Genomic DNA, 57,671 nt, shown 5'->3' on the forward strand with positions numbered 1-57,671 from the left:
ATACAAATGCACTACCGGTAATTGATACTTATTCAAAAATAATTTAATCATAGAATCTAAAGAAAATAAACCTCCTCTATCTATTATTAAAACAAGTATAACTCCGAGCAGCAAAACAAAATATTCTATATCTTCTCCGTTTTTTACCATACCAATTCATATTCCAGTCATTTTTAAAATGAACAAACAAAGCACCTACCATTATGATAAAATTTCCAGCTGCAGCTATTCTTGTTAAAAAACCTAAAAGTAAAGCTAATGCACCAATTGATTGAACCAATATTATTAAAAGTACAATAAAATAAGGTACTTCCATTTCTATAGTGTCTTTAAAATTTTTCCCTGGACACCCCTCATTGCTGAAGAGTTGAGATTACTGTAAATAAGAATTTTAAAGGCGACATACGATTTGCAGACGAGTTTCAATCCATTGAAACAAGCGTAAAAAAGATTAGTGAGCGATAGCGAATCGTTTAAGATTTTTAGGGAGTAAAATGAAGATTGAACGTCAAAAATCGAAGTCTTGTAATGCTTTGCATTCATGAATACCTTAAAAATAATAATAAATCATATGAATAACTTTTGATTACTTTTTGATCAAGACTTCCCCAAAGGGTATATGAATTCATTTGAAAACAATAATAACCCATGAATAAAAAGTAATATACCGAAGCTTATCAAGCTTCTCCTCTTAATCTCAAATGTTTTTTCATCAAGGAAAAAATGAACATATAATTATTAATCAACTTGTAACAATTTTACCTAAGCTCCACAGGAGCTTCTCCTTTTAATTTCAAATTCTTAATCTCAAATGTTTTTGCGTCAAGGTTCCCCAAAGGGCATATGAATTCATTTGAAAACAATAATAACTCATGAATAAAAAATGAATGAAATATAGTTTTGAAAAACGAGAATAATCTTTCTATCACTTTTTTGAGAGCAAAAAAGTAATCAAAAAACTCTTGTCTTTGATTTTCAACGGTCAAAATTGGTTTCAGTCATTGAATGTTTTAAATCATTTGCTCCGCAAACAGTAAAACATCTTAATCATGACTTTCAACTTTTTGACACTCGTTTCCAAATCATATGACATTTTTATAATACTTTTCTATACTTAAATTCACTTATAACAACAAATTTATAGATTATCATTGCTGAAGAGTCGAGATTACTTTTTGATCAAGCAAAAAGTAATATTCCGAAGCTTATAAAGCTTCTCCTTTTAATTTCAAATTCTTGATTTCAAATGTTTTGGATCAGGCCAAAATGAATATATAATCTTTTCTCACCACAATAGAAGCATAGATTTTTGCTACATTCTAAGCTTGATGTAATACGTTTTCTTATAACAGCGAATTTTAGTTAGAATAAAGGTTTTAACAACCATTCAGCATCTCAATAAATTTCTTTTCAATAGAAACATAAAATAATCTCAAAATTAATCTAGTTCAATAATGCCCTACGGGTTATATGTAGTTTTTTAAAAATATTGAAAATAATTGTTGTAAAGCATTTTTTAGTAAGGTATTTTGTACAATCAAAAAATGTTTCTATCTTTGAGATAGCCACAGAAAAGAAATGCAAACAATTAAAGAAAATATTAAACCTTTATTTGTTGGAATGAATAAGCAAACTTCTGCTTTACTTTCCAAAATTGTATTTGCTCAATATTCACACTAGAATATTGCAGATTATTTGTTGACGAATCTCGTCATCTATATCCCTTTTCATCAAAATAACAAACAAAATACGATATGCCACTTTATCATCATTTGGGAGAATTCCCACAAAAGCGACATACGGTATTCCGAAAACCAAATGGAGAATTATATGCAGAAGAATTAGTTTCTACGCATGGATTTTCGAGTACGTATTCCAATGTTTACCACTGTTATCCACCAACTTTGGTAAAAGGGATTAGCGAACCTTATTCGGTAGAGCCAAAAATTGCTCGCGCAAAACATTTAAAGCATACCTCTTTAAAAGGTTTTAAAGTAAAACCTACCAAAGATTATTTAGAATCTCGTGTACCAGTTTTGGTTAACAATGATTTGCATATTTCATTGGCTGCGCCACAAGAATCGATGACTGATTATTTCTTCAAAAATTCGATGGCGGATGAAGTAATTTTTATACACGAAGGTTCTGGAGTTTTAAAAACTGGTTATGGACAAATTGAATTTGAATATGGAGATTATTTAGTGATTCCACGTGGAATTATTTATCAACTTCATTTTAATGATTCTAATAACCGATTGTTTATTACAGAATCATTTAGCCCAGTTGAAACACCTCGTCGTTATCGCAATCATTTTGGACAATTAATGGAACATTCTCCTTTTTGCGAGCGTGATATTAAACGTCCTCAAAATCTTGAAACCAATGATGAACACGGAGATTTCAAGATTATGATCAAAAAAGAAGGATTAATTTATCCTTACGTTTATGGAACTCATCCTTTCGATTTTGTAGGTTGGGATGGTTATCATTATCCATGGGCTTTTTCTATTCATAATTTCGAGCCAATTACAGGGCGTATCCATCAGCCACCACCTGTTCATCAGACTTTCGAAGGAGCAGGTTTTGTGATTTGTAGTTTTGTTCCACGTCTTTTCGATTATCATCCAAATGCGATTCCAGCTCCTTATAACCATAGTAATGTAGATTCTGATGAGATTTTATATTATGTGGATGGAGATTTTATGTCGAGAAAATCGGTTGAGAAAGGACAAATTACATTACATCCAGCAGGAATTCCGCATGGTCCACATCCTGGTACAGTTGAAAAATCGATTGGAGCGAAAGAAACACATGAATTAGCCGTAATGATTGATCCTTTCAGACCATTGATGTTAACTGAACAAGCGTTAGAAATTGAAGATCCAGATTATTATAAATCTTGGCTTTATTAAAAGTTATGAGCTATGAGTTATGAGTTGCACGATTTGTCATCGTGAACTTGTTTCAATATCTCATAAGTTAATTTGAAGAGAAGCTGAAATAAATTCAGCTTGACATGATGTCATTCCGACGTTAGGAGGAATCTCCCCCAAAGTTATCAATAACTGTAAAAATTTAATACTTTTTAGATAATACATAAAAATAAAAACACAATAAAAATGAGTACACAAACATTTGCTGAAAAAATAGCATTAGCACAAGACTTTCTTCCAATTAATGGAACAGATTATATCGAGTTTTATGTTGGTAATGCAAAACAATCTGCACATTATTACAAAACAGCTTTCGGATTTCAAGAAGTTGCATATGCTGGCCCAGAAACAGGAGTGAGAGATAGAGCTTCTTATGTTTTACAACAAGGGAAGATTCGTTTGGTATTAACTTCTGGTTTAAAATCAGATTCTCCAATTTGTCAACATGCAATGAAACATGGTGATGGAGTTAAAATTTTAGCACTTTGGGTGGATGATGCGTACGATGCTTTTGAGCAAACAACAAAACGTGGAGGAAAACCTTATATGGAGCCAACTACGATTACAGATGAGTTTGGAGAAGTAAAAATGTCTGGAATTTATACATATGGCGAAACAATCCATATGTTTATTGAACGTAAAAATTATGAAGGTCCTTTTATGCCAGGTTATGTAAAATCTGAATCAACATATCAACCAACTGATTGTGGTTTATTATATGTGGATCACTGTGTTGGTAATGTGGGTTGGAATCGTATGAACGAGGCGGTTGCTTGGTACCAAGATGTAATGGGATTTGTAAATATTTTATCGTTTGATGATAAACAAATCAATACAGAGTATTCAGCATTAATGTCGAAAGTGATGAGTAACGGAAATGGTTATTCAAAATTCCCTATTAATGAGCCTGCAGAAGGTCAAAAGAAATCTCAAGTCGAAGAATATTTAGATTTTTATGAAGGTGAAGGTGTACAACATATTGCAGTTGCAACTAAGGATATTGTAAAAACTGTGACAGAACTTAAATCTCGTGGAGTTGAGTTTTTATCTGCGCCACCAGAGGCTTATTACGATATGATTCCAGAGCGTGTTGGTGAAATTGATGAGGATATTAAGAAGTTACAAGATTTAGGAATTTTGGTTGATTGTGATGAAGAAGGTTATTTGTTACAAATTTTTACGAAACCAGTCGAAGATCGTCCAACATTATTCTACGAAATTATCGAGCGTCATGGGGCACAATCGTTTGGAGCAGGTAATTTCAAAGCATTGTTCGAAGCCTTAGAAAGAGAGCAAGAACGTCGAGGAAATTTATAAATAGATATTTTTTAAAAGCCATTGGATTATTGCTAATGGCTTTTTTCTTAATCAAATCTTAAGTTTTGTGTAAGGAGGTTTCAAATACATTTGTTCAATAAAATGAATGTGAAAATGAACCAAATTAAAACAAAAACGATAGTCATGAATTGTGTATTACTTTCAATATTTTCGATAAAAGGAAATGCACAAGATACAATTCAGCAAACTAAAACCGATTCTATTCAACTTGATTCTATTCCAAAGCAAACATTTAATCCAGAAGATAAAGTTTATCATTTCAACGCCAAAAAGTTGATTATTCCTGCGACTTTAATTACATACGGAAGTTTGAGTTTGGCAATTCCAGCATTGGATAATTTAAATAAATCTACTCAAAACGAAATTTTAGAAGATAAAACAAAAGGAAATAAATATGATAATTATACACAATATTTACCTGCAGCGGCGGTTTATGGATTGAATTTGGCTGGCGTTCAAGGGAAACATAATTTACGAGATCGTACAATAATTTTTGCAGCTTCTCAAATCATCAATACAGGTTTGGTAATGGGACTAAAGCACGCTGTGCAAGAGGAAAGACCCGATGGTACAAACAATCTTTCTTTTCCTTCTGGACATACGGCAAATGCGTTTTCTACGGCTCAATTTATGTTTCGAGAATACCAAGATTCTAATTTTTGGTTGAGTTTGGCTGGATATCCTTTGGCTGCTTTTACGGGTGTTTATCGTGTTATCAACAATCGTCATTGGGTTGGAGATGTTGTTGCTGGAGCGGGAATTGGTATTCTATCGACGGAATTGGCGTATTGGTTATTTCCTACGATTAACAATTGGTTTTATCCAAAAAATAAAGAATCAAAAGTGGCGACAATGGTTTTTCCTGTTTATCAAAATAATCAAGCTGGAGTTGGTTTGGTGATGAGGTTTTAATAGGTATGAGTTTTGGATAATCTAATAGCTACACTAAAAAAACAAAATTCCAATGAATATTTCAACTAACATTCATTAGTTTTTATAAAAAATGATTATATTCAACGCTCAAAACTGCAAACAAATAAAATGAAGAATATAGAACTAACGATTCCAAAATTGGGAGAAAGTGTTGAGTCTGTACAGTTGGTTCGTTTTACAAAAAACGTTGGTGATTTCATTCATGAGGATGAAGTAATTGCCGAAGTTTCGACGGATAAAGTAGATTCTGATGTGCCTTCTACAACTGCTGGAAAAATTATTGAGTTTAGATTTAATGAAGGAGATGAGATAAAAATAGGAGAAGTTTTCGCTTTAATTGAGCCTTCAGAAACTCAACAACAATCAGCTCAAAAAACTGAAAATGTTGAAGAAAAAAAGATTGAAACTGTTACAACTTTACAAACTATAAATTCAATCGATACAAATCAATTTTTATCACCTTTGGTAAAAAGTATTATCCAAAAAGAAAATCTTCAATCAACAGATATTTCACAAATAAAAGGTTCTGGTCGTGATGGAAGAATTTCGAAAAATGATGTATTAAATTATATTCAAAATAAACCATTTACAACTAATAATTCAAGTAATACTATAAATAAAAATAATATAGTTTCAAGTTCTTCTTATGGAGCGAAAGATGAAATTATTGAGATGGATAAAATGCGTCAATTGATTTCAAAACACATGAAAAAGAGTAAACAAACTTCGCCTCATGTGACGGCTTATGTAGAACCTGATGTTACGAATTTTGTGAAATGGCGCGAAGAAAATAAAGCTGCTTTTGAAGCTAAATACAAACAAAAATTGACATTTACACCGTTAATTGTAGATTGTGTTGTTCGTGCAATTAAAGATTTTCCAATGATTAATGTGTCAGTTGATGAAACTGAGACTAAAATAATCAAACACAATGAGATAAATATTGGAATTGCAACTGCTTTACCAAGTAATAATTTAATTGTTCCTGTCATTCATCAAGCCAATGAATTAAATTTAGAAGGTTTAGCAAAAGGTGTGAATTCAATTGTAGATAAAGCAAGAAATAATAAACTTTCGCCAGATGATGTTCGTGGAGGAACGTTCACAATAAGTAATGTGGGGACTTTTGGTAATTTGATGGGAACGCCAATTATCAATCAACCTGAAGTGGCAATTTTAGCGACTGGCGTGATCAAGAAAAAACCTGCGGTTTTGGAAACTGAATTCGGAGATATTATTGTGGCGAGACAATTTATGTATTTGTCACTTTCGTTTGATCATCGTGTGATAGACGGATCTCTGGGAGGCGTTTTCTTGAAACGAATTTCAGATTACATGGAGAATTGGGATGTTAACACGCAAATTTAATCAGAATGGAAACCACATTATCAACAACAACATTACTTAAACAAGCATACGAATTATTGGTTACTGCAAAATCTTTAACCGAATTATACGAAGAAAATAAAGCTGTAACAAGCAAATATGTACATGCAACAGCGCGTGGACACGAAGCAATTCAAATTGCAACAGGATTACAATTATTACCACAAGATTATTTAAGCGCATATTACCGAGACGATGCCATGTTACTATCAATCGGAATTACTCCTTACGAATTGATGTTGCAATTATTGGCAAAACGCGACGATATTTTTTCTGGAGGAAGAACCTATTATTCTCATCCAAGTTTGCGCCGTGATAATATGCCGAAAATTCCGCATCAAAGTAGTGCAACAGGAATGCAAGCGATTCCAACAACAGGAATTGCGATGGGAATGCAGTACAAAGAATTAGAAGGTCTTTGCAATGATGAAGTAAAACCAATTGCAGTTTGTTCGTTAGGAGATGCGTCTTGTACGGAAGGCGAGGTGGCAGAAGCTTTCCAAATGGCAGCGTTGAAACAATTACCAATTTTATATTTGGTTCAAGATAATGAATGGGATATTTCGGCTTCGGCAGATGAAATTCGTGCACAAGATATCGCTCATTATGCAAAAGGTTTCAATGGTTTGGAAGTTTTTGTGGTTGATGGAACGGATTTCTTAGCTTCTTATGAAACGATTCAACGTGCAATTGAAATTATTCGTACAGAACGTCGTCCGATTTTGGTTCATGCAAAAGTTCCTTTATTGAATCATCATACATCTGGCGTCCGCAAAGAATGGTACAGAGATGATTTAGAGGAAGCACAATCTCGTGATCCTTACGATAAATTAAAACATACTTTATTAAATGAAGGTTTCGATGAAAATGATTTAATCGAAATTGAAAATAAGATAAAAGAACAAGTTCAGGTAGAATATCAAGAAGCATTAAAAGCAGAAAATCCTCGTCCTGAAGATTTATATACGCATGTTTTTGCGTCAACACCGATTAACGAAGAAAAAGGAAATCGTTCACCAGAAGGAAAAGAAAAAACAGTGATGGTAGATTCTGCATTGTTTGCGATTCGTGAATTAATGGCAGAACATCCAGAGGCTTTATTATATGGACAAGATGTAGGGTTGCGTTTAGGTGGAGTTTTTCGTGAAGCGGCAACTTTAGCAAAACAATATGGTAAAAATCGTGTATTTAATACACCAATTCAAGAAGCGTTTATAATCGGATCTACGGTTGGAATGTCTGCAGTAGGCTTAAAACCAATTGTTGAGGTGCAATTTGCCGATTATATTTGGCCAGGATTGAATCAATTGTTTACAGAAGTGGCACGTTCTAATTATTTATCAAACGGTAAATGGCCAGTTTCGATGATTTTACGTGTGCCAATTGGTGCGTACGGAAGTGGAGGTCCTTATCATTCAAGTTCGGTAGAAAGTGTTTTGACGAATATCAAAGGAATTAAAATTGCGTATCCATCTACTGGAGCGGATTTGAAAGGTTTGATGAAAGCAGCTTATTATGATCCAAATCCTGTGGTAATGTTAGAACACAAAGGGTTGTATTGGAGTAAGATAAAAGGAACAGAAGATGCCGCGACTGTTGAGCCAGACGAAGATTATGTATTGCCTTTTGGTAAAGCACTTGAAGTTTTAACGGCTGAATCTTCTCAAAATCATAATTCTGTTACGATTATTACATACGGAATGGGAGTATATTGGGCAAAACAAGCAGCGAAGGATTTTCCTAATCAAGTCGAAATTATCGATTTAAGAACATTAGTTCCGTTAGATGAAGAAACAATCTTTAATAGTGTAAAAAAACACAATCGTTGTATTGTTTTAACAGAAGAAGCGAAGCAAAACTCTTTTGCACAGAGCATTTCAGGCTTAATTAATGAAGAGTGTTTTGAGTACTTAGATGCACCAATTCGTGTGTTAGGAGCGAAAGATATGCCAGCAATTCCTTTAAATTCGACTTTAGAAGCAGAGATGTTACCTAATGCTGAAAAATTAAAAACATTGATTAATGATGTTTTATCTTATTAAAAGACAATAATTAGTATGAATTGTATTTTTTACACTAAAAAAACTAACGTTTGTTAGTTTTTTTAGTTTTTTTGATTAAATTTGTTATTATCAAAAATCAAAATCTGCAAAAATTATGATATTTAATCCCGAGATAGAACAAATGCCAATTGAAAAATTGCGCGTTCTTCAAAACGAAAGACTTCAAAACTTGTTGCAAAAAGTGTATAACAATGTACCTTTTTACAAAGAAGCATTTGATGCAGCTGGAATAAAACCAGAAGACATCAAAGGTGTTGAAGATCTACACAAATTACCTTTTACCAAAAAAACACATTTAAGAGAGAACTATCCGTTCGGATTATTTGCAGAACCAAAGAGCAACGTAATCCGTTTACATTGTTCAAGTGGCACAACAGGAAAACCAACTGTTGTAGGTTATACCAAAAACGACATCGAATTATTTTCAGAAGTAGTAGCGCGTTCTTTAGCAGCTTCTGGATGCGAACCAGGGATGACATTACAAAATGCCTATGGTTATGGTTTGTTTACAGGAGGTTTGGGATTACATTATGGAGCAGAAAAGTTAGGAATGACAGTTGTTCCTATTTCTGGTGGAAATACTGAAAAACAAATCATGTTGTTGAAAGATTTTCAGGCTGATGCGATTTGTGCAACACCATCGTATGCATTAACAGTAGCTGAGGAAATCAAAAAAAGAGGAGAATCGTTAGAAAGCTTAAATCTTAAGTTTGCGATTTTGGGATCAGAACCATGGTCAGAAGCGTTACGTCAAGAAGTTGAAGGAAGTTTGAATATCAAAGCGTCTAATATTTATGGATTGAGCGAAATTATCGGACCTGGTGTATCTAATGAAGATTATGAAGAGCAAGGAACAGGATCTTACATTTGGGAAGATCATTTCTTTCCAGAAATTGTAGACGAGAAAACAGGTGAACCTGTGCCTTACGGACAACCTGGAGTTTTAGTGATTACAACGTTAACAAAAGAAGCTTTACCATTAGTGCGTTATTGGACGGGAGATATCACAACCCTTACGTACGAACATTCTAAGAAAAGAACACATATCAAAATGGGACCAATTATTGGTCGTGCAGATGATATGATGATTATTAGAGGTGTAAATTTCTTTCACACACAAATCGCTGATTTTATTCCAGAATTCCCAGAATTATCACCAAATTATCAAGTAGTTTTAACAAAACCTAAAAATATGGATGCTGTAGAAGTTGGATTTGAAATTAATCCTGACTATTTTGCAAGCCAAGGTTTCACTTGTGATAATTTGAACGACGAATCTAATCATGCATGTTGCAAATTAATCTCTAATATTCACAAAAAAATTAGAGACAATATTGGATTAGGAATGAATGTTAAATTGTACCAAGTTGATGGACTTCCGAAAAGTGAAGGAGGGAAATTAAACCGAATCATCGATAACAGACATTTATAAATATATGCCTAAACAAAGTAAAAAAGAACTGATTATACAAGAAGCTGCCTTAATCTTTAAACAAAAAGGTTATTCGGCAACATCAATGCGTGAACTGGCTGAAAAGGTTGGAATGGAAGCCGCAAGTTTATACAATCATATTCGTTCGAAAGACGAAATTTTAGAAGAGATTTGTTTTAAAGTTGCTAATCAATATGTTTCTCACATTAGCTCGATCGAAGATACAAACGAATCAAATGTTCAGAAATTGAGAGATTTAATTCAATTGCATGTCAGAATGATTATTGATGAGCCAAACGAAGTTTCTGTTGCAAATAATGATTGGAAAAATCTTTCGGATACGAAAAAGGATTTGTATAAAACAATTCGAAAAGGATACGAAAAAAGAATCGCCAATCTTATCAAAGCAGGAATTGCAGCAGGCGAATTTAAAGATTTGAATGTTTCGGTTGCTTTATTTACTTTATTATCATCATTACGTTGGATAGAATTGTGGTACAAACCTGGACGAGATATCTCACCAGAGCAGTTAGAAAATGACTTAATGACACTATTAATTAACGGATTTCAAAAATAATATGGCTATAAATTTTCACCAATTACGCGTTAAAAATGTAAAAAAGGAAACACCAGATTGTGTATCCGTTACATTTGAAGTGCCAGAAGAATTAAACCAAGAATTCAAATTCAAACATGGTCAATATTTAACGTTTAAGAATTTTCACAATAACGAAGAAATTAGACGTTCTTACTCAATTTGTTCAAGTCCTTTGGATAATGAATTAAGAGTTGCTGTAAAGAAAATTGAGGATGGAATTTTCTCGACATTTGTTAACGATACAATCAAAGTTGGCGATGTTCTTGATGTAATGACTCCACAAGGGAATTTCTTTACAGAAGTACACGAAGACAACAAAAAGTTATATGTAGGAATTGTGGCGGGATCTGGAATTACACCAGTACTTTCGATTATCAAAACAGTTCTACAAACAGAACCTAACAGTCAATTTGTGCTGTTATATGGAAACAGAAACAAAGGTTCGATTATTTTTAAAGAAGAAATCGAAGCATTAAAAAATAGATACATGGAACGCATTAGCGTTTACAATATCTTGAGTCGCGAAACGGCTGATGCTGAGATCTTGAGTGGTCGAATTGATAAATCAAAAATTGAATATTTCTTGCAAAATATCATCGATCCAAAAGAAGTAAGCGAAGTTTTCCTTTGTGGACCAGAAGAAATGATTTTAAGCGGTCGTGACGCTTTTGTAGAAGCAGGAGTTGATGCAAAACATTTACATTTCGAATTATTCTATAGTGCATCTGCAGAAGCGAAAAAGGTAGAGCGTCAAAAAGCTGTAAAACAATCAAACGATACAATGAGTAAAGTTACCATTAAATTAGATGCAACAGCTTTACAGCTTGATTTGGGTTACAATGGCGATACAATCTTAGATGCGGCTTTACAAAACGGAGCTGATTTACCTTATGCTTGTAAAGGTGGTGTTTGCGCAACTTGTAAGTGTAAAGTAGAGAAGGGTGAGGTAGAAATGGACATCAACTACTCACTTGAGCCAGATGAATTAGAAAGAGGATTTGTATTAGCGTGTCAAGCGCACCCTCGTTCTGCAGAAGTCGTGGTAGATTTTGATGCCAAATAATCAACTTTAAAAACGTTTAGAAATGAGTGCAAAAGAAATTGATTTTCAAGAAATCTTCGATAATAAGATTGAAAATGAAGTTCGTATCGAACCAAAAGACTGGATGCCAGATGCATACCGTAAAACATTAATCAGACAAATCTCTCAACATGCTCACTCAGAAATTGTTGGGATGTTACCAGAAGCAAACTGGATTACAAGAGCGCCTTCGTTAAATAGAAAGAAAATTTTATTAGCGAAAGTTCAAGACGAAGCTGGTCACGGATTATACTTATACTGTGCAGCTGAAACGTTAGGTGTTTCTCGTATCCAAACTTTAAATGACTTACATTCAGGTAAAGCAAAATATTCATCAATCTTCAATTATCCAACCCTTACTTGGGCAGATATCGGAATGATTGGTTGGTTGGTAGATGGAGCTGCAATTTTGAATCAAGTTCCATTATGTAGAACTTCTTACGGACCTTATGCTCGCGCAATGGTACGTGTTTGTAAAGAAGAATCTTTCCACCAAAGACAAGGTTACGAAGCATTAGTGGTATTATCAAAAGGAACACCAGAACAAAAAGCGATGTTGCAAGATGCAATGAATCGTTGGTGGTGGCCTACATTAATGATGTTTGGTCCAAAAGATGAAGAATCATCAAACTCAGAATTATCAATGAAATGGAGAATTAAACGTTTCTCGAATGACGAATTACGTCAACGTTTCGTGGATATTTCTATTCCTCAAGCCGAATATTTAGGATTAACTATTCCAGATCCAGATCTAAAATTCAATGAAGAAACAGGGCACTATGAATTCGGAGAAATTGATTGGGAAGAATTCTGGAATGTTGTGAAAGGAAACGGTAAATGTAACAAACAACGTTTGGATGCTCGCCGTAACGCACACAACGAAGGAGCTTGGGTTCGTGACGCAGCAACAGCTTACCACGAAAAAAGAAAACAAAGAGAATTAGAAAAAGAACAACGCAAAAATGCATAAAAAGATGGAAAATAGAGATTGGCCTTTATGGGAAGTATTCATTAGAAGTAAACAAGGGTTAGACCACAAACACGTTGGGAGCTTACATGCTGCTGATGCTACAATGGCACTTGAAAATGCACGTGATGTATATACACGTCGTTTAGAAGGTGTAAGTATTTGGGTGGTAGAATCTGCTAATATCCATGCTTCTAATCCTGATGAAGCAGAACAATTTTTTGATCCTGCAGAAGACAAAGTTTACCGTCATCCAACTTTTTATGATGTACCAGAAGAAATTAAAAACATGTAATTTATGACAAGTACAGTTTATCAAAACAATCAAAATTACATCGATTTTATCTTGCATTTAGCGGATACAAATCTAATTTTGGCACAACGTTTATGCGAATGGTGTGGTCATGGTCCAATTTTAGAACAAGACATTGCAATGTCTAATATGGCGTTGGATTTATTAGGTCAAACTTCTAATTATTATAACTATGCGGCTGAAATGATCGGAAATGGAGCAACTGAAGATACGTTAGCAATGTTACGTGAAGAGCGTGAATATAAAAACTTATTGTTGGTTGAATTACCAAACGGACATTTCGGAGACACAGTTGCACGTCAATTCTTTTACGATTCTTACCATGCGTTATTGTTAGAGCAATTTTTGAAAGTAAAAGATCTTAAATTACAAGCCATCGCTGAAAAATCATTGAAAGAGGTAAAATATCACTTAAAATGGTCATCAGAATGGATGATTCGTTTAGGAGATGGAACACAAGAATCTCACGATAAAATTCAGGAAGCTGTAAACAATATTTTACCTTATGTAAAAGAAGCATTTTTATTAGCACCTTACCAAAAAGCTTTAGTTGAAGAAGGATTAATTTCAAGCCCAGAAGAATTTCAAGCAACTTGGTTAGCAAATGTAAAAGCAATTTTAGACGAAGCGACAATTGAAGCTGATGTAGAAAATGCGTTTGTACAAAAAGGAGGTAAAGAAGGTCTTCATACAGAGCATTTAGGATTTATCTTAACAGATTTACAATATTTACAAAGAACTTATCCAGATTCGCAATGGTAACCGAAAAAGAAATTTGGCACTACATGGAGGAAGTCGCTGATCCAGAAATTCCTGTGATTAGTGTAATCGATCTTGGTGTTGTGCGTAAAATTGAATTAATTGACCAAGAAAGTGTCAACGTTACAATTACGCCAACCTATTCTGGATGTCCTGCTATGAGTGCAATTTCAATTTCTGTTCGTTTAAAATTAATCGAAAAAGGATTTAAAAATATCAATGTCATTAATCAGTTGAGCCCTTCGTGGTCAACTGATTGGATGACAGAAGAAGGAAAGCAAAAAATGAAGGCTTATGGAATTGCACCGCCAACCAAAAATCCTTCGTCTGATGCGCTTTTTTCGGATGAACAAAATGTAGAATGTCCACAATGTGGCTCTACAGATACCAGACTTATCAGTCAATTTGGTTCTACGGCCTGCAAAGCTATGTATCAATGCAATAGTTGCCACGAACCATTTGATTATTTCAAATGTCATCACTAAAAAATTATGGAAAATTCAACATCAATCCTATACACACAAGAGGGAGGAATTGCTACGATTACGTTGAATCGTCCTTCTGTTTTTAACAGTTTTAATCAGGAAATGATTAAAGCTCTTCAACATCACTTGGATGTTGCAGCTCAAGATGTTTCTGTTCGTGCAGTGGTTTTAACTGGAACGGGAAAAGCATTCTGCGCTGGTCAAGATTTAGGCGAAGTTTTAGAAGAAATAGAAATCGACTTCAATAAAATCGTTCAGGAAAATTATAATCCATTGGTTCTTAAAATTAGAAACATGGACAAACCAGTTGTTGCTGCTGTAAACGGTGTTGCTGCCGGTGCGGGAGCAAATTTAGCTTTGGCTTGTGACATTGTTGTCGCGAAAGAATCGACAAATTTCATTCAGGCTTTTTCTAAAATTGGTTTAATCCCAGATTGTGGAGGAACTTATTTCTTACCTCGTTTAATTGGACTTCAAAAAGCAACTGCTTTAATGATGCTTGCAGATAAAGTTTCGGCGGCTCAAGCAAAAGAAATCGGAATGATTTATGAGTTTTTTGCTGATGATATTTTCGATGCTGAAGTTGCAAAGATTGCTGATAAATTAGCGAATCTTCCAACAAAAGGTTTGGCTTATACAAAGAAGTTATTGAATCAAACATTTAATAATTCAATCGAAGAACAATTAATTCAAGAAGGATTATTTCAAGCTAAATCAGGGAATACATCAGATTATCAAGAAGGTGTAGACGCATTTATCGAGAAAAGAAATCCTGTTTTTAAAGGCGAGTAAGAAATGAAAAAAATAGGAATTATTGGTGGTGGAGCAATGGGGTCTGGAATTGCGCAAGTTTTTGCTCAATATGGTCATCCAGTTGTTTTATATGACACAAATAAAGAAGCTTTAGATCGTTCAAAACAAAACTTAGCGAAGACTTTCGAGAAGTTAGTGGCGAAAGAAAAATATACTGCTGAAAAAGCACAAGAAATTCAAAACAATATCGAATATGCAGATAGTTTAAGTGCTTTTGCATCCATCGATTTGATGATTGAAGCAATTATTGAAAACTTAGATATTAAAAAATCAGTTTTCAAACAAGTGGAAGAAATCGTTTCTGACGAATGTATTTTAGCGTCAAACACTTCTTCATTATCAATCGCATCAATTGCATCTGCTTGTTCTAAACCAGAACGTGTAATTGGAATCCACTTTTTCAACCCTGCACCATTAATGGCTTTGGTAGAAATTATTCCAGCCGTACAAACACGCGAAGGATTAGCAGACGAAGTAAAAGCATTGATTCAATCTGTTGGTAAATTACCAGTCATCACAAAAGATACTCCTGGATTTATAGTAAATCGTGTGGCTCGTCCATTCTACAGCGAATCAATTCGTTTATTAGAAGAAGGAGTTGCAGATGCAGAAACAATAGACTTTGCGATGACTTCTGTTGGAGGTTTCCGTATGGGACCCTTCGAATTAATGGATTTTATTGGTCATGATGTGAATTATCGTGTAACCGAATCGGTTTTCGAATCATTCTTTTATGATCCAAGATTTAAACCATCTTTTTCTCAAAAACGTTTATTCGAAGCTGGATTTTACGGTCGTAAATCTGGTCGTGGATTTTACAATTATGCAGAAGGAGTGGAGAAAAAAGCACCATCTCAAGATCAAGCATTATTAGAAAAAATCTACAAACGCGTTTTAGTGATGTTAATCAATGAAGCAGCTGATGCTTTATTTTTAAACATTGCAAACCGTGAGGATTTAGATACAGCGATGACAAAAGGGGTTAATTACCCTAAAGGACTATTGAAATGGGCGGATGAATATGGTCTTGAAAATGTACAAAACGATTTAGATGAATTGTACAATTATTACCACGAAGACCGTTACCGTTTAAGTCCAATTATTAGAAATTTCGTCAAAGAGAACAAAACATTCTACTAAAAAATATCAAAACATGGAATCACAAAAGTTATTAAATGCAATGCTTGACCACGATAAATTTAGTGAATGGTTAGGTTTAGAAGTAATTGAAGTAAGAGAAGGATATGCAAAATTACAAGCAGCAATTCGTCCAGAAATGATGAACGGAGTGGGGTCTGTTCACGGAGGCGTTACGTTTGCGATGGCAGATTCTGCATTTGCTTTTTCGTGCAATATGTACAATAATATCTCAGTTGCTTTAGATGTTCATATTTCATTTACGAAAGCTGGACGCAATGGAGATGTTTTTACAATCGAATCGCAAGAGATTTCTTCAACAAAAAGAACAGGTATTTACGATATCAAAGTTACAAATCAAAACAACGAATTAATTGCTTTATTTAAAGGAACTTGCTTTAGAACAGGTAAACCTTTAATTGAAGAATAAATTTTATAAATTGCCTAAAGCATAAAGTTTTAGGCATAAAGCTTTAAAACAATGAACCAAACATATATTATAGATGGAGTTAGAACTCCAATTGGTAAATTAAAAGGTGGATTATCTGCTGTTCGTCCAGATGATATGGGGGCAATGGTAATCGCCGAATTATTAAAAAGAAATCCATCAATTGATCCTGCTGCATTCTACGATGTAATTTTAGGGAATGCAAATCAAGCAGGAGAGGATAACCGTAATATAGCTCGTATGTCGGCTTTATTATCTGGATTACCTTACACAGTTCCAGGTGAAACAGTGAATCGTTTATGTGCTTCTGGCTTATCAGCTGCAATTGCAGCATCGAGAGCAATTCAGGTTGGTGATGCACAATTAATGATTTCTGGTGGAGCAGAATCGATGACACGTGCACCTTTAGTAATTTCTAAATCGGCTTCTCCATTTGGTGGTGATGCACAAATTTATGACTCAACTTTTGGTTGGCGTTTTATTAACCCAAAAATGAAAGAAATGTGGGGAGTTGATGGAATGGGTAATACAGCTGAAAATTTAGCAGAGCGTGATAATATTTCGCGTGATGATCAAGATTTATTTGCGGTTTGGTCTCAACAAAAAACGGCTGCTGCGCAAGCGAATGGACGTTTAGCGAAAGAGATTGTTCCTGTTGTTATTCCACAACGTAAAGGTGATGCTATTTTTTTTGATATAGATGAATTCCCAAAGAATAATACAACAATGGAGATTTTATCAAAGTTACGCCCAGCTTTCAAAGCAGATGGAACGGTAACTGCGGGTAATGCTTCTGGGCTTAATGATGGTGCGGCAGCGAATATTTTAGCTTCTGAACAAGCGATTAAAGATTTTGGTTTAGCACCAATGGCACGTATTGTTTCTTCTGGTGTTGCAGGTGTTGAGCCTCGCATTATGGGAATTGGACCAGTGAATGCAACTAAAATTGCATTAGAAAAAGCTGGTTTAACAATGAATGATATTGATGTAATTGAATTAAATGAGGCATTTGCAGCGCAATCTTTAGCATGTACGCGTGCATTAGGTTTAGTAGATAACGATTCTCGTATCAATCCAAATGGTGGAGCTATCGCTTTAGGTCATCCACTTGGAATGTCAGGAGCGCGTATCTTAAATTCTGCGGCTTACGAATTACAAGCAACAGGAAAACGTTATGCATTGGTTACAATGTGTATCGGTTTAGGACAAGGTTACGCTGTAATTATTGAAAGAGCATAAAAAATAGATTCTAGTATTGAGAAGTTAGATATTAGATTTTAGTGATGTTGAACTTGTTTCAGTATCACATTAACTTAATGAGATTCTGAAATAAACACAGAGTGACAATTAAATAAAATCTCATTACTCAATACTACTATCTCAAATCTACAAATTATGATTTACGAATTCAAAGGATATAAACCCGTTGTTCATCCAACAGCATTTATTCATCCGCAAGCTGTAGTGACAGGAAATGTGATTATTGGGAAAGATGTTTACATTGGTCCAGGTTGTGCGTTACGTGGTGATTGGGGACAAATTATTATCGAAGATAATTGCAATGTACAAGAAAATTGTACGATTCATATGTTTCCAGGAACAACAGTTCAATTAAAAGAAAAAGCGCATATCGGTCACGGCGCAATTATTCACGGCGCAATAATTGGTCGTAATTGTATGGTTGGGATGAATGCAGTTGTTATGGATAATGTTGTGGTAGAAGACGAATGTATTGTTGGTGCTTTAGCTTTTGTAAAGGCTGATACACATATTCCGACTAGAAGTGTAGTGGTTGGAAATCCTGCAAAAATCGTAAAACAAGTTTCGGATCAAATGATCGAATGGAAAGATCAAGGTACTCAACAATATATGCAATTACCAAGTGATTGTCATGATAGTTTAAAACCTTGTGAACCATTAACAGAAGTTCCAGATTATTATTACGAGTCAATGGCTTCGAATTATAAAACGTGGAATGAAAGTAAGTAAAACGATTTTTGAAATTCGAATTCCGTAAACGTATTAAAAACACAAACAACATAAAAATGGCTAAACAATTAGAAAATTATGCTTTAGGACAATGGACAAAAGGTTCGTCTGAAGGGCAAATGTTATATAACGCCATCAATGGCGAAGAAATAGGAACTGCATCATCAGCTGGATTAGATTTCGGTGCGATGATGGATTATGCACGTACAGTTGGTGGACCAGTTTTACGTAAAATGACGTTCCAAGAAAGAGGTTTAATGTTGAAAAAATTAGCCTTATACTTAATGGATCGTAAAGAAGAATTTTACACAGTATCTTGGGCAACAGGTGCAACACGTGCAGATTCTTGGGTTGATATTGAAGGAGGAATTGGAAACTTATTTGCCAATGCATCTTTACGACGTCAATTCGGAGATCAACCATTTTATGTTGAAGGAGAAACGCATAAAATCTCTAAAAACGGAACATTCTTAGGTACACATATTTTAACACCAAAACGAGGTGTTGCAATACATATCAATGCATTCAACTTTCCAGTTTGGGGAATGTTAGAAAAAGTTGCGGTTAATTTATTGGCTGGAGTTCCAGCTATTGTAAAACCTGCGACAATTACATCTTTCTTAACGGAAACTGTTGTTCGCGCAATCATCGAATCTGGAATTTTACCTGACGGTGCTTTACAATTAATCACAGGTTCAGCAAACGGAATTTTAGATAATGTAGAGTCAGAAGATGTTGTGACATTTACAGGTTCTGCTTGGACAGGACAAATGTTAAAAGCACATCCAAGAATTACTTCAGAAGGTGTTCCATTCAACTTAGAAGCAGATTCTTTAAATGCTTGTGTTTTAGGAGAAGATGTACAAGTTGGCTCACCAGAATTTGATATTTTCATTAAAGAGGTTACACGTGAAATAACAACTAAAGCAGGACAAAAATGTACAGCGGTTCGTCGTGCATTGGTGCCAGCTCATTTGGTTGAGGATGTTCAAATTGCTTTAGGACAACGTTTAGCAACGACTACAATTGGAGATCCAAATGTGGAAGGTGTTCGTATGGGAGCTTTAGCGGGAGCAGCGCAAGTAAAAGAAGTTCGTGAGAAAGTAGAAGAATTAGCTAAAACACAAGAAATTATTTTTGGAAACTTAGATAATTTCGAAGTAAAAGGTGCTGATAAAAACAAAGGTTCTTTCATTTCTCCAATTTTATTCTTCAACAACGATCCATTCAATAAAACGGACGTTCACAATATCGAAGCTTTTGGACCAGTTTCTACGATTATTCCTTACAATGGAACTGCCGAAGCAATTGAGTTAGTGCGTATGGGGAAAGGATCGTTAGTGTGTTCTATTGTTACTGCTGATAATGATATTGCGACTGAATTCGTATTAAATGCAGGTTCATTACATGGGCGTATTGTTATTTTAGATGCTGAATGTATCAAAGAATCGACAGGTCACGGATCACCACTTCCTTTATTAGTTCACGGAGGTCCAGGTCGTGCAGGAGGAGGAGAAGAAATGGGAGGAAAACGTGGTGTATTACACTATATGCAACGTACAGCAATCCAAGGTTCTCCAAATAAATTGACGGCAGTTACGCAACAATATCAATACGGAGCAGATTATATTGAAGAAGATAAACATCCATTTGCGAAGCATTTCGAAGAAGTAAAAGTTGGTGATACATTAATCACAGCAAAACATACGATTCAACAATCAGATATTAATGCATTTGCAGCTTTATCTGGTGATAATTTCTATGCACACGTTGACGCAACTTCTTTAGAAGGAACTATTTTTGAGCGTAATGTTGCTCACGGGTACTATTTATTGTCTAAAGCGGCAGGTTTATTTGTTTTAGCGAAAAAAGGTCCAGTTTTATTAAACTATGGTTTAGATGAATGTCGTTTTGTGAAGCCTGTATATCCAGGTTCTACAATTGGAGTGCGTTTTACGTGTAAAGAAAAAATCGATCAAGAGAAAAAAGATGAAAACGATGTGGCAAAAGGAATTGTTCGTTGGTTAGTTGATATTTACGACGAAACGGGAGAAACAGTTGGTATTGCAACAATTTTAACAATGGTTAAAAAATTAAATCAAGATTAATTTATTTAGATAATGTGATAATTCGTTAATTAGCTAATAATTTTCAAATTATCTCATTAACATATATTCAAATTAGAAATGAAAGCTTACGTAAAATCAGATATACAAAACGGAATTGGTACAATTGAATTCTTTCATCCACAAAGTAATTCAATGCCAGGTTCTCAATTAAGAAACTTAGCATCTGAAATCGAGAAATTAGGAAACGATGACGAAGTAAAAGTTATTGTTTTGAGAAGTGCTGGAGACAGAACATTCTGTGCTGGTGCATCTTTTGACGAATTAATTTCAATCAAAGATCGTGAAACTGGTCTAGAATTTTTCTCTGGATTTGCATACGTTATTAATGCGATTAGAAAAGCAACAAAATTCGTTTTAGCACGTATTCAAGGTAAAGCAGTTGGTGGTGGCGTTGGAATTGCATCGGCAGCAGATTATACTTTTGCAACAGAATTTGCGTCTGTAAAGTTATCAGAATTGGCTGTAGGTATCGGACCTTTTGTTGTTGGACCAGCAGTTGAACGTAAAGTTGGAAATTCTGCTTTTACACAAATGGCGATTAATGCAACTGAATTCCAAACAGCAGAATGGGCAAAAGAAAAAGGTTTATACGCAGATGTTTTTGAAACTATTGAGGAAATGGATGCTTCTATCAATTCTTTAGCTACTAAGTTAGCTAACTCTAATCCAGAAGCAATGAAACATTTGAAACGTGTTGCGTGGGAAGGAACAGAAAATTGGGATGAGTTATTAATCGAGCGTGCAAAAATTTCGGGTGAATTAGTTTTATCAGAATTTACGATTAACGCGATTAACAAATTCAAAGCAAAATAAGAATACAATATAGTTTATAAAAAAATCCACTTCATTTGAAGTGGATTTTTTATCTTAAAATAATTTAGATTTTGCAATTGTTGTTTTTAAATTTGCAGTATGGGAGTAGCTGAATTATTATTAAAACGTAAACAAGAATTAATCGAAAAGAACAAAACAGAAGGTTTAGCTTTTCGAGAAGAATATAAATTAAAAGAAGGTGTAACCGAAACTGATAGTGGATTATTGTATGAAGTAATCACATTGGGAGAAGGAGTGAAACCAATTTTGTCCGATACCGTTTTATGCCATTATCATGGAACAAATATCAATGGAGAAGTTTTTGATAGTTCGGCTCTACGCAAGAAACCTGCAGCTTTTCCTTTGGAAAATGTAATAAAAGGTTGGGCAGAAGGAGTACAATTAATGCCTATCGGAAGCAAATTTAGGTTCGTTGTAAAACCAGAAATTGGTTACAAAGACCGAGAAATTTCGAAAGAATTAGGTCCTTACTCTACTATGATTTTTGAAGTAGAGTTGATGGGGATTTTATAAAATATTAAAAAATAAAACCATTTCTAATGAAGTGGTTTTGTTTTTTAATATTTTCTCTATTTTTTCAATATTTCATCAAAAAATTCTTTCGAATCGTTATCAAACGTAGGTTTTTGTAACAATAATTGAGAAATTTTTACAATTTTATCAAAATCTTGTTGTGTAAAATATTCACCAAAATGTTCGTTGCAAAAATCACCAACATTTCCTAAAACGATATTCACTTCATCTTCGCTCAACTCACCTTTTTGTTTCCAACGTTCACGGAACAAACTTGCTGCTAAATAAGAAGAAATATCAATCAAATCATCAATCGAAATGTTAGATCCGTTTTTCAATTTTGCCATAATCAACGTATCCATATCGCGATAAATCACTTCTCGTATTGTCAAATCTTTATTTTCCATTCTTTGTATTCTTTCGCAAAATTAGAGATTAAAATTTGGTTCTACCTGAAATTTCATCAATTCTTTCGTTTTTGGATGTGTAAATTCCAAAGATTCTGCATGTAAATGTAAACGATTTGCTTTTTTTCCATATAAATCATCGCCAATAATTGGCGCATTTAGTCCCAAACGATGCGAAGCATGCATGCGCAATTGATGTGTACGACCAGTAATTGGATAAAAATAGACAAGCGTTTTATTGCTTTTTCTTGTAATGACTTCATATTTCGTTTGTGCCTTTTTTCCATGTTCATAACAAACCATTTGTCGCGGTCTATCGTCCAAATCGACACGCAAAGGCAAATCTATAAAACCATAATCGCGCTCAATATTTCCATCTAAAAGTGCAATGTAGCGTTTCTGAACTTTACGTTTAATGAATTGTTGTTGAAGAAGTTTATGACTTTCTTTATTTAACGCCAAAACAAGAATTCCAGAAGTTGACATATCCAAACGATGAACAATAATTGGACCTGTTGCCAATGGAAATTGATGTTTAATTCTAAGATAAACCGAATCTTTAATTTCAATTCCAGGAACCGAAAGAAACTCTTCTGGTTTATTGATAACAACCAGATCATCATCTTGATATAAAATTTCTAATTCTTCAACGGTAGAATTTTGCTTCAACAATAAGTTTTCATTCAGTTCAATTCCTTGCAACATATGTCCCAAAATAGGCTCACATTTTCCTGTACAAGCTGGATAAAATTGACCATGTTTTCTAACTTCAGACTTTGGCGAATCTCCCCACCAAAACTCAGCCATACAAATTGGTTCTAAATCATTTTGAAACGCATATTGCAATAATTTGGGTGCAGCACATTCTCCAGCAGCAGCTGGAGGTTGTTGAAAAACAGTGTTCGAAAAAATCTCTAATAATCCTTTTTCTTGCTTAAACTTATTCAAGAACTGATATTGATTAAATAATTGATTTTGAAGCGAATTAGATTTTGTTTTTCGTTCTTCTTTTAATGAATTGATTTCAGTCTCAAAAACATTTATTTTGTTTAATAAAAACTGTTTTTCAGCATCAAGTTTTTCACTCAAAACTCTGAATTCGTATTTATCGCGTAAACTTTGTTTGACTAAATCTTCTTCAAAACTCTGAAGTTCTTCTTGAGATAAAGTTGGAGAAATTGTTTCGCGTTGAAATTTTCGGTTTTTTTTATTTGATTTTAAAAGTTGTTTTCCTTCTTCAATTTTTAATTTAGAATTGATTTCAAATTGAATAAAATCTTCTTTAAGTTGTAGATAGTTTTGATTATTCTCTAATGATTCTAAAATACGATTGATTTCATTCAAACGTTCTTCTTGTTCTAAGAAAAAACCATTTTTATTCAACATATCAAAAACAGGTGGAACAAAAAGTTTGTGCTGATTAGTATTAGCTAATTTCCCCGAAACAGCTGCTAAATATCCGACTTCATTTTTTTTATTTCGAACAACTAAAACTCCAAACATTTTACCAATTGGAGTAGAAGATAGATCATTTTCTAAACCAAAATTATGTTCAAAATCGGTTTGAGTTTCCAAGTATTCTTTTAGCTCTTTACACGCTTGCTTCGCAATTTCAGTTGGTTCATAATAAAATGGATAATCAAACTTTTCGGGAAGTTCGTATGTTGTAATTGGTTGTTTAAAATATTGAAAATAACTGGACATTTGTTTCTTTAAAATCGATGCAAAGATACAGTTTAAGGTATAAATTTAGAAAAGAATAGTTTTAAAATACCAAAAAAAAGCTTGATTAATCAAGCTCTTTTTTTAATCGTCTATCGTATCTTTTTTGATGACTTTTGTATTGTTTGGCACTTTTCCGTATAAAAAGTCGAGGTATATTTTACTGTAAGAATTAAATAATTGGAGTAATTTGAAATAATTTACATCATTCAATTCTATTTTAGATTCTGTATTCGTTAATGCATTATCAATGAAATCTCTGATTTTGAATTTCGGAATTTTTAAATCATTTGTAAAATAATCTTCACCAAAATAATTCTTAATTTTTGTAATTTTATCGTATTTATCTTCATAATCAAGCAATGCTTTTCGTTGTTTTGCTTTACCAGAAAAAACATCATAAATACGCCCAATGTCCAATCTCGTCAACGTAATATCTCCACTTAAAAATCCAGCTTTCAACGAAGATGTATCTTTTATAGGTTTGATATCAGGATTAACACCAAGACTTTTATAAAGTTTTGTTACAACATCAGCTTTTTTTCCATTTTTGACATCTTTTTCAAGAATTCCTGTCAATTTTTGACCAATATATGCGGTATTCAATTGAATTGTCTGCACAGCTAAATGCACTACAATTGTTTGTTTATTGAATAAATTTGGTCTTAATATAATTAGTCGATTTTCGTACCAATCAGATTGTATTTTTAACGTGTCATTTACTTTTGCTTGAATAAGAAAAGTTCCTGTAAAATTAGAAATTGTTGTATGATTTGTCCTCAGATTTGTAACGTAAACTCCTTCTGCTGTATCGTCAGAATCGTCAATGATAATGTTTCCTTGAACCCATTTTTCTTGTGCAAAAATAAAATTCGACAACAGCAATATTAGAATGGTAAATAGTGATTTCAATTGTTCGTGATTATACGTTTAATTATTTGTACGAAGATAAGTCTTAATAAATTAGCATCAATTTTGTTAAAGTTTATTGGCTAAATTTTAAAAATCTATTAAGAATTATTGATTTTTGTTTTGATTTAATTCATTCAAATAATCTTTCGCATAAGATTCTAAATCAATCATTATCGTACCAAATTGTCTGCTCAAAACTTTTTCTTGAAGCGGATAACGCGCATTAACATAATATAAAAATTCTTCTATTTTATATTCAGGAATTTGTAATTGATTTGTATAAAAATCTGTAGGATAATAATGTTTAACTTCTTGAACGAGAGAAAGTTTTGTTTCGTAATTACGTACACGACGTTGCTCACGATAAAATCCATTCATATGACCAATTAATCGAACAGGATTTAAAACATCCATTGGTTTGAACTTCGCAATATCTCTTTTAGGTTCCAAATCTCGTAAACGTTGATCAAGACCCATTTTGTCGTACAAATCTGTTTTATTATCCTTGTGATATTTAGGTTGTAAAGGACCTTTACCAATTGTAGCACCGCTTAATTCAATCGTTTCAATATCCAAATGTGCTTGTAAAAAACCTTTGTTGTAAATGTTTTGATTGACTACAATTTTTCTTGGAATCAAAAAATCTGCTTCAAACAAAATCGTGTCACCAACATTTGCTTGAATAGAATAATAGCCTGAAGGACTTGTATATGTCTTACTTTCTGACGTCAGATTTTCTATACGAGCACCAGAAACTGAGGAAATATAATCGTTTCCCTCGTCTACAACCACAGAACCAGTAATCAACTTATTTTGCGCAAAGCTGATGAATGGAAAGATAAATAGCGTGTATGTTAACCAATATCGCATGTAAGATTTAACCTTTTATTTTTTGTTTCATTTTCGACCAACGATAATTTCGGATAAATTTCTCTTGATCTCGATTTACCATTTTTTTTGTACCATTAATTTTAGCTTCAAAAAAACCTTTCAAATAATACAAAATAAATGTTGGTTTCTTTTTACGTAAAGCCAATTTTGTGCCAGCAATTAATGTAATCCAAAATCCATAACCTAGTGAATAATAAGCTGCACCTTGTTTGTAAAGCGCCGATTTATTGTAACTCGCACCAGTTGGTTTTAGATGTTTGATGTGTAAAGATTCGTCTGTAACAACTTTCCAACCATAATATTTGCACAACAATTCGTCCACTGTATCCCAACCCATATGGGCTCTCAATCCTCCAAATTTTTCGTAACAATTTTTTCGATAAGCTTTAAATGCACCACGAATATGGTCTTTATCTGTCAGATTTTCAAGAATCCATTTTCCGTCTTTGTCAATATAAGCAAAACCACCAACCATTGCAATATCATCATCTTGATTAAAATGAGTTAAAATAGTCTCAAAATAATTGAACGGAATATCTAAATCAGCATCCAATTTAACAATAATATCATAATTAGGATCAATGATTTCATATCCTTTTAAGAAAGCTTGTATCACTTTGCTTCCTGGTTGATGTTCACCTTTTGATAAGATATTCCTTAATTTGATAAACGGATATTTAGCTGTAAATTCTTCTACAATTTGTTGCGTTTTATCGGTTGAATGATCGTTTACAACAATCACTTCATGCGGCAAAACAGTTTGATTAACGAGAGAATTTAGCGTAATCGCAATAAAATCTTCTTCGTTATGTGCAGGTATAACAATAGAGTATTTAGTAAGAAAAGTCTTTTTTTCGTTCTGCGTAGACAGCATAATATCTTGGTGTAATTCTTCTTAATAAGGGTCTTATTCCCAGTTTGTTTGATGGATGCGTCCATTTGTGACGATGTATCACATTCCATCCAGCTTTTTCCATTAACATGTCAAATTGCCAATCTTCAAATTCGTGATAATGTACATCTCGCACATCATTTTGATTACGATAAGCAGGCGAAAACCACAAACGCATCGGAATTGAAGCTAATAATTTATCTCCAGGCAAATTTCGTAGCACTTCCATTGGATTCACCAAATGTTCTAAAATTTCTAAAGCTGTTACAAAGTTAGCATCATAATTTTGCAAATCCTTATAATAATAGTCCAAATCGTCGCCATTTGTATTTTTTACATCAAAACCATTTTCCAACATCACATCTGTAAAAGGATTTTTGATTCCTAAATCAAGAATTTTATCAATAGGTTGAGCAAATTGTTTCAGCAAAGCTAAGGTTTCATTGTATCTTTTTTGTGGATATACTTTGTACATTGTGTTAGTTGTTTTTCGGATGATAAATTTAATCATCTATTTTAATATTGCTCGTTTCTATTTTAAATTTTTTTATTGCAAATTTGCCAGATGAAAACGATTGGATATTATCGATTACGAAATAAAAATAAAGTAGAAGGTTTTGCGAAGGAGATAGATGGAGTAACCTATTTTAAAGGTTATAACGAGTTTTCTTGGCACGAAAATGCTTTACAATTTGATACCATAGATATTGGAATAGATCTATTGGATAAACGAAATCGAAGATTATTTACCAATGATATTGTGTTGTATAAAGTCTCTAAAAAACCATTCTTGCGTACAGGTTTTGTCGTTTACGAACCAAAATTGAAAGTATTTGGAATCGTAGATCAACAAAGTTTTCATTTTACTCCTTTCTATGTTGAAGGTTTGTGTTTATTCGATCATGATAAATTAGAAGTAATTTCTCATTTATTTACGAAGAAAGAGGTTTCTAAGTAATTTTAACGAGATTTTTCCATTAATTAAATTTGAAAGAAAGCAAAATTGACTGTACATTTGGATCGTGAAACTATGGGCAACTAAAATTTTAATTTTTTTTTATATAACGACTTCAACTCAATTTTGTCAGTTATATAAATTTCCAGTGTTTATTTCTCATTTTATTGAACATGATAAAGGAGGAGATTTTTTGGATGAAATGAAAACTTTTTTAGTTCATCATTATGGAGGACATGAGGTTGATGCGGATTGGGAAACTGACCAAAAATTACCTTTCATGAAAGTTGAGTTTGCTCATATCGACTTTTTTTTCTCTCCTATAAAACTCTTTGATGTTTTACACTTAGATAAAGAAATTTCTACCACTTCAATCAAAATATTTGATGAAGATTTTTTACATACTTATTATTTAGATTCTATCTGGCAACCGCCAAAACAAGCGTGATTTTTTTTAGATTTATGATAGATTGATTCTTTCAATTTATCCAATTTCAGCTATTTACAACTTGTATTTAGCACATTTTTAATCTATACAATTTTACGATGTTAAATAAAATTATTGATTTTTCAATCAAGAATAAATTTATCGTGGGTTTGTTTACTGTCGCGTTGTTGATATTTGGAATTTACGACGCAACAAAATTACCCATCGATGCACAGCCTGATATCACATCGAATCAGGTACAAATTATCACCGTTGCGCCTTCTTTTAGTGCAGAAGATATTGAGCGTTTGGTGACTTTCCCTATCGAACAAGCCAATTCTAATATTGGTGGAATTTCGGAAATTCGAAGTTTTTCACGTTTTGGTTTATCTTTAGTTACCATCGTTTTTGATGATGAAACAGATGTTTATTGGGCAAGACAACAAGTTAGTGAGCGACTATTACAAGTTCAGAACGATATTCCAGAAGGAATTGGTGAACCACAACTTGGTCCAATTTCTACAGGTTTAGGTGAAATTTATCAATATGTCGTTCGACCTGCTGAAGGTTATGAAGACCAATATGATGAAACAGAATTAAGAACCATTCAAGATTGGATTGTACGTCGACAACTTTTAGGGGTTCCTGGCGTAGCTGATGTCAGTAGTTTTGGAGGAAAACTAAAACAATATGAAATCGCAATTAATCCACAACGATTGCAATCGTTTAACCTAACCATCAATGATTTGTTTGATGCATTAAGTGAGAACAATCAAAATACAGGAGGAGCTTATATTGAAAAAGGCCCTACTTCATTGTTCATTCGTTCTGAAGGTTTAATAGGTAAAATAGAAGATATCGAAAATATCTTAGTGAAACGTTCTCAAAGCGGAACACCTATTTTACTGAAAGATGTAGCGGATGTTAAAACTGGTTTTGCAACACGATATGGCGCAATGACATATAACGATACCGGAGAAGTTTCTGGTGCAGTTGTTATGATGTTGAAAGGTGCAAATAGTAATGAAGTTGTCAAAAATGTACAAGAACGTATCGAAGAAATTAAAAAAACGTTACCTGAAGGTGTGATAGTTGAACCTTTCTTGGATCGCAAAAAAATGGTTGATAATACTATTCGAACTGTAGAAACCAACTTACTTGAAGGTGCTTTAATCGTTGTTTTTATTTTAGTTATCTTCTTAGGAAATTTACGTGCCGGATTCATTGTTGCTTCTGTCATTCCTTTGTCATTGTTGTTCGCTATAATCATGATGAACATCTTTGGCGTTGGAGGAAATTTAATGAGTTTAGGAGCATTAGACTTCGGATTAATTGTCGATGGAGCAGTTATTATTGTTGAAGCCGCTATGCATCAGTTAGCACACAACAAAAAATTTGGGTTGAAGAATAAATTAATGCAAACTGAAATGGATCAAACAGTTGGTTCTTCTGCTAAAAAAATGGTGAATTCGGCTGTTTTTGGTCAAATTATTATTCTAATCGTTTATTTACCAATTTTTACTTTACAAGGAATCGAAGGGAAAATGTTTAGACCAATGGCGCAAACTGTGGCTTTTGCTTTAATCGGAGCGTTTATTCTTTCGTTGACTTATGTTCCAATGATGACCAGTTTATTCTTAAGTAAAAAGAAGAAAGTAAAACCAAATCTTTCGGATCGTATAATGGCAAAAGTTGAAGTTTTTCATCAAAAATATTTAATGAAAGCATTACGCGTTCGAAACCTTATTTTAGTTGTTGTTTTTTCGCTTTTTGCAATTGCAATCTTTGTCATGTCTCGTTTAGGTGGTGAATTTATTCCAGCTTTAGAAGAAGGCGATTTTGCTGTTGAAGCACGAGTTTTACCTGGAAGTAATCTTTCGACAACCAAAGAATATACAACCAAAGCTGCTAAAATCTTAAAAGATGAATTTCCTGAAGTTGAAATGGTAGTAACCAAAATTGGTAGTGGTGAAATTCCTACTGACCCTATGCCAATGGATACAGGTGATATGATTGTTGTTCTTAAACCGAAAAAAGAATGGACTTCTGCAACAACTTTCCCTGAATTATCAGACAAAATGAGCAAAGCTTTAGAAAATATTCCAGGGCTTTCTACTGGTTTTCAATTCCCTGTTCAGATGCGTTTCAATGAGTTAATGACTGGTGCGCGTCAAGATGTTGTCGTAAAAATATTTGGTGAAAACTTGGATAGTTTATCGAGTAATGCTGCCAAATTAGGAAAAATAATTAATACGGTTGAAGGTGCACAAGATTTGTATATCGAACCAATTAATGGAATCCCACAGGTAGTAATCGAGTTTGATCGAGGGTTATTAGCACAATATGGACTGACTGTTGGTGAAGCAAATCGAATTATCAATATGGCTTTTGCTGGACAATCCACAGGAATGGTTTTCGAAGGTGAAAAACGTTTTGATTTAGTTGTTCGTTTGGCAGAAGAAAAACGCACCAATATAGACGACATTCGAAATCTATTGATACCTACTGCTTCTGGAGTACAAATCCCTTTGAATCAACTGGCAAAAGTAGATTATAAAAATACGCCAAATCAAATTCAGCGCGAAGATGCAAAACGTAGAATTGTTGTTGGATTTAACGTAAAAGGACGCGATGTAGAAAGTGTTGTTCAAGAATTACAACAAAAAGTTGATGAAAAAATCAAATTTCCTACAGGTTATTATGCAACCTACGGTGGGGCTTTCGAAAACTTAAATCATGCCAAAGCGCGTTTAGGTATCGCCGTTCCTATTGCATTAATCCTAATTTTTATATTATTATACTTTGCATTCAAATCAGTTAAAGAAAGTTTATTAATTTATACAGCTATACCACTATCCTCTATTGGTGGAATACTATTCTTAGCTGCGCGAGATATGCCTTTTAGTATTAGTGCTGGAGTTGGATTTATAGCCCTTTTTGGAATTGCCGTTCTAAACGGAATTGTATTAATATCAGAATACAATCGTCTACGTGATAACGGAATTAAAAATACAACTCGAATTGTAATTATGGGAACACGAACTCGTCTTCGTCCCGTTCTAATGACAGCTGCCGTAGCCTCTTTAGGTTTCTTACCAATGGCTCTTAGTAATGGTTCGGGCGCAGAAGTGCAACGTCCATTAGCAACTGTTGTTATTGGAGGATTAATGGGCGCGACTTTCCTTACTTTATTTGTTTTACCAATTTTATATGTTATGTTCGAAAATATTCATTTTAAAAAGAAATCAACTCGTCATAAATCATTTCCTACAGCTATTTTATTAGTTTTAGTTTTGTTTGGAGCAACTGCCAATGCGCAAGAGCGTATGAGTTTTGATGAGGTTGTTAAATTAGCTGACGCGAATAACCTCGAAATTAAACAAGCAGAATTGAATACTGTTTATCATGAGAAAAATGTATTTGCCAATCGTTCACTTTCACCTTTAGATATAGCTGCGGAATTTGGACAAGTGAATTCGGGTGAATTTGATAACAAGTTTACTATTTCGCAATCGTTTCAATTTCCTGTGGTTTTTAAACGCCAAAAAGCTTTGAACGAACAAATGATCAGTACTTCTAAAGCAAATGAACAATTAACAAAAGTTGAAGTTAAACAACGATTAGCCAATTTGTATGTCAATATGCAAAATACAGAATATCAACAAGATTTATTGAAAGAAAATGAATTGATTTACCAAGAGTTTTTGAAGAAAGCAAATTTACGTTTGAAGAAAGGTGAATCAAACAGAAGTGAGGTTTCAACAGCTATTATTCAGTTGAAATCGATTCAAAATCAATTGAGATTAGTTGAGAATGAATTAGAAAATGAATCAAGACAAATTCAATTTTTAACCAATTCATCATTCAAAATTTATCCAACAAAAGATGGTGTAAATTGGAATGAAATTGCAGGATTATCTGTTTCAGATGCACATCCAATGTTAAAATTAGCTGAAGAAAATATTCAGACTTCTACTTTAGAAACTGAAATAGAAAAATCAAAGAAAATTCCAGTTTTAACAGTTGGATATTCAAATCAAAGCTTTTCTGATTTGGACAAAAATCGATACAATTCTTTTCAAGTAGGAGTTGGCTTACCTTTGTTTAATAGAGGAATTAATTCGTCAATCGAAGCCTCAAAAGTTAAAACTGATCTTGCAAGACAAGCGTATACTTTACAACAATCGAAGTTGCAACAAGACTTTGATGTATTAAAAAATAAAGTAAATGCTTACGAAGAAATGGTAGGGGATTTTGAACAATCTCAACTTCCTGCTGCGAATGATTTACAAAAAACAATTAATCGTCAATTACTAGAAGGAGAGATTAATTTTTTGGATTGGGTGATTTTGAATAATCAAATCATCGAAGTGAAAACAAAGTTTTTAGAAGCAAAGAATTTACGTAATCAGGCTTATGCCGCAATGACTTTTTATACTGCACAATAATATGAAAAAATATATCTTAATGCTTTGTACATCTTTTGTTGTGATGAGTTGTAACAAAGAAGAAACAAAACCCGAAGTAGAGCAAAAATCAACTATTTCTACCTCAATTTTAAAGTTGACAGATGCTCAATTAAAGAATTTTGAAATTGATACAACCTCTTTACGTCATCAGAATTTACCTACAACTATTCGGCTAAATGCAAAGACGGCTGTAACCCCAGAAAATACTATTTCTATCACCAATGCTTTTGGTGGTTATGTGAAAAGAATTACATTAATTCCAGGAAATTATGTGAATAAAGGACAAGTTTTGGTAGTTTTAGAAGATCCGCAGTATATTCAAATGCAGGAAGATTATCTCACAACAAAAGCTTTGTTAGAGCAGGCTAGTGCAGATTATGTTCGTCAAAAGGATTTGAATGCAGAGCAAGCGGCAAGTGACAAAGTGATGCAACAAGCGAAAGCAACACGTCAATCGTTGATGGTAAAGAAAAGTTCCTTGGAACAGAAACTAAGATTAATGAATATCAATCCTTCCTCAGTTTCGTTGAGTAATATTCGACGTACCATCAATGTTTATGCACCGATTAGCGGAATGGTGAGTCAGGTTTTTGCGAATACAGGACAATATATTTCGCCAGCAGATGCAATGTTAGAAATTATTAATCCAGATCGTTCTTTGTTGAATGTAAAAGTATTTGAAAAGGATCTGAGTAACATTCAGATTGGTCAATTTTTGAAAGCTTATACCAATGCAAAACCAGATCAAAAGTTAGATGCGCAAATCACCTCAATTTCAAATCAAGTGAATGAAGATGGAACGGTTGATGTTTTTGCACGAATTACGAATGCGAATGGAACGCGATTAACAGCGAATATGTATTTCAATATCGAATTGCAAGTGAATTCGCTTGACGCGAATGTTTTACCAGAAGAAGCTGTAATTCAGTTTGAAGGAAAAGATTATGTGTTCGAAAGACAAACTAAAAATCAGTTTCGATTAGTTCCTGTAAAAATAGGAGGTTCTGCGAATAAAATGATTGAAATAAAATCTCCTCAAAATTCAGGAAAAGTCTATGTTTCGAAAGGAGCATATTATCTTTTGACTGCGATGAAAAATAGTGGAGAAAGTGAGTAAACTTCGAATTATTGAATATAAAAAACGAGCAATAAATTGCTCGTTTTTTATTTAATTTTCTTATTTTTTAATTAAAATCCAATTAGAAAATTTGCTATATTCATCTCATCTTGATAAATTCATTAATTTTGAAAAAATGGAAAGTATATGCAAATTTTAGTAATCGAAGATGATAAGCGAATAAGCGAATAAGTGATTTTTTAATCAAAGGATTAGAAGAAAATGGACATTTGGTTAGGCTTTGTAAAGATGCGGAAACTGTTTTAGATAAATTTCTTACGATTCAGTTTGATTTGATTATTTGTGATATTATGTTGCCAAAAATGGATGGAATTTAGCTTTTCAAACAATTCGTTAAAAAAATATTCGCTCCAATTTTGATATTTAGTGCATTATATACAGTTCAACATAAAGTTTCGGCTTTTGATTATGGTACAGATGATTACATTACAAAACCATTTCATTTCGACGAATTGTTATCGGGAATCAAAGTTTTAAAGCTTGGTAATCAGTTTAGTTCAAAAAAAAATCTGAAAATAAATTGATTTTGATGACTTACAAATTTTTAAATGCAGTTTAGGGAATAAAATTTGATATTCACACCAATGTTTTGGATGTTTACATTTCGAATTCGCATAATAAAATCGAGAAAAATTGTACGAAATATATCCATAGACTAAAAGGTGTTGGTCATCTGTTTAATGTCTAACTTATGAAATTATAACACCGATTAGCGCTTTATTCAGTCATTATTTTGATTGTTTGTTCAGGTAAAGAGTATATTTTACAAGAAAATGATGTTAGTTATACAATAGAAATCCCACAAGCAGCTAAGCTCAATAATCCTTATTTATAAAATTTTTAGACCGTCTTTATTCATCATTGAGATGGTTTTTTATAATCTTTCATTCATGAAAATTACAATTGTAGATGACGAATTATTGGCGGTTACTTATCTAAAGAATCTTTTAGAGAAACAGTCTATTATAGATGTTTCTTCCATTACAATTTTGCGTACTACAAAGAAAGCAAGGCTTTTTTTAAAGAAAATTCGGTTGATCTTATTTTTATGGATATTGATTTGGGAGATGGAAAAAGTTTCGAAATGTTTCAAGAAGTTGAGATACTAACGCCAATTATTTTTATCACAGCTTATGATGAACATGCTATGAAGGTATTCAATCATTTTACGATAGATTATATTCTTAAACCGTTTGAAGTAGAGGGATTGAGGAATTGCATGTTGCTTTGCAAAAATTTAAAACGATTCGTACAAGCTTCGTTATTTTACCAACTTTACAATCTATTGCAGTTTTAGAGAATTCTCCGTCCGATATTATGTATCGTTTTTTAGTGACAAATGGTAATAAATTACGCTCAGTTGAAGAACATGAAATTGATTATTTTTTTGCTTCGGGAAAACATCTTTTTATAAAAACGAAAGATGAGCTAACCTGTATTTATGATGACACAATAAAGGATATTATAAATAAATTGGATGAGACTATTTTCTTCAAAATCAATCGAAAGTTTATTGTTCACATTGATGCAATTACTGAAATAATAAAACATTCAAGTCAAAAAATTGAAATTCATCTTTAACCAAAATCAGAAGCTGAACAAGCTATTTTTATCAGCAAAACGCAGATTTATAGTTAGATGGATTGGATGAATCGATAAAAAAATCTCACATTTGTGAGATTTTAAAATATTATTTGATCGAAAAATTAATTACAACCACTCATCATCATCTTCTGAATCTTCTAATTCAGCATCGATGAATTGAATATAAAATGCAACAATTTCTCCTTTTTCATTGTATCCAAAGTAAGCGGGATAAATTCCTTCACCAAAACCAGCTTGAAAAATTGGCGATTTGAATTCTGTATTTGGAATTGTCCAATTGATCCAATCTCCTTCTTCTGATTGATATTTCGGATTATTTTTAGCGTTTTCTACAAATAATGCATTGAAATAATCATCATATAAATTTACATCACCTTTACTTTCGAATTCATCAATAAACTTTACAAAAGAATCTTTTGCTTCTGCATCAACAATTGTTGCTAAACCACTTTCAATAGAAAAACCAAAATATTCTCCTTCTTGTAATTCGTCAATCAACTCAATTCCTTTCATTGCTTCTTCATAACGAACAGGTTTTTCGTTTGTAAAAGCAACTTTGATACAACCAATCAAATTCTCAACATCACCATCGTCTTCAAATTTTACGATGCTTGCAGTTACAGGAAAATTACCTTTTGGCGTTTCAAGGAAATAAGGATCTTTGTCCATTGATAAATATTCACCCAAAGGATCATTTACAAAGATTTTACCTGATGGTAAAGAAACTTCTCCCATTTCGATTTGGTCGATTTCTACACCTCCAATTTCTTTATCTGTAAAATATTTTTCTAAATCATTAGGAGCTAAAGTGAATTCTCTTTTAGATTCCCAAGTTTTTAACCATTCTGCTGTTGGTTGCATAAATTATTGTTTTTAAGTGGTACAAAATTACATTAAATAATGAGACTAGCTTAACTTTTATATGTTAGTGAAAAATTAAATTATCTTAATTTTTTTCTCAACTCGTTCTTATCAATATCATATTCTAAATGCATGATCGAAATTAAATCATCTTCAGAAAGTAAATTGTTTTTGTAATATTGAATTAAAAATGATTCGATTTTAGAAAATTCATTTAATGATTTTTGTAAAAAATAAGCTTCAACAAATTGATTATCTTTTGTTTTTAATGTAATTAAATTACTAATTCCGTGCGAACCTTCTGGGTTTTCGAACTCACCAAATTCTTTTACAGCTTTTCCTTTGTAATCTTCATTATCAATGACAATAGAAAATAAATCGTTGATTGAAAAAGTTTGATCCTTTACAGAAATTGTATCTTTTGTAAATGTCAATTTTCCATCAAAATTACCTTTCAATTCTGTAGTAGGTCTTTTAAAATAACCATTCCAATAAGCAACAGCAGTAGCTAAAAGCCCAATAAAAATGTAATAATACGTTTGATTTTTAAAAACTTTCAGCTCCAAAAACACAAAACTAATTACAGTAACGGCGAGAAATGATAAGATTACTTTCGCAATTTGTTTATTATTTTTTTTAGGTTTTTCTGGTACAAAAATTTCAAAACTATAACTATCCATGTGCTATTTCTTTACGAACTCTACTTAAACTTTCGGGTGTGATGCCTAAATATGAGGCGATCATCCATTGTGGTATGCGAGAAAGTTGGTTGGGATAAAGACGCATAAATTCTAAATAACGAGTCTTTGCAGATGCACCAAGTAATAAATTAATACGATCTTGTAAACTGCGCACATGATTTTGAATTAATTTATTTTGAGCAGCTAAATAATTTGGATTTAATCGAGTGATTAGATTATTTAATTTTTCATTCAATAAAATAACGGTAGAATCTTCTATTGCTTGAATATAAAACTTTGATTGTTGCTTACAAAAAGCACTATTTCTATCACTTACAATCCAATTTTCTGTTCCGAATTGTAAAACATGTTCTTTTCCGTTTTCATCTATTGTATAAGAACGAATAACACCAGATTCAACAAAAAAATAATCTTCGGAATATTCACCAGGTTCTAAAATAAATTCATTCTTTTTGATGTGTTTTACTACCAAAAATTTTTCAATTTCTACCCATTGTTCTTCTGTGAGATCAATAATATTTGATAAATGTTTTTTATAATTTTCCATATGTATAGGAATGTGCAACAAATTTAAGAGAAATTAATCAATAAAATTGTATCAATATTTGTTACAATTGAAAATTTTGTACTAAATTTGTCCCATCGATTTAGAGAAATGAATAATTTAAAATTTGCAACGGCGATTCATATTTTAGTTTTGACTGAAAAATTTAAAGGACAATTAATTACTTCTGATTTTATTGCTGGAAGTATTAATGTGAACCCTGTTGTGGTTCGTCGTGAAATAAAATTCTTGAAAGAAGCAGGTTTTATCGATTCGAAAAAAGGTAAAGAAGGAGGAATTTATTTAGTTAAAAATTCTGCTGATATTTTGTTAGGTGATGTGTATAAAATTGTCAATCAAGAAAATGTTTTTGGACGAATGAATCATACCAATCCAGAATGTCCAGTTGGTAAACAAATGAATGACAATCTTGAAAGATTATTTGATAATGCTGAATCAGATTTAATTAAATCGTTAAATCATAAAACTTTAAAACAATTTTCTGATGAATTTCAGTAAAATTTTTTATCTTTAAATGTAACAAAATTAATTACAATATAAAATTAAATAAAATGAGAGTAGCAGTAATTGGAGCAACAGGTTTTGTAGGCTCACATATCGTAGAAGAATTGGTAAATAGAAATCAATCTATCAAAGCATTTGCACGAAATACTGACAAGGTTTTAGATAGTAAAAATGTAGCAAAAGTGGCGTTAGATGTAAACGATGTGCAAGCTTTGGCAACAGATTTGAAAGGTGCTGATGTGGTTGTAAGTGCTTTTAATGCTGGTTGGACGAATCCAAATATTTATGAAGATTATTTGAAAGGCGCAAAAGCTATTGAAGAAGCAACTAAATTAGCAGGCGTAAAACGTTTGATTGTTATTGGTGGTGCGGGAAGTTTGTATGTGAATGATCAAAAAGAATTACAAATTGTAGACGCGCCAGATTTTCCTGAGCAAATAAAACAAGGTGCTTTGGCTGCGAGAGATTATTATAATATCTTGAAACAAGATAATGAGTTGGATTGGACAATGTTTTCTCCAGCGCCAGAAATGCATCAAGGTACTTCTGGAGAGCGAAAAGGAACATATCGTTTAGGAAATGATGTACCAGTTTTCAATGCAGAAGGACGTAGTATTTTGTCTGTGGAAGATGTTGCAGTGGTGATTGCAGATGAAATAGAAAATGCCAATCATATAAAAATCAGATTTACAGCAGCTTATTAAGAAGTTTGAATAAATTTACAATAAAATTATTTTTATAGGACAATTTTTTGTTTTTGGTACGGTTTGTGAAAAACAGATAGCAAATACAAGAATAATGAAATTGTCAATCGCAATAGGATGTTTAATCCTAAGTTTAGGATTTGTTCTAATATGCTCTTTTCTAAATCTTGGTGTATTTTTTAATCAACTGCTTGGAGTAGTTTTTCTGTTCTGTAGTTTGTTTATGGGATATTTAGGTTTTGTCAATTTATTTGACTACCTAAATCATTCAAGATTATTAAATAAAGGAGTAAAAGTAAAAGCACATATTATTGAAATAAAAAGAGGTTTATTAGGAGAAAATCATTTGCCAGACTATATAGTTGAAGTTTTTTATAAACATCCAAATACTGAAAAAATTTATTATACAGAATTTGAATATTTTGGAGATGTTAACGCAAGTGAGAATCTAAAAAAAGGAAAAGAGGTTGATATTTTAATCGATCCTCAAAATCCAGAAAATATATATTATAAAAATATAATTTAAAAAAGGCTGTTTATTTGTTAGAACAGCCTTTATTATTTTTATTAGGATAAAAACTATTGTTTGATATACGTTTTATTTCCGTTATCGTTGATATAGTATTTTCCACCTTTTGGTCCTACATAAACTTTGTGTCCATTGTAAGTCCCTGCCGTAGTTGTTTTAGCTACATTCGTTTTTGTTTCTTTTTTTTCTGAAGCTACTTTTTTATCATTGACTGTTTTAGCAGTTGCATCAGTTTTCTTAGTTGTAGTTGCTTTTACATCCTTTTTTGTTTCTGTTACTTTTTTATCAGTTGTAGCCTTTGTTTTTGCAATTTCTGTTTTAGCAGTCTTAGTTGGAATTTTAGTTTGAGCAAATCCTACAGTAGATCTAGTAAATGCAAATAAGCTAAGCGCGATAGCTGTTTTTTTTAATTAAATTCATTGTAATTTGGTTTTGAATTGTTATTTATATTCAGTTAAAATTTCTATTCAATATTAAATAAATTATCCACCAAAACAACCAAAATAAACTTAAGATTAGCTTAAGAATAATTATTTCAAATGATCCAATAACATTTCTGCTGTAGCTGGGTTTGTTGCTAATGGAATATTGTGTACATCGCACAGTCTCAGTAACATATTTACGTCGGGTTCGTGCGGATGTTTCCCCATTGGATCTCTAAAAAAGAAAACCATATCTGTTTTTCCTTCCACAACACGAGCGGCAATTTGTGCGTCACCACCAAGAGGACCAGATAGATAGCGTGTAACTTTCAAGCCAGTTTGCTCCGCATATTTTCCTGTCGTTCCAGTTGCGATAAATGTGATATTATTTTTATTTAAAGCTTCTTTATGTTTCATTAAAAAATTGACCATTTCAGCTTTTTTTCCATCATGAGCGATCAATGCTATTTCCATATATTTTTTCTATTTAATCTAAAATCTTACTTTTGTACAAAGTTAGCAGAACAATCTTAAATAACGAGTTGTTTTAAGAATTATAAATAGTATACGACTATGAAATTTAATTTATTAACAGTAAAAGAAATTGTAAAATTAACGGCTGATGCTGTTCAAATTTCGTTTGATGTTCCTGAGGAATTACACGAAGAATACAATTTTTTACCTGGACAATATATCACTCTTAATATTAATGGAGAACGAAGAGATTATTCTTTGTGTGAATCTCCTAATGATAAAAAATGGAGCATTGGGGTTAAATCTCAACCAAATGGAAAGATTTCTTCTTATTTAGCAAATGAACTAAAAGTTGGTGATCAATTGGAAGTTTCTACACCAAGTGGACGTTTTACAATTCCAACAAAACCAAACGAAAAACGTACGTTATTAGCTTTTACGGCGGGTAGTGGAATCACGCCAATTATGAGTATGTTAGAGTTTACTTTGCAGACTGAAGAATGGGTAAATTTTCATATTTTTTATGTAAATAGAGATGAAAACTCAATCATGTTCAAAGAGCGTTTGACAGAATTGAAACAAAAATATCCAAACAATGTTTTTATTCATCATTTCTATACGCGTCAAGATCAAGAGAATTTTATTTACAACGGACGAATTGATGAGAAGAAGTTTGATTTAATTTTGAATCAAATTATTGATATCAATGAAGTCGATGAAGCAATGGTTTGTGGACCAGAAGAAATGATTTTGACTTTAGCGAAGAAAATCAATGAAGCGGGAATTATCGAGAAACATATTCATTTCGAAATGTTTAATCCTTCAGTGAAAACAGAAGATATTTTTACAAAACATGACGAAGGACCTCAAACGGTTCAAGTTACTGTAACACTTGATGGAGAAACTTCTGAAGTGACTTGGGATAGAGGAAAAAATTTGATTGATACAATGTTAGACGCTGGTATTGATGCGCCTTATTCATGTAAAGGTGGTGTCTGTTCGTCTTGTATGTGTAAGATAACAGAAGGCGAGGTGCATATTGGAGACAACTATGTATTAACAGATTCTGACTATGAAGAAGGAATGACGTTAGCGTGTATTTCTCGTCCAAAAACAGCTACTTTAGCAATTGATTTTGACGAAGTTTAAGAACAAAAAATATCTAATAAAAAAAGACGGAAATTATAAATTTTCGTCTTTTTATTTTATGATAATTTAATTTTCTTCATCAAACATTTCTTTGAATGAGACAAATTCTCTTCCAGGAAGAATCAAATTTAAAGCAACTCCAATTATAGAAGCTAAAGCCATTCCTTCTAAAGAAAATAAATCTCCAATGTGAATTGCTGCCCCACCAATTCCGATGATAAGAATAACAGATGAAATTATTAAGTTTCGTTTAATCTTAAAATCAACTTTATTTTCGATTAACATTCTCAAACCGCTTGAAGCAATAATTCCGAATAATAAAATAGAAACGCCGCCCATAACAGGTGTTGGAATTGTACTTAATAATGCTGAAACTTTACCACAAAATCCAAATAAAATAGCAAAACATGCTGCTCCAATAAATACATAAATGCTAAAAGCTTTTGTAATGGCTAAAACACCAATATTCTCGCCATACGTTGTGTTTGGAGGTCCACCTAAACAAGCTGCAATCATTGTTGCAATACCATCTCCTAACATCGATTTATCAAGACCTGGATCTTCGATTAAGTCTTTGTTCACGACTTTACTCAAAACTAATTGATGTCCGATATGTTCTGCGATTGGTACAATTGCGACCGGAATCATTAAGAAAATAACATACCAAGACAAAGTTGGTGTGTAATCTACAAAAGGAATGGTAAAATCTGGAATCATAAACCATTTAGCTTCTATAACAGGATTTAGGTCGACAACTCCCATCGTAATTGCAAAAAGATATCCACCAATAATTCCGACCAAAACTGGAATTACACTCAAAAAACCTTTACTGAAAATTGCTGTAATTATCGTGATAATTAAGGTAACAAAACCAATTATAACATAGGTTAAATCATATTCACCAGAAGGATTATTTGTCACCATTTTGATTGCTGTAGAAGCTAATCCCAGACCAATTACCATAATTACTGGACCAACAACAATAGGGGGTAAAAGTCTCATTAACCATTTTGTTCCTGCCGTTGCTATAAATAGTGCGACCAATGAATAAGTAACTCCTACCAAAAAACTACCAACCAAGAAACTTCCTGTCGCAATTCCACTTTCTGGGTTTGTTTCTAAAGCTTTCATTGCGATAATTGGATTGATAAAAGCAAATGAAGATCCCAAATATGAAGGGACTTTTCCTCGTGTAATTAAGATGAAAACTAAAGTTCCGATTCCACTCGAAATTAATGCAATTGCTGGAGACATTCCTGTCAAAGCAGGAACTAAAACTGTTGCACCAAACATTGCAAAAAGATGCTGTATACTTAATAATATACCTTGTCCTAACTTCGGTTTTTCGTCGATCGCTAAGATAATATTTTGGTCATTTTGTTGACTCATTTGTAAAAGAAATTGAAATTGTTTTGTTTGAATGCAAAAGTAGCTCAAAACGATTAATAAGTATAGAAATCATATAACTATTTAGCGAAATCTTGTAAATGGTTTTGGAACAATTCTATCGAAATTTGTAAGACAAAAATCAAAGAGTTATGGAAACAAAAGAATTAAAATTCAAAACAAATATAAATTGTAGTGGTTGCGTGAGCAAAGTGAAACCTTTTTTAGATAAGTTAGATGGTTTAGAAGCTTGGGAAGTTGATACTGATAATCCAGACAAAGTTTTGTCTGTAAAAATTAATCAAGCAACAGACGAAGAAATTATTGATACAATTGAGGAAGTTGGTTTTTCAGCTGAATTAATTGAGGAATAGATATTTTTTTTAGGTAGAATGACTTATTTTTTGTGATAGTTTAAGTCAATATAATCTCAAGTTAATCTTGTGTTGACTTGAGATTTTTTATTTTTTCGAAATTGTAGAAAGAAAAGTACGCCCATAGCAAGTTGAAGAATAAATAATAAAATAATCCAAGTATTCATTTTTGCTGCAAAATCAGATAATTGATTGTACATTACATCATATTTATCTACCGAAGTTTCAGCTATATTTTTCACAAACTGTATATCGTTCGATTTTTCAATGAGCATAATTTGTTCACCTTTATAACCTTCATTTTTATTCGGAACAACTTCAATTTGATTAGCGCTTACAAAAAACAGAAAAATACTAATGATTGTAGATAAAAATAATAGAAAATAATTGATGTATTTCATGAGTTAGATTATGTTTTGCAAAGATACACTAACTTTTATTAGCTTGTTGTATATGCGTCAAATGATGATTGCAATTCCAAGCATAAATCGCAAGATTTGTTTACTGATGACGAAATTTTTTGTCCCAATCACTTTCAACAAAAGAATTTAACAAAGTAACCCAACGTTGATGCAGCCTTCAGAACGATATTATTGTTCGAATTTAGGTTCTGAAAGAGAGGTGATTTCATTCTGAATTTTTTGTGGAAACTCACGAATTGTTAAAATTCATCATTCAATAGATTCTTTGTTAAATGATGTTGAAATTTCAAATTTTCTAGTGTTTTCATATTGTTCTTAAGTTTAAGAAATTTTTACAACTTTACTGATAAAAATTATTCTATTTTGTTAAAACAAGTCACTAACTTTGCAACTTCAAAAAATAATTGTGCAAACCAAACGCATCATAAAATTTGTCACGATACTGATTATTTTTATAATTCAGTTTCTGTTTTTATTTTCGATAATGAACGAAAGAATAGAACATTATCTTGTTCCTTACATTATTGCTGCAATTTGTTTACTTTTGATTGTGGTTTACCGCAAGTTTCCACTGCATCATCACGAATATTCTTTTGATCGTAAAACTTTGGTTTTATGGATTCCTATTGCAGCAATAATTACATATTTGATCAATAATAAATTAGGTTTAGGCGGTGTTTTTTCTGCAGGAATTATAGGAACTTTAGGTTCTTTTTTAACGAAGTTTAATTCTCGTTCAGAATATCTAAAACAAATTGCAGGACCAATTTATTGTGGTGCTTTCATTGGGATGACTTCGCTTGATTTTCAGTATGTTTATTGGATGATTATTTCGGCTGGAGTTTTTACTGCCTTGTTATTTTTTGCTACAAAATCTTTATTTGTTGGTGTGGGTGGAAAGCTAGGAACATTAGCATTTATAGGCGTTTTGTTGAGTATGTTGTTGTTTAAATTAATTGCGGGCTAATGATTATTGAATTTTTAATATTAATGATGTGTTCAATAATAGCTTCATTAATAACATATGAATTAAACATTCGTTTCAAGCAAGGACCAGTTCGAGCCTCTGCAATGATTGCGATGATTGTTGGCGGATTTTTCTATTTCTTTCCAACAATTTTACCTGAGTTTTATACCAAAAATATTCCGTTGTATGTAATCGGTGGAACTTTCATTGGAATGGTATCATCAACCATAAATATCAGTTATTTTTCGTTGGTTTTCTCTCCAATTTTATTTGCAGTTTTATTGCATTATACGAGCAAAATTTTCAATGGTTATGGAGGCGCGTTAGGTACAACAGCTTGCATTTCGTTGATGTGCACAATGGCATTCCCAATTATCACAAAAAATAAAAAGGTAACGTATGGTTATCGACTAATTCGAATTATTTTTAAGAAAAGAAAACGAAATAAAATTATTAAACGTAAAGTTTATTCGTAATTTTACCCATCTAACCTTAGGAAACTTGTAATAGCGAAAGACAGAAAAGTAATGTAAATTACTCCAAATAATTCCATCATTTAATTTCATAATTGCTTGAAATAGATAATTATTGTTGTTCTAATAGATTCCTATATAAATAAAACTAATTAAATAATTTAAAAATTTTGGTAAATAAGGAGGTTTATAGATCATTAAATTATGTCAAATAGCAACATTTAAATACAAAATTATAATGGTAATAATTATAGCAAATAACCATCACTAATTGCAAGTAATTTGTGCTAATTATATAATTCTAAATCCTAAACATTTAATTAATAATTAACAATCAAAATTACCTTTTGGTTTGATTTTTTCATTCAAAAAGTTTAAAAAATTATAAATGAATTTAGATAGAATAGAAGGAACGTGGTATGTTATTTTTACGAACTTTAAAATGTGGTTGTCTGGGGATAAAATAAGACCAACTTTTACATATATGAAAGAAGAAAAAGAAGGTAAATTTTATTTAAGGGACGAAGTGAACTATTTACATAACGGATATATAAAAAGCATTTTAGGGAAAGATGAACCTTTAGACGATGAAAATACAAAATTCAGATGGCAAGGAAATGGATTAAAAAGTGTTTTTAAAAGTAATTGGGAAATTATTTATTTTGACGAAAAATTAGAGTGGCTTATCATTTATTTTGATAAAAGCCTTTTGACTGCTGAAGGTTATGACGTTTTAATAAAAAATAAAATTCCAACTGAAGAACAAATTTCGGCAATCAAATTAAAACTTACGGAACTTAATTTGGCTGATGAATTGACTTCTTTACTTACTTCTCATCAAGAATAAAGAAATATTTATAATAATAATTTTCAAATTATTAATTTTATACCTTTTATTTAATGTGGATTTAGGTCTTTTTTTATTCTTGTAATTTGAAATTATCCCTTATATTTAGTTTAGAATTAAATAGTTTCTAATAAAATGAAGGTAGACTATATTCACGATAAAATTGTAGAAAGTTTATCTTTTGAAGTTCCAGTTTTGATTTTAACCATCGAAAAATTAAAAAACATCATCGAAAATAATCCATTCTTAAAGGATTTGAGCATCGATAAAGAGTTTTTGCATTATACTTTTTTAGCCAATAAACCTGAGGAAATAAATACTGAAAAAGTTGAAAATTCGAAAACTGAAGATGAACAATATTTTATTGCTGATGATGTCGTTTATTTATATTGTCCTTCTGGTTATGGAAAAACAAAATTGACCAACAATTTTTTCGAAAAATTATTAAATGTAAGTGCTACAACGCGTAATCAAAATATAACAACTGCTTTATTGCAATTAGCATTGATGAGAGAAAATTAAAAAGAGAGTTAACTTACAGACATAAAAAAAACCGTTATTAAATGACTAATAACGGTTTTTTTATCTTTTTTGAATGAAATTATTCAGCGATTAATTTATCTAATAAATCATTAATTTCTTTATCGTTCCAATCTCTTGTTTTTGTTTCTTTCAACACAACTTCACCTTTCTTATTTAAAATATATGTTGTTGGAAAAACCTTTGGCAACATATTATTCGAAATTGGACTATTTGGCTCATAAACTGGCATTGTATAGTTATTTTTTTGCAAAAATGGATTGAAAACCGTTGGTTTATCCTGAATCGCAATCAATACAAATTTTACTTTTTGTCCTTTTGCTTCATACAATTTCTGAATTGTTGGCATTTCTGCAACACAAGGAGGACACCAGCTTCCCCAAAAATTTAGAAAAACAACTTCACCACTTTTCTTGAAATCAATCAAGTTTGTATTCGCAGCGCCGTTATGACCAATTAAATCAATATCATAATCACTTTCTGTTAATTCTATATCAGAACCAGCAACGTGGCTATTATCTTCCATTTTACTTTTAAAAAATGTACCGATTGGTGTAAACATAATAGCGACTAAAGCGACAACTACAACGATGGCAAAAATAATTTGCTTATTTCCTTTCATTTTTCTTTTTCAATAAAATCTTACACAAAGATGCGAACAAATATCAAGTTGAACAAATAGAAAAAAATGATTAATTACCGATGTTTTCGTCAATCAAATCTAAAATTTCATTTACAATATCTTCACCTTTATTATTGTTGTAATATTTTTGTAAATCTTCGTGAAAATCATCTGCCGAATACGTATCAGGATTACTTTTGAAACGCGCCAACATTTCCATTCCAGCTTGTGGACGAGGACCAAAACGGAAAGCTTCTTCATTTTCATCATTCACTCCAATAATAATCGGAATAGAAGCTGCTCCATTTGTTTTGTATTTTTCCATTAATTCCATGTTTTCATCACGTAAAACATAATGCGTCGAAACATTTAGCGCATTTGCCAATTTCTCCACAACAGGTAAAATTTGAGATGCATCTCCACACCAACCTTCTGTAATTACTAATAATTTTAAATTATTTGTAGTTGATTTAACGCGTGTTTCTTGAGCAGGATTTAAACTGAATGTTTTAAAAATTCTGTTCATGCGTTGCAATCCCAAAGCATAATATTGTACATATTCTTTCGGATCATCGTTTTCGATTTCGTTTTCCAAATCATCTTCAACGCGTGTGATATAATCTTCGTATGATAAACCTTTGTTGATGTATTCTGTTAAATTCATTTGATTCTAATTTGTTACAAATATAAAGCAATTCTACGAGCTTATTTTGTAACAATGATGACATTGTTTGTCGTTAAAATTTGGTAAATTGCGACTTTCGAAAGTAGAAAAATGTATCAAAATCCATTAAAAAAAACAATAGAATATTTAAAAGGTGCTGGACCTGAGCGTGCTAAAACACTGCAAAGTGAATTCAGAATTTTTAGATACGAAGATTTGATACAGCATTTTCCTTTTCGTTATGTTGATAAATCGAAATTCTATAAAATTTCTGAAATTTCTTCAACAGCTGCCGAAATTCAATTGAAAGGTAAAATTATTCATTTAGAAGAAATTAACCAAGGAAAAGTAAAACGTTTAGTTGGGAAATTTCAAGATGGAACTGGAACTTTAGAATTAGTTTGGTTCAAAGTTTCTTCTTGGCAAAAGGAGAAATTAAGAAATGATCTTTTCAAAGAAGTTGTGATTTACGGAAAACCAAATGTGTTCAATAATAATTTTAGTATTACACATCCTGAAATTGAATTAGTTGAAGACGCTAAAAATATTCCGCTTGGATTATTTCCTGTTTATCCGAGTACTGAAAAGTTGACGAAAAAAGGAATTACGAATCGTGTTCTTCAAAAAATGATGATGAATCTTTTTGCCGAAAACATCGATATTCCTGAGAATTTACCTTTAAATGTTCTCGATCATTATAAGTTAGTTGGAAGAAATGATGCGTTAAAAGCAATTCATTTTCCAAAAGATATAACGGAATTAAATGCAGCAATTCGTCGTCTGAAATTTGAAGAATTTTTCTTTCTAAATCTTGCAAATCTCTCTCAAAAAGCAGTCAATAAACAAAAGAATAGAAGTAATCCTTTCCCAGAAATTGGTCATTATTTCAATACATTTTACAATGAATATTTACCTTTTGAATTGACAAATGCACAGAAAAGAGTGATGAAAGAAATTCGCTTTGATCTTCGTCAACCTGCGCAAATGAATCGTTTGTTGCAAGGTGATGTTGGTTCTGGAAAAACGATGGTTGCATTATTAACGATGTTGATTGCTGTCGACAATGGTTTTCAAGCAGCTTTAATTGCACCAACAGAAATTCTTGCGCAACAACATTACGAAAGTATTACAGAATTATTGAATGGTTTGGATGTTTCGGTTGAGTTATTAACTGGTTCGGTGACAAAGAAAAAGCGTCAACCAATTTTAGAAAATCTTGAAAATGGAAAACTTAAAATCATTATCGGGACGCATGCTTTGTTGGAAGATAATGTGATTTTTCAGAATTTAGGATTAGCGATTATTGATGAACAACATCGTTTTGGAGTCGCTCAACGTGCTAAATTTTGGAGAAAAGCTAAACTACCACCACATATTTTAGTGATGACAGCCACACCAATTCCACGTACACTTTCGATGACAATGTATGGCGATTTGGATGTTTCGGTGATTGATGAATTGCCAAAAGGACGAAAACCAATTAAAACGCTTCATAAAACGGATGCGCATCGTTTAAGTGTTTTCAAATTTATGAAAGATGAGATTGCGAAAGGTCGTCAAATTTATGTGGTTTATCCACTAATTGAAGAATCAGCAAAGTTAGAATTGAAAGATTTGATGGATGGTTACGAGAGTATTTCTCGTACTTTTCCGTTGCCAGAATATGCGATAAGTATTGTGCATGGTCGTCAAAAACCTGCGGATAAAGAATTTGAAATGAATCGTTTCAAAAATAATGAAACCCAAATTTTGGTGGCAACAACTGTGATAGAAGTTGGTGTAAATGTCCCAAATGCGTCGGTGATGATTATTGAAAATTCTGAACGTTTTGGTCTTTCTCAATTGCATCAGCTTCGTGGTCGTGTAGGTCGTGGTGCGGAACAATCGTATTGTATTTTGATGACAGGTGGAAAATTGAATGAAGTTTCGAAACGTAGAATTCAGACAATGTGTGAAACTAATGATGGTTTTCAGGTAGCGGAAGTTGACTTGGAATTGCGTGGTCCTGGTGATATGATGGGAACGCAACAAAGTGGAGTTCTCAACCTTAAAATTGCTGATTTAGCGAAAGACAAAGAGGTTTTGTATGCTGCAAGAAAATGTGTAGAAGCTATTCTTTCACAAGATCCAACACTTTCTTCTTCGATTTATGAGCCAACAAAAAAATATTTTATTGAAAATCATAAAGATAAAGTTGGCTGGAGTCAAATTTCTTAAAATTTAACATGAAGGAAACTATTTGTATATTTTTTGGTATAATTTATGTTTATAAAAAAACAAACACAAAACACGGAATTTTATTAGAAACTTTTAATTTTATCAGTTGTGTTAAATGAAATTAACATTAAAAATTATTTTTAACACAATATTAGCGTCAACCAAAAAATTATAGATTATGATGTACACAAATTTAGAAATTATCAGAACTCCACAAGGAGTAGAGGTTGAAGGAAATTCACTATGGATGTTCAATCAGCATTTGAATTTAATGGTATTAATAGCTAATGAATCGATAAAAATTAAACCTTCTATGTCTTTTCAACGATTTAGAAAAAATTAAATAATATATCTCAAAACCGCTAAATAAGCGGTTTTTTTTATTTCTAAAATTCTTAATCATTTTTATATATTCATTTATTGCGAAATAATATATCAGCTTTTTCTTCCTTGTTAAGGATTGGGTTATAATTATTATAAAAAATAATTCTATTTAATAGATTTTTATAGATTTAATTTATAATTATAGTCGATTTAGTTTTGCTCTGTCTTAAAATGATAAATAAAGAATAAAACTATAATTATGATCAAAAGAATTTTAGTATTAAGTTTAGCATTCCTTTGTACGATTGGATTTGCCGAACAATTAACAACAAACACAGGTGCTCTAGTTGGTGATAATCAAAATTCTAAAACAATCGGAAATAACGGACAAGTTTTGTTGGAGGACATTCATTTAATTGAAAAATTAGCAGCATTTGATCGCGAACGTATTCCAGAACGTGTTGTTCATGCGCGTGGAGCTGGAGCTTTCGGAGAATTTGTAGCTGATAAAGATTTTTCTGATGTGACAATGGCTGATTTCTTGTCAACAGCTGGTAAAAAAACACCATTATTTGTACGTTTTTCAACTGTAACGCATCAACAAGGTTCGCCAGAAACTTATCGTGATCCACGTGGATTTGCTGTTAAATTTTACACAGAACAAGGAAATTACGATTTAGTTGGAAACAATTTACCTGTTTTCTTTATTCGAGATGCGAACAAATTCCCAGATATGGTGCATGCTTTCAGACCATCTCTTGTAACAAATGGTGCATCTGATCCAAATCGTGTATTTGATTTTTTCTCTAATTTACCAGAGTCTACGCATATGTTAACGTGGTTGTTTTCAGATTACGGAATTCCTGCAAATTTTCGCCAAATGGAAGGAAATAGTGTACATGCTTACAAATGGGTAAATGCAAAAGGTGAAGTAACTTATGTGAAATATAAATGGATTCCTGAACAAGAAACGAAAAATTTAACACAAGAAGAAGCGAATAAAATTCAATCGACTGCAATAGAACATGCAACATTAAATTTACGTAATGAAATCGACAAAGGAAACTTTCCGAAATGGGATTTATATGCTCAATTATTGAAACGAGAAGATTTTGATAAATTAGATTTCAATCCTGTTGATGTAACGAAAATTTGGCCAGAATCTGTTGCAAAATTAGGTAAAATTGGAACAATGACATTGAATGAGAATCCAACGAATTATTTTCAACAAGTTGAGCAAGCAGCATTTGCTCCAGCAACGTTGGTTCCAGGAATTGAAGCTTCTGAAGATAAATTGTTACAAGGTCGTTTGTTTTCCTATTCTGATACACAACGTCATCGTTTAACGGGTAATTTCCAACAAATTCCTGTTAATGCACCAAAAAACAGTGTAAAAACATATAATCAAGACGGTTATATGTCGATCCGTGAGCAAAAAGGTGATGTAAATTATCAACCTTCAACTAATCTTCCTGAGGTTGTAGATAATGCAAAATTCAAATATTCAAAATCTGTTTTTCCTGCAGGAGCTATTGCAACTCAGCATGTCATTGATAAAGAAAATAACTTTGTACAAGCTGGAGATTTGTACAAATCATTCTCTAAAAAAGATCAAGATAATTTAATCAAAAATTTATCTGGAGCTTTAAATTCGGTTAAAAATAAAGTAATTGTTCATAAAATGATTGCACATTTTTACCATGCAAATACAGAATATGGAACACGTTTGATGAAGGCTACAAATACTTCTATGAACGATGTAAAGCAATATTTACCAAAATAATATCTATTGGATTGGAGTCGATTGAGTTTGGCTCCATGACTTTAATAAAATCAATATTATCATGAAAAAGCATATATTTTTAGCCTTATTTCTATTCAGTTTTTCTTCAATTTATGCACAAGATTTGTTTAGTGCGGCGAGAAAATAATGTGAAGCAAATAGAAGAACTAATTTCGAATGGAAAACATGTAAATGAAGCAAATCAACGTGGATTTACACCTTTAATTTTAGCGATTTATAATAACAGTTCAGACGCTGCGAAAGTATTATTATCAAAAGAAGCAAATCCTAATGCGCAAGATTTATCTGGAAACAATGCGTTGATGGGAGCCACCTTTAGAGGATTTCCTGAAATGGAAAATTTACTAATTGCGAATAAGGCTGATGTTAATCAAGTGAATTTTAATGGAGCTTCTGTTTTGATTTTTGCTGTAACATTTGGTCAAAACGAAATTGCCAAAAAACTAATCGAAGCTGGTGCAGATTTAAACATTAAAGATAATAATGGTAAAACTGCTTTAGATCATGCTATTTTACAAGAAAATAAAGAAATGATTGAATTATTATCGATCAAATAATTTTTATATTTTAATCTAATCAAAAAGCCATTCAGAAAAATTCTGAATGGCTTTTATTATTTTGCAATAAAAACAGGAATATTAACGCGATGTCTTAACTTATTAATCGTTTCTCCAAAAATAAAATCCATAAAACCTCGGTGTCCGTGCGAACCAACAATCAACAAATCTGCTTGATTTCGTTTACAAATTTCAGCAATTGAATTGATTCGATTATTGTAGCCTAGTTCAATTTTAGTTTCATTAAACAAAGGACGAATAATCTCTGCATATTGTTCTAAACGTTTCAAATCTGATAGAGATTCTTCATCATTCGTACGCTCTCCTGTGTATTTCGCTGAAGCACTTTCGACAATATGAACCAAAATAATGGTAGATTCTGTAGTAGCTAATTGTGTCGCATAATTAATCACTTTTCGATCCGTTTTCGAAAAATCTAACGCAACCACAATCTTTTTGAAATGTTGATTCGAGATTTCTTCTAACGTAAACTTATCAAACGGTTCATGAATTTCTTTTTGATTTTCTTCATTTTTCTTCAACATAATTGGAATAAAAAATGTCAGCAATAATAAAACTAAAAGTCCTATTTCTAATGCAACAAGAAAAATATTTAAAGTGTAAGATTCACTATTTGCCATCCATTTATTCACCTCTTCATACACCAATTGCGCATTCAGAAATGAAATAATAAAAGCGATTGTCCACGCAAAAAATTTGGTTGTTGTATTGATTGCAAAATTCCCCATTTTCGCTTTATCACTTACAAAATGAATCAATGGAATTACGGCAAAAGCCAATTGCATACTTAGAATAACTTGACTGAAAATTAATAAGGATCCAACTTCTTTTTCACCAAAAATAAGAATAACCACAACTGCTGGAACTACGGCTAATAATCGTGTCAAAATTCTTCTCAAAACAGGATTAATACGTAGATGTAAATATCCTTCCATCACAATTTGTCCAGCTAAAGTTCCTGTAACTGTAGAGCTTTGTCCTGCTAAAATTAAAGCAACTGCGAATAATTTTGGAGCCAAATCTGTTCCTAAAGTTGTCCCCAATAATCTATAAGCATCGCTCAGTTCTGCAACATCGTGATAACCATTTTTATGAAATACAGACGAAGCTAAAATTAAGATTGCAGCATTGACAAAGAAGGCTAAATTCAGAGCAATTGCGCTATCCCAAAAGTTATATTTGAGTGCTTTTTTGATTGAAAAATCATCGCGTTTTATTTGTCGTGTTTGGACGAGTGCAGAATGTAAATAAAGATTATGCGGCATTACAGTTGCGCCGATAATACCAATGCTGATATACAATGCAGCGCTATTTGGAATAGATGGAATAAATCCTTTTGCAACTTCTCCAAAATCTGGTTTTGCTAAAAACATTTCGGTTAAAAAACATAAACCAATCATCGTGATTAAACCAACAATGAAAAGTTCCATTTTTCGCATGCCTAATTTTTGAAGATAAAGTAGGAGAAAAGTGTCTAAGAAACTGATTAAAACACCATAGATCAAATCTATTCCAAAAAGTAAATTTAGACCAATTGCCATTCCCAAAATCTCAGCTAAATCACAAGCTGCAATAGCTATTTCGGCTAAAATATACAAGATGAGATTCATTCCTTTCGGATAAGTTTCTCGGTTACATTGCGCCAAATCTTTTCGTCGAACAATTCCCAAACGTGTACATAAACTTTGTAATAACAAAGCCATTATGTTACTCATCAATAAAACCCAAATCAAAGTATAACCAAATTGGCTACCGCCTGCTAAATCGGTTGCCCAGTTTCCCGGATCCATGTAACCAACGCTTATTAAGTAGGCAGGTCCAAAAAAACTTAGGATTTTTCTAAACTTTCCTTTTTTGATTTGAACACTTTCGTGCACATCTTCTAATGATTTTGATTGATTTGGCATTGAATGATATTTCTAATTCAAATTTATGTAAAAATGAATAAAAAAAGCAGTAATAGTAGGAATTACTGCTTTTGAGATAGTGAATGAATAAAATGGATTATATTGACGAAATCGCAAAGGCTAGACCTACGTTTCTTCTTGAAAATTCGTGAATTAATTCATCTAAAACTGTAGCATCATCAATTGTAGATGGAATTGTGAATGGTGTTCCGTCTGCAATTTGAGATAAAGTTTTGCGTAATATTTTTCCGCTTCGTGTTTTTGGTAGTCTGTTAACTATTATAGATGTTTTGAAACAGGCAATTCCGCCAATTTCTTTGCGTAATAAAGTAATCAAATCTTTTTCGATTTCTTCTTCCGATTTTGATGCGTTTTCTTTTGTAACAATCAAACCTATTGGAATTTGACCTTTCAATTCATCTTTAATTCCCACAACCGCACATTCTGTAATATCAGGATGAGAAGAAACCAATTCTTCCATTGTTGCAGTACTTAACCGATGACCAGCGACATTAATAATTTCATCAGTTCGACCTGTAATAAATACAAAACCATTTTCATCTCTAAAACCTCCGTCACCAGTTAAATAATGATTCGGAAATTGTTGAAAATAACCTTTTATAAATCGGTGTTCATTTCGCCATAAACTTGTCATACAACCAGGAGGAAGTGGAAGCTGAATCACGATAGAACCTTCCTCTCGTATATCATTTTCTTGACCTTCATCGTCAACAATTTTAATATTATATCCAAAAACAGGCAATCCAGCTGCACCAGGTTCTGGCATTATATTTTCGACTCCTGCACAAATTCCTAACATTGGCCAACCGCTTTCTGTCTGCCACCAATGATCAATAACTGGTAATTTTGAAATTTCTTTTAACCAATAATAAGTAGATGTATCACAACGTTCTCCTGCTAAGAATAAACGTTTCAGACTTGACGTATCGTATTTTTGGAATAATTTTCCTTCTGGATCTTCTTTTCGAATTGCTCTAATTGCTGTTGGAGCTGTGAATATGTTTTTGATTTTATGTTCTTCAACCATTCTCCAAAAAGCACCAGCGTCAGGAGTTTTGATTGGTTTTCCTTCGTAAATAACTGTTGTAACACCATAAATTAACGGCGCATAAACAATATAAGAATGCCCAACAACCCAACCAATATCACTTGCTGTAAGAATTGTATCACCTGGTTCTAGATCGTAAAAATAGTTCATCGTCGAGTTTAGAGCTGTTGCATAACCTCCTGTATCGCGTACGACACCTTTTGGCGTTGAAGTTGTTCCAGAAGTATACAAAATATATAATGGATGTGTACTTGGAACTTCGATAGGTTCTATAGGTTGATGTTGATACATTTCATCATAGGTGTGAACGTTGTCTGCTGATAAATCATCGGTGTGATTTGGACGTTCAAAAATGACAATGTTTTTTGGTTTGTAAAGTGTTAATTCAATTGCTTCATCAATCAATGGTTTATAGTTGATTTGACGATTAATTTCTACTCCATAAGACGCAGAAATAATAACATCAGGTTGAGCATCATCAATACGAATAGCTAATTCTGGCGCTGCAAAACCTCCAAAAACAACAGAATGTATTACACCGATTCTCGCACAAGCAAGCATCGCAACAATTGCTTCTGGAATCATTGGCATATAAATAATTGCCGTATCACCTTTTGATAATCCTAATGATATAAGACCTCCAGCAAAACGACTTACTTTTTCTAAAAGCTGATTGTATGTAATTTTTTGAATAACTTCTGTAACAGGAGAATCGTAAATTAAAGCAAATTGTTCTCCGCGTCCAGCTTTTATATTTTTCTCCAAAGCCAAACGGCTCATGTTTATTTTTCCGTCAACAAACCACGAATAATATCCGTTTTCATTTTGTTTTAAGATTTGTTCAGGGTAAGTTGACCATGCTAATTTCTGCGCTTCTTCTTTCCAAAAAAGTTCAGGTTCTTCAATACTTTTTGAGTATAAAGTTTTGTAATCCATTTATGTGTGTGTTGTGTTTTATTTGTTTTGTTAAGTTAGAAAAATGTTTAGAATTAATAATAAAGTTTAAAATGTTTGTTTTAGGATAGTTAATTATTTATCAACTATACAATAAAAAGTAGCATTTAATTGTAAATTGATAAAATCAGATTGTATTAATACACTTTTATTATTAAATTAATAGTGTAAAACGTACGTTATAAATTAGATTGATTAAAAATACAGACTTAAAAAAGCGTGATAAAATCAGTTGAATATTGTAGTCTATAAAAAATAAAATATTGTATATTTAATCCTTCGAAAAAAGCAGATAAATACAGAGAATTAAAGCTTTTTTCTAAATCAACAAAAACATTAGAAAGATGGATACGCCTCATGTTATTACAGACGAACAATTAGAGAGAGAGAACATTGAGATAACGAGACGTTATAAAGAGATGCTTCAAAATACATATGTCACTTTATCAGATGAAGATAAAAAGCTGATTCGTAAAGCTTTTGATTTGGCTGTTTATGCGCATAAAAATCAGCGTAGAAAAACAGGAGAGCCATATATCTATCATCCGATTGCTGTTGCCAAAATTGTTGCTGACGAAATTGGGCTTGGTGCTACATCAATTTCTGCGGCTTTAATGCATGATGTAGTAGAAGATACTGAATATACGTTAGAAGATATTGAGAAACTTTTTGGAAAAAAGATTGCAAAAATTATAGATGGATTAACAAAAATTGCCGTCTTAAATAAACAAGATGTTTCGATACAATCTGAAAATTATAAAAAATTATTACTGACTTTATCTGAAGATGTGCGTGTGATTTTGATCAAAATTGCTGATCGTTTACACAATATGCGTACGTTAGAAAGTATGCGAGAGGATAAACAGTTAAAAATAGCATCCGAAACTATTTTTATATATGCGCCTTTGGCTCACAGAATGGGATTGTATAACATCAAATCTGAACTAGAAGATTTGAGTTTGAAATATACTAAACCGGATGCATATTTTAATATTGAACATAAATTAACAGAAACTGAAGCTGAAAGAAAAAAATACATTGATGA

General features: G+C 32.3%; 59 protein-coding genes and 1 pseudogene (1 of these 60 running past the window's edge). 43 read left to right on the plus strand and 17 right to left on the minus strand.

Annotated elements, in window-relative coordinates; genetic code table 11:
• Nucleotides 1-76: 76 nt before the first annotated feature.
• On the minus strand, nucleotides 77-316 hold the full coding sequence (locus tag B4G36_RS13990) for a DoxX family membrane protein (protein WP_312192864.1): 240 nt from the start codon (nucleotides 314-316) through the stop codon (nucleotides 77-79).
• Between the two features lie 1,036 nt (nucleotides 317-1,352).
• Here B4G36_RS13990 and B4G36_RS14060 point away from each other — a divergent pair.
• The 21 genes and pseudogenes from B4G36_RS14060 to B4G36_RS05035 all read left to right on the plus strand — a co-directional run.
• Nucleotides 1,353-1,455, plus strand: a pseudogene (locus tag B4G36_RS14060) (IS982 family transposase); the annotation flags it as partial.
• A gap of 299 nt (nucleotides 1,456-1,754) precedes the next feature.
• Nucleotides 1,755-2,912 (plus strand): homogentisate 1,2-dioxygenase, encoded by a 1,158-nt coding sequence (locus tag B4G36_RS04940; protein ID WP_291062424.1) that lies wholly within the window; start codon nucleotides 1,755-1,757, stop codon nucleotides 2,910-2,912.
• Nucleotides 2,913-3,119: 207 nt separating this feature from the next.
• The gene (gene hppD / locus B4G36_RS04945) at nucleotides 3,120-4,250 is read left to right on the plus strand and encodes a 4-hydroxyphenylpyruvate dioxygenase (protein ID WP_125350265.1); all 1,131 of its coding nucleotides are present in this window, start codon (nucleotides 3,120-3,122) and stop codon (nucleotides 4,248-4,250) included.
• A gap of 144 nt (nucleotides 4,251-4,394) precedes the next feature.
• Nucleotides 4,395-5,183, plus strand: a complete 789-nt coding sequence (locus B4G36_RS04950) for a phosphatase PAP2 family protein (RefSeq protein ID WP_291062426.1) — start codon at nucleotides 4,395-4,397, stop codon at nucleotides 5,181-5,183.
• Between the two features lie 129 nt (nucleotides 5,184-5,312).
• Complete coding sequence (locus B4G36_RS04955; RefSeq protein WP_291062428.1) at nucleotides 5,313-6,572, plus strand: dihydrolipoamide acetyltransferase family protein; 1,260 nt, start codon at nucleotides 5,313-5,315, stop codon at nucleotides 6,570-6,572.
• A gap of 5 nt (nucleotides 6,573-6,577) precedes the next feature.
• Complete coding sequence (locus tag B4G36_RS04960) at nucleotides 6,578-8,632, plus strand: alpha-ketoacid dehydrogenase subunit alpha/beta (protein WP_291062430.1); 2,055 nt, start codon at nucleotides 6,578-6,580, stop codon at nucleotides 8,630-8,632.
• A gap of 115 nt (nucleotides 8,633-8,747) precedes the next feature.
• On the plus strand, nucleotides 8,748-10,085 hold the full coding sequence (locus B4G36_RS04965) for a phenylacetate--CoA ligase family protein (RefSeq protein WP_291062432.1): 1,338 nt from the start codon (nucleotides 8,748-8,750) through the stop codon (nucleotides 10,083-10,085).
• Between the two features lie 4 nt (nucleotides 10,086-10,089).
• Nucleotides 10,090-10,662, plus strand: a complete 573-nt coding sequence (locus B4G36_RS04970) for a TetR/AcrR family transcriptional regulator (protein WP_038335706.1) — start codon at nucleotides 10,090-10,092, stop codon at nucleotides 10,660-10,662.
• 1 nt (nucleotide 10,663) lies between these two features.
• Complete coding sequence (gene paaE / locus B4G36_RS04975) at nucleotides 10,664-11,746, plus strand: 1,2-phenylacetyl-CoA epoxidase subunit PaaE (protein WP_291062435.1); 1,083 nt, start codon at nucleotides 10,664-10,666, stop codon at nucleotides 11,744-11,746.
• Between the two features lie 22 nt (nucleotides 11,747-11,768).
• Entirely contained in the window at nucleotides 11,769-12,734 is a 966-nt protein-coding gene (gene paaA / locus B4G36_RS04980) for a 1,2-phenylacetyl-CoA epoxidase subunit PaaA (RefSeq protein WP_038335708.1), read from the plus strand.
• A gap of 4 nt (nucleotides 12,735-12,738) precedes the next feature.
• Nucleotides 12,739-13,026, plus strand: a complete 288-nt coding sequence (gene paaB, locus B4G36_RS04985) for a 1,2-phenylacetyl-CoA epoxidase subunit PaaB (protein ID WP_038335709.1) — start codon at nucleotides 12,739-12,741, stop codon at nucleotides 13,024-13,026.
• Nucleotides 13,027-13,029: 3 nt separating this feature from the next.
• Complete coding sequence (gene paaC, locus B4G36_RS04990; RefSeq protein WP_286496255.1) at nucleotides 13,030-13,806, plus strand: 1,2-phenylacetyl-CoA epoxidase subunit PaaC; 777 nt, start codon at nucleotides 13,030-13,032, stop codon at nucleotides 13,804-13,806.
• The gene (paaD, locus tag B4G36_RS04995) at nucleotides 13,800-14,288 is read left to right on the plus strand and encodes a 1,2-phenylacetyl-CoA epoxidase subunit PaaD (RefSeq protein ID WP_291062437.1); all 489 of its coding nucleotides are present in this window, start codon (nucleotides 13,800-13,802) and stop codon (nucleotides 14,286-14,288) included. Before paaC ends, paaD begins: the two co-directional genes overlap by 7 nt.
• Nucleotides 14,289-14,294: 6 nt before the next feature.
• Nucleotides 14,295-15,080, plus strand: a complete 786-nt coding sequence (locus B4G36_RS05000) for an enoyl-CoA hydratase-related protein (RefSeq protein WP_291062439.1) — start codon at nucleotides 14,295-14,297, stop codon at nucleotides 15,078-15,080.
• Nucleotides 15,081-15,083: 3 nt separating this feature from the next.
• Nucleotides 15,084-16,241 (plus strand): 3-hydroxyacyl-CoA dehydrogenase NAD-binding domain-containing protein, encoded by a 1,158-nt coding sequence (locus B4G36_RS05005; RefSeq protein WP_291047580.1) that lies wholly within the window; start codon nucleotides 15,084-15,086, stop codon nucleotides 16,239-16,241.
• 13 nt (nucleotides 16,242-16,254) lie between these two features.
• Nucleotides 16,255-16,668, plus strand: coding sequence for a hydroxyphenylacetyl-CoA thioesterase PaaI (gene paaI, locus B4G36_RS05010; protein WP_291062441.1), 414 nt, complete (start codon nucleotides 16,255-16,257; stop codon nucleotides 16,666-16,668).
• Nucleotides 16,669-16,719: 51 nt separating this feature from the next.
• Nucleotides 16,720-17,925 (plus strand): 3-oxoadipyl-CoA thiolase, encoded by a 1,206-nt coding sequence (pcaF, locus tag B4G36_RS05015; protein ID WP_291062443.1) that lies wholly within the window; start codon nucleotides 16,720-16,722, stop codon nucleotides 17,923-17,925.
• A 156-nt stretch (nucleotides 17,926-18,081) separates the two neighbouring features.
• The gene (locus B4G36_RS05020) at nucleotides 18,082-18,675 is read left to right on the plus strand and encodes a transferase hexapeptide repeat family protein (RefSeq protein WP_291062445.1); all 594 of its coding nucleotides are present in this window, start codon (nucleotides 18,082-18,084) and stop codon (nucleotides 18,673-18,675) included.
• 56 nt (nucleotides 18,676-18,731) lie between these two features.
• Nucleotides 18,732-20,783, plus strand: a complete 2,052-nt coding sequence (gene paaZ / locus B4G36_RS05025) for a phenylacetic acid degradation bifunctional protein PaaZ (protein WP_291062447.1) — start codon at nucleotides 18,732-18,734, stop codon at nucleotides 20,781-20,783.
• A 78-nt stretch (nucleotides 20,784-20,861) separates the two neighbouring features.
• Nucleotides 20,862-21,617: an enoyl-CoA hydratase/isomerase family protein gene (locus tag B4G36_RS05030; RefSeq protein ID WP_291062448.1), complete on the plus strand. Its 756-nt coding sequence runs from the start codon at nucleotides 20,862-20,864 to the stop codon at nucleotides 21,615-21,617.
• Nucleotides 21,618-21,716: 99 nt separating this feature from the next.
• A complete protein-coding gene (locus tag B4G36_RS05035; protein WP_291062450.1) occupies nucleotides 21,717-22,151 on the plus strand; it encodes an FKBP-type peptidyl-prolyl cis-trans isomerase in 435 nt (144 codons plus the stop codon).
• A 56-nt stretch (nucleotides 22,152-22,207) separates the two neighbouring features.
• On the opposite strand, the gene B4G36_RS05040 is transcribed toward B4G36_RS05035, so the two are convergent.
• From B4G36_RS05040 to B4G36_RS05065, 6 genes are all read right to left on the minus strand, one after another.
• Entirely contained in the window at nucleotides 22,208-22,558 is a 351-nt protein-coding gene (locus B4G36_RS05040; RefSeq protein ID WP_291062452.1) for a hypothetical protein, read from the minus strand.
• A 21-nt stretch (nucleotides 22,559-22,579) separates the two neighbouring features.
• Complete coding sequence (locus B4G36_RS05045) at nucleotides 22,580-24,262, minus strand: RluA family pseudouridine synthase (protein ID WP_291062454.1); 1,683 nt, start codon at nucleotides 24,260-24,262, stop codon at nucleotides 22,580-22,582.
• A gap of 102 nt (nucleotides 24,263-24,364) precedes the next feature.
• Nucleotides 24,365-25,159, minus strand: coding sequence for a hypothetical protein (locus B4G36_RS05050; protein ID WP_291062456.1), 795 nt, complete (start codon nucleotides 25,157-25,159; stop codon nucleotides 24,365-24,367).
• Between the two features lie 138 nt (nucleotides 25,160-25,297).
• Nucleotides 25,298-26,062, minus strand: coding sequence for a hypothetical protein (locus tag B4G36_RS05055; RefSeq protein ID WP_286494881.1), 765 nt, complete (start codon nucleotides 26,060-26,062; stop codon nucleotides 25,298-25,300).
• 7 nt (nucleotides 26,063-26,069) lie between these two features.
• Nucleotides 26,070-26,957 (minus strand): glycosyltransferase family 2 protein, encoded by an 888-nt coding sequence (locus B4G36_RS05060; RefSeq protein WP_291062458.1) that lies wholly within the window; start codon nucleotides 26,955-26,957, stop codon nucleotides 26,070-26,072.
• Entirely contained in the window at nucleotides 26,917-27,450 is a 534-nt protein-coding gene (locus tag B4G36_RS05065; protein WP_291051813.1) for a methyltransferase, read from the minus strand. Before B4G36_RS05065 ends, B4G36_RS05060 begins: the two co-directional genes overlap by 41 nt.
• Before the next feature lie 90 nt (nucleotides 27,451-27,540).
• Between B4G36_RS05065 and B4G36_RS05070 the strand changes: the two genes are divergently transcribed.
• The 7 genes from B4G36_RS05070 to B4G36_RS05095 all read left to right on the plus strand — a co-directional run bounded on the left by B4G36_RS05070 (nucleotide 27,541) and on the right by B4G36_RS05095 (nucleotide 35,545).
• Entirely contained in the window at nucleotides 27,541-27,933 is a 393-nt protein-coding gene (locus B4G36_RS05070) for a hypothetical protein (RefSeq protein ID WP_291062459.1), read from the plus strand.
• A gap of 199 nt (nucleotides 27,934-28,132) precedes the next feature.
• A complete protein-coding gene (locus B4G36_RS05075) occupies nucleotides 28,133-28,378 on the plus strand; it encodes a hypothetical protein (protein ID WP_291062461.1) in 246 nt (81 codons plus the stop codon).
• A gap of 98 nt (nucleotides 28,379-28,476) precedes the next feature.
• Complete coding sequence (locus B4G36_RS05080; protein WP_291062463.1) at nucleotides 28,477-32,805, plus strand: CusA/CzcA family heavy metal efflux RND transporter; 4,329 nt, start codon at nucleotides 28,477-28,479, stop codon at nucleotides 32,803-32,805.
• A 1-nt stretch (nucleotide 32,806) separates the two neighbouring features.
• A complete protein-coding gene (locus B4G36_RS05085; RefSeq protein WP_291062465.1) occupies nucleotides 32,807-33,943 on the plus strand; it encodes an efflux RND transporter periplasmic adaptor subunit in 1,137 nt (378 codons plus the stop codon).
• Nucleotides 33,944-34,173: 230 nt separating this feature from the next.
• Entirely contained in the window at nucleotides 34,174-34,281 is a 108-nt protein-coding gene (locus tag B4G36_RS13955) for a hypothetical protein (RefSeq protein ID WP_349676930.1), read from the plus strand.
• 731 nt (nucleotides 34,282-35,012) lie between these two features.
• Nucleotides 35,013-35,261 (plus strand): LytR/AlgR family response regulator transcription factor, encoded by a 249-nt coding sequence (locus tag B4G36_RS05090; protein ID WP_291062467.1) that lies wholly within the window; start codon nucleotides 35,013-35,015, stop codon nucleotides 35,259-35,261.
• Nucleotides 35,192-35,545: a LytR/AlgR family response regulator transcription factor gene (locus tag B4G36_RS05095; RefSeq protein ID WP_291062469.1), complete on the plus strand. Its 354-nt coding sequence runs from the start codon at nucleotides 35,192-35,194 to the stop codon at nucleotides 35,543-35,545. Before B4G36_RS05090 ends, B4G36_RS05095 begins: the two co-directional genes overlap by 70 nt.
• A 129-nt stretch (nucleotides 35,546-35,674) precedes the next feature.
• Here the strand turns inward: B4G36_RS05095 and B4G36_RS05100 are convergent, their stop codons facing one another.
• The 3 genes from B4G36_RS05100 to B4G36_RS05110 all read right to left on the minus strand — a co-directional run bounded on the left by B4G36_RS05100 (nucleotide 35,675) and on the right by B4G36_RS05110 (nucleotide 37,678).
• The gene (locus tag B4G36_RS05100; protein WP_038335748.1) at nucleotides 35,675-36,430 is read right to left on the minus strand and encodes a DUF4241 domain-containing protein; all 756 of its coding nucleotides are present in this window, start codon (nucleotides 36,428-36,430) and stop codon (nucleotides 35,675-35,677) included.
• An 80-nt stretch (nucleotides 36,431-36,510) separates the two neighbouring features.
• Nucleotides 36,511-37,110: a hypothetical protein gene (locus B4G36_RS05105; RefSeq protein WP_219035245.1), complete on the minus strand. Its 600-nt coding sequence runs from the start codon at nucleotides 37,108-37,110 to the stop codon at nucleotides 36,511-36,513.
• Nucleotides 37,103-37,678, minus strand: coding sequence for a Crp/Fnr family transcriptional regulator (locus B4G36_RS05110; protein WP_125349347.1), 576 nt, complete (start codon nucleotides 37,676-37,678; stop codon nucleotides 37,103-37,105). The genes B4G36_RS05105 and B4G36_RS05110 overlap by 8 nt, the downstream gene beginning before the upstream one ends.
• A 108-nt stretch (nucleotides 37,679-37,786) precedes the next feature.
• Here B4G36_RS05110 and B4G36_RS05115 point away from each other — a divergent pair, with 108 nt between their 5' ends.
• The 4 genes from B4G36_RS05115 to B4G36_RS05130 all read left to right on the plus strand — a co-directional run bounded on the left by B4G36_RS05115 (nucleotide 37,787) and on the right by B4G36_RS05130 (nucleotide 39,781).
• Nucleotides 37,787-38,194 carry an RrF2 family transcriptional regulator gene (locus B4G36_RS05115; protein WP_291062471.1) on the plus strand — a complete coding sequence of 136 codons (408 nt, stop codon included), beginning with the start codon at nucleotides 37,787-37,789 and terminating at the stop codon, nucleotides 38,192-38,194.
• Nucleotides 38,195-38,247: 53 nt separating this feature from the next.
• A complete protein-coding gene (locus tag B4G36_RS05120) occupies nucleotides 38,248-38,904 on the plus strand; it encodes an NAD(P)-dependent oxidoreductase (protein WP_291062473.1) in 657 nt (218 codons plus the stop codon).
• Between the two features lie 94 nt (nucleotides 38,905-38,998).
• Nucleotides 38,999-39,430, plus strand: a complete 432-nt coding sequence (locus B4G36_RS05125; RefSeq protein WP_291062475.1) for a hypothetical protein — start codon at nucleotides 38,999-39,001, stop codon at nucleotides 39,428-39,430.
• A gap of 210 nt (nucleotides 39,431-39,640) precedes the next feature.
• On the plus strand, nucleotides 39,641-39,781 hold the full coding sequence (locus B4G36_RS05130) for a hypothetical protein (RefSeq protein WP_291062477.1): 141 nt from the start codon (nucleotides 39,641-39,643) through the stop codon (nucleotides 39,779-39,781).
• Between the two features lie 182 nt (nucleotides 39,782-39,963).
• On the opposite strand, the gene B4G36_RS05135 is transcribed toward B4G36_RS05130, so the two are convergent.
• Nucleotides 39,964-40,329 carry a methylglyoxal synthase gene (locus tag B4G36_RS05135; RefSeq protein WP_019973715.1) on the minus strand — a complete coding sequence of 122 codons (366 nt, stop codon included), beginning with the start codon at nucleotides 40,327-40,329 and terminating at the stop codon, nucleotides 39,964-39,966.
• A gap of 99 nt (nucleotides 40,330-40,428) precedes the next feature.
• Here B4G36_RS05135 and B4G36_RS05140 point away from each other — a divergent pair, with 99 nt between their 5' ends.
• Nucleotides 40,429-41,478, plus strand: a complete 1,050-nt coding sequence (locus B4G36_RS05140) for a 2Fe-2S iron-sulfur cluster-binding protein (RefSeq protein ID WP_125349352.1) — start codon at nucleotides 40,429-40,431, stop codon at nucleotides 41,476-41,478.
• 66 nt (nucleotides 41,479-41,544) lie between these two features.
• Here the strand turns inward: B4G36_RS05140 and B4G36_RS05145 are convergent, their stop codons facing one another.
• Complete coding sequence (locus B4G36_RS05145) at nucleotides 41,545-42,867, minus strand: solute carrier family 23 protein (protein WP_221854442.1); 1,323 nt, start codon at nucleotides 42,865-42,867, stop codon at nucleotides 41,545-41,547.
• A 149-nt stretch (nucleotides 42,868-43,016) separates the two neighbouring features.
• On the opposite strand from B4G36_RS05145, the gene B4G36_RS05150 reads away from it, so the two are divergent.
• On the plus strand, nucleotides 43,017-43,238 hold the full coding sequence (locus B4G36_RS05150) for a heavy-metal-associated domain-containing protein (RefSeq protein ID WP_038335762.1): 222 nt from the start codon (nucleotides 43,017-43,019) through the stop codon (nucleotides 43,236-43,238).
• 56 nt (nucleotides 43,239-43,294) lie between these two features.
• Here the strand turns inward: B4G36_RS05150 and B4G36_RS05155 are convergent, their stop codons facing one another.
• On the minus strand, nucleotides 43,295-43,639 hold the full coding sequence (locus B4G36_RS05155; RefSeq protein WP_221854443.1) for a hypothetical protein: 345 nt from the start codon (nucleotides 43,637-43,639) through the stop codon (nucleotides 43,295-43,297).
• A gap of 505 nt (nucleotides 43,640-44,144) precedes the next feature.
• Here B4G36_RS05155 and B4G36_RS05160 point away from each other — a divergent pair.
• The 4 genes from B4G36_RS05160 (at nucleotide 44,145) to B4G36_RS05175 (ending at nucleotide 46,469) form a co-directional block, all read left to right on the plus strand.
• Nucleotides 44,145-44,627, plus strand: coding sequence for a hypothetical protein (locus B4G36_RS05160; RefSeq protein ID WP_291062480.1), 483 nt, complete (start codon nucleotides 44,145-44,147; stop codon nucleotides 44,625-44,627).
• 23 nt (nucleotides 44,628-44,650) lie between these two features.
• The gene (locus tag B4G36_RS05165) at nucleotides 44,651-45,103 is read left to right on the plus strand and encodes a hypothetical protein (protein WP_291062482.1); all 453 of its coding nucleotides are present in this window, start codon (nucleotides 44,651-44,653) and stop codon (nucleotides 45,101-45,103) included.
• Between the two features lie 385 nt (nucleotides 45,104-45,488).
• The gene (locus tag B4G36_RS05170) at nucleotides 45,489-45,947 is read left to right on the plus strand and encodes a lipocalin family protein (RefSeq protein WP_291062484.1); all 459 of its coding nucleotides are present in this window, start codon (nucleotides 45,489-45,491) and stop codon (nucleotides 45,945-45,947) included.
• Between the two features lie 135 nt (nucleotides 45,948-46,082).
• Nucleotides 46,083-46,469: a DUF1697 domain-containing protein gene (locus B4G36_RS05175; RefSeq protein ID WP_291062486.1), complete on the plus strand. Its 387-nt coding sequence runs from the start codon at nucleotides 46,083-46,085 to the stop codon at nucleotides 46,467-46,469.
• Nucleotides 46,470-46,548: 79 nt separating this feature from the next.
• On the opposite strand, the gene B4G36_RS05180 is transcribed toward B4G36_RS05175, so the two are convergent.
• Together B4G36_RS05180 and B4G36_RS05185 are read right to left on the minus strand one after the other, a co-directional pair.
• Nucleotides 46,549-47,109, minus strand: coding sequence for a TlpA family protein disulfide reductase (locus B4G36_RS05180; protein ID WP_115000255.1), 561 nt, complete (start codon nucleotides 47,107-47,109; stop codon nucleotides 46,549-46,551).
• A 70-nt stretch (nucleotides 47,110-47,179) separates the two neighbouring features.
• The gene (locus B4G36_RS05185; protein ID WP_291062488.1) at nucleotides 47,180-47,773 is read right to left on the minus strand and encodes a thioredoxin family protein; all 594 of its coding nucleotides are present in this window, start codon (nucleotides 47,771-47,773) and stop codon (nucleotides 47,180-47,182) included.
• 111 nt (nucleotides 47,774-47,884) lie between these two features.
• On the opposite strand from B4G36_RS05185, the gene recG reads away from it, so the two are divergent.
• The 4 genes from recG to B4G36_RS05205 all read left to right on the plus strand — a co-directional run bounded on the left by recG (nucleotide 47,885) and on the right by B4G36_RS05205 (nucleotide 52,675).
• Complete coding sequence (gene recG / locus B4G36_RS05190) at nucleotides 47,885-49,990, plus strand: ATP-dependent DNA helicase RecG (protein ID WP_291062490.1); 2,106 nt, start codon at nucleotides 47,885-47,887, stop codon at nucleotides 49,988-49,990.
• Between the two features lie 178 nt (nucleotides 49,991-50,168).
• Entirely contained in the window at nucleotides 50,169-50,333 is a 165-nt protein-coding gene (locus tag B4G36_RS05195) for a hypothetical protein (RefSeq protein ID WP_291048195.1), read from the plus strand.
• A gap of 240 nt (nucleotides 50,334-50,573) precedes the next feature.
• On the plus strand, nucleotides 50,574-52,097 hold the full coding sequence (locus tag B4G36_RS05200; RefSeq protein WP_291062492.1) for a catalase: 1,524 nt from the start codon (nucleotides 50,574-50,576) through the stop codon (nucleotides 52,095-52,097).
• 113 nt (nucleotides 52,098-52,210) lie between these two features.
• Entirely contained in the window at nucleotides 52,211-52,675 is a 465-nt protein-coding gene (locus B4G36_RS05205; protein ID WP_291062494.1) for an ankyrin repeat domain-containing protein, read from the plus strand.
• Between the two features lie 56 nt (nucleotides 52,676-52,731).
• Here the strand turns inward: B4G36_RS05205 and B4G36_RS05210 are convergent, their stop codons facing one another.
• Complete coding sequence (locus B4G36_RS05210) at nucleotides 52,732-54,603, minus strand: Nramp family divalent metal transporter (RefSeq protein WP_291062496.1); 1,872 nt, start codon at nucleotides 54,601-54,603, stop codon at nucleotides 52,732-52,734.
• A gap of 97 nt (nucleotides 54,604-54,700) precedes the next feature.
• Nucleotides 54,701-56,608 carry an AMP-binding protein gene (locus tag B4G36_RS05215; protein WP_291062498.1) on the minus strand — a complete coding sequence of 636 codons (1,908 nt, stop codon included), beginning with the start codon at nucleotides 56,606-56,608 and terminating at the stop codon, nucleotides 54,701-54,703.
• A 362-nt stretch (nucleotides 56,609-56,970) separates the two neighbouring features.
• On the opposite strand from B4G36_RS05215, the gene B4G36_RS05220 reads away from it, so the two are divergent.
• A protein-coding gene (locus tag B4G36_RS05220; protein WP_291062500.1) for a RelA/SpoT family protein crosses the window boundary here: on the plus strand, nucleotides 56,971-57,671 show its start. The gene runs 1,534 nt beyond the window's last position; only the first 701 of its 2,235 coding nucleotides appear in the window; its start codon is at nucleotides 56,971-56,973; its stop codon lies beyond the right edge, outside the window.

Source organism: Empedobacter sp. UBA3239 (genome assembly GCF_002362875.1).
GTDB lineage: Bacteria > Bacteroidota > Bacteroidia > Flavobacteriales > Weeksellaceae > Empedobacter > Empedobacter falsenii_B.

Coding starts and splice junctions, on each gene's coding strand:
- B4G36_RS05005 (WP_291047580.1), top strand. CDS start 15,084: ATGAAAAAAATAGGAATTATTGGTGGTGGAGCAATGGGGTCTGGAATT.
- B4G36_RS05055 (WP_286494881.1), bottom strand. CDS start 26,062: ATGCGATATTGGTTAACATACACGCTATTTATCTTTCCATTCATCAGC.
- paaE (WP_291062435.1), top strand. CDS start 10,664: ATGGCTATAAATTTTCACCAATTACGCGTTAAAAATGTAAAAAAGGAA.
- B4G36_RS05170 (WP_291062484.1), top strand. CDS start 45,489: ATGAATTTAGATAGAATAGAAGGAACGTGGTATGTTATTTTTACGAAC.
- B4G36_RS05030 (WP_291062448.1), top strand. CDS start 20,862: ATGAAAGCTTACGTAAAATCAGATATACAAAACGGAATTGGTACAATT.
- B4G36_RS04970 (WP_038335706.1), top strand. CDS start 10,090: ATGCCTAAACAAAGTAAAAAAGAACTGATTATACAAGAAGCTGCCTTA.
- hppD (WP_125350265.1), top strand. CDS start 3,120: ATGAGTACACAAACATTTGCTGAAAAAATAGCATTAGCACAAGACTTT.
- B4G36_RS04965 (WP_291062432.1), top strand. CDS start 8,748: ATGATATTTAATCCCGAGATAGAACAAATGCCAATTGAAAAATTGCGC.
- B4G36_RS05175 (WP_291062486.1), top strand. CDS start 46,083: ATGAAGGTAGACTATATTCACGATAAAATTGTAGAAAGTTTATCTTTT.
- B4G36_RS05150 (WP_038335762.1), top strand. CDS start 43,017: ATGGAAACAAAAGAATTAAAATTCAAAACAAATATAAATTGTAGTGGT.
- B4G36_RS05080 (WP_291062463.1), top strand. CDS start 28,477: ATGTTAAATAAAATTATTGATTTTTCAATCAAGAATAAATTTATCGTG.
- B4G36_RS05110 (WP_125349347.1), bottom strand. CDS start 37,678: ATGGAAAATTATAAAAAACATTTATCAAATATTATTGATCTCACAGAA.
- B4G36_RS05205 (WP_291062494.1), top strand. CDS start 52,211: ATGCACAAGATTTGTTTAGTGCGGCGAGAAAATAATGTGAAGCAAATA.
- B4G36_RS05135 (WP_019973715.1), bottom strand. CDS start 40,329: ATGGAAATAGCATTGATCGCTCATGATGGAAAAAAAGCTGAAATGGTC.
- B4G36_RS04950 (WP_291062426.1), top strand. CDS start 4,395: ATGAATTGTGTATTACTTTCAATATTTTCGATAAAAGGAAATGCACAA.
- B4G36_RS05180 (WP_115000255.1), bottom strand. CDS start 47,109: ATGAAAGGAAATAAGCAAATTATTTTTGCCATCGTTGTAGTTGTCGCT.
- B4G36_RS05140 (WP_125349352.1), top strand. CDS start 40,429: ATGAAATTTAATTTATTAACAGTAAAAGAAATTGTAAAATTAACGGCT.
- B4G36_RS05085 (WP_291062465.1), top strand. CDS start 32,807: ATGAAAAAATATATCTTAATGCTTTGTACATCTTTTGTTGTGATGAGT.
- B4G36_RS05165 (WP_291062482.1), top strand. CDS start 44,651: ATGATGTGTTCAATAATAGCTTCATTAATAACATATGAATTAAACATT.
- B4G36_RS05060 (WP_291062458.1), bottom strand. CDS start 26,957: ATGCTGTCTACGCAGAACGAAAAAAAGACTTTTCTTACTAAATACTCT.
- B4G36_RS05145 (WP_221854442.1), bottom strand. CDS start 42,867: ATGAGTCAACAAAATGACCAAAATATTATCTTAGCGATCGACGAAAAA.
- paaB (WP_038335709.1), top strand. CDS start 12,739: ATGGAAAATAGAGATTGGCCTTTATGGGAAGTATTCATTAGAAGTAAA.
- B4G36_RS05105 (WP_219035245.1), bottom strand. CDS start 37,110: ATGGATAGTTATAGTTTTGAAATTTTTGTACCAGAAAAACCTAAAAAA.
- B4G36_RS04940 (WP_291062424.1), top strand. CDS start 1,755: ATGCCACTTTATCATCATTTGGGAGAATTCCCACAAAAGCGACATACG.
- B4G36_RS05185 (WP_291062488.1), bottom strand. CDS start 47,773: ATGAATTTAACAGAATACATCAACAAAGGTTTATCATACGAAGATTAT.
- B4G36_RS05070 (WP_291062459.1), top strand. CDS start 27,541: ATGAAAACGATTGGATATTATCGATTACGAAATAAAAATAAAGTAGAA.
- B4G36_RS13990 (WP_312192864.1), bottom strand. CDS start 316: ATGGAAGTACCTTATTTTATTGTACTTTTAATAATATTGGTTCAATCA.
- B4G36_RS05075 (WP_291062461.1), top strand. CDS start 28,133: ATGAAAACTTTTTTAGTTCATCATTATGGAGGACATGAGGTTGATGCG.
- B4G36_RS05200 (WP_291062492.1), top strand. CDS start 50,574: ATGATCAAAAGAATTTTAGTATTAAGTTTAGCATTCCTTTGTACGATT.
- B4G36_RS05100 (WP_038335748.1), bottom strand. CDS start 36,430: ATGCAACCAACAGCAGAATGGTTAAAAACTTGGGAATCTAAAAGAGAA.
- recG (WP_291062490.1), top strand. CDS start 47,885: ATGTATCAAAATCCATTAAAAAAAACAATAGAATATTTAAAAGGTGCT.
- B4G36_RS05040 (WP_291062452.1), bottom strand. CDS start 22,558: ATGGAAAATAAAGATTTGACAATACGAGAAGTGATTTATCGCGATATG.
- paaZ (WP_291062447.1), top strand. CDS start 18,732: ATGGCTAAACAATTAGAAAATTATGCTTTAGGACAATGGACAAAAGGT.
- B4G36_RS05020 (WP_291062445.1), top strand. CDS start 18,082: ATGATTTACGAATTCAAAGGATATAAACCCGTTGTTCATCCAACAGCA.
- B4G36_RS05090 (WP_291062467.1), top strand. CDS start 35,013: ATGGATATTGATTTGGGAGATGGAAAAAGTTTCGAAATGTTTCAAGAA.
- B4G36_RS05160 (WP_291062480.1), top strand. CDS start 44,145: ATGAACGAAAGAATAGAACATTATCTTGTTCCTTACATTATTGCTGCA.
- paaD (WP_291062437.1), top strand. CDS start 13,800: ATGGTAACCGAAAAAGAAATTTGGCACTACATGGAGGAAGTCGCTGAT.
- B4G36_RS05125 (WP_291062475.1), top strand. CDS start 38,999: ATGAAATTGTCAATCGCAATAGGATGTTTAATCCTAAGTTTAGGATTT.
- paaC (WP_286496255.1), top strand. CDS start 13,030: ATGACAAGTACAGTTTATCAAAACAATCAAAATTACATCGATTTTATC.
- B4G36_RS05115 (WP_291062471.1), top strand. CDS start 37,787: ATGAATAATTTAAAATTTGCAACGGCGATTCATATTTTAGTTTTGACT.
- paaA (WP_038335708.1), top strand. CDS start 11,769: ATGAGTGCAAAAGAAATTGATTTTCAAGAAATCTTCGATAATAAGATT.
- B4G36_RS05195 (WP_291048195.1), top strand. CDS start 50,169: ATGATGTACACAAATTTAGAAATTATCAGAACTCCACAAGGAGTAGAG.
- B4G36_RS05155 (WP_221854443.1), bottom strand. CDS start 43,639: ATGAAATACATCAATTATTTTCTATTATTTTTATCTACAATCATTAGT.
- B4G36_RS05120 (WP_291062473.1), top strand. CDS start 38,248: ATGAGAGTAGCAGTAATTGGAGCAACAGGTTTTGTAGGCTCACATATC.
- B4G36_RS04955 (WP_291062428.1), top strand. CDS start 5,313: ATGAAGAATATAGAACTAACGATTCCAAAATTGGGAGAAAGTGTTGAG.
- paaI (WP_291062441.1), top strand. CDS start 16,255: ATGGAATCACAAAAGTTATTAAATGCAATGCTTGACCACGATAAATTT.
- B4G36_RS05065 (WP_291051813.1), bottom strand. CDS start 27,450: ATGTACAAAGTATATCCACAAAAAAGATACAATGAAACCTTAGCTTTG.
- B4G36_RS05045 (WP_291062454.1), bottom strand. CDS start 24,262: ATGTCCAGTTATTTTCAATATTTTAAACAACCAATTACAACATACGAA.
- B4G36_RS05000 (WP_291062439.1), top strand. CDS start 14,295: ATGGAAAATTCAACATCAATCCTATACACACAAGAGGGAGGAATTGCT.
- B4G36_RS05035 (WP_291062450.1), top strand. CDS start 21,717: ATGGGAGTAGCTGAATTATTATTAAAACGTAAACAAGAATTAATCGAA.
- pcaF (WP_291062443.1), top strand. CDS start 16,720: ATGAACCAAACATATATTATAGATGGAGTTAGAACTCCAATTGGTAAA.
- B4G36_RS05215 (WP_291062498.1), bottom strand. CDS start 56,608: ATGGATTACAAAACTTTATACTCAAAAAGTATTGAAGAACCTGAACTT.
- B4G36_RS04960 (WP_291062430.1), top strand. CDS start 6,578: ATGGAAACCACATTATCAACAACAACATTACTTAAACAAGCATACGAA.
- B4G36_RS05210 (WP_291062496.1), bottom strand. CDS start 54,603: ATGCCAAATCAATCAAAATCATTAGAAGATGTGCACGAAAGTGTTCAA.